Annotated in this window: 39 protein-coding genes (1 of these 39 cut by a window edge); 20 read left to right on the top strand and 19 right to left on the bottom strand. The window is 67.5% G+C overall.

Annotated elements, in window-relative coordinates; translation table 11 throughout:
- Positions 1 to 176 precede the first annotated feature (176 nt).
- The 3 genes from BW41_RS04030 to BW41_RS04020 form a co-directional block, all read right to left on the bottom strand.
- Positions 177 to 2,075: a CocE/NonD family hydrolase gene (locus BW41_RS04030; RefSeq protein WP_037531681.1), complete on the bottom strand. Its 1,899-nt coding sequence runs from the start codon at positions 2,073 to 2,075 to the stop codon at positions 177 to 179.
- Between the two features lie 113 nt (positions 2,076 to 2,188).
- Complete coding sequence (locus tag BW41_RS04025) at positions 2,189 to 2,488, bottom strand: hypothetical protein (RefSeq protein ID WP_037531706.1); 300 nt, start codon at positions 2,486 to 2,488, stop codon at positions 2,189 to 2,191.
- A 10-nt stretch (positions 2,489 to 2,498) separates the two neighbouring features.
- On the bottom strand, positions 2,499 to 5,351 hold the full coding sequence (locus BW41_RS04020) for a M16 family metallopeptidase (protein WP_037531679.1): 2,853 nt from the start codon (positions 5,349 to 5,351) through the stop codon (positions 2,499 to 2,501).
- A 185-nt stretch (positions 5,352 to 5,536) separates the two neighbouring features.
- Here BW41_RS04020 and clpB point away from each other — a divergent pair, with 185 nt between their 5' ends.
- Positions 5,537 to 8,116, top strand: a complete 2,580-nt coding sequence (clpB, locus tag BW41_RS04015) for an ATP-dependent chaperone ClpB (protein ID WP_037531677.1) — start codon at positions 5,537 to 5,539, stop codon at positions 8,114 to 8,116.
- 51 nt (positions 8,117 to 8,167) lie between these two features.
- On the opposite strand, the gene BW41_RS04010 is transcribed toward clpB, so the two are convergent.
- From BW41_RS04010 to xseA, 5 genes are all read right to left on the bottom strand, one after another.
- Positions 8,168 to 11,449 (bottom strand): TonB-dependent receptor, encoded by a 3,282-nt coding sequence (locus tag BW41_RS04010; RefSeq protein WP_081792885.1) that lies wholly within the window; start codon positions 11,447 to 11,449, stop codon positions 8,168 to 8,170.
- A 434-nt stretch (positions 11,450 to 11,883) separates the two neighbouring features.
- Positions 11,884 to 14,868 (bottom strand): TonB-dependent receptor domain-containing protein, encoded by a 2,985-nt coding sequence (locus BW41_RS04005; RefSeq protein WP_037531675.1) that lies wholly within the window; start codon positions 14,866 to 14,868, stop codon positions 11,884 to 11,886.
- 279 nt (positions 14,869 to 15,147) lie between these two features.
- Positions 15,148 to 15,987 (bottom strand): M23 family metallopeptidase, encoded by an 840-nt coding sequence (locus BW41_RS04000; RefSeq protein ID WP_037531673.1) that lies wholly within the window; start codon positions 15,985 to 15,987, stop codon positions 15,148 to 15,150.
- Positions 15,984 to 16,184 (bottom strand): DUF2093 domain-containing protein, encoded by a 201-nt coding sequence (locus tag BW41_RS03995; RefSeq protein ID WP_037531669.1) that lies wholly within the window; start codon positions 16,182 to 16,184, stop codon positions 15,984 to 15,986. Before BW41_RS03995 ends, BW41_RS04000 begins: the two co-directional genes overlap by 4 nt.
- A gap of 12 nt (positions 16,185 to 16,196) precedes the next feature.
- A complete protein-coding gene (xseA, locus tag BW41_RS03990; protein WP_037531667.1) occupies positions 16,197 to 17,618 on the bottom strand; it encodes an exodeoxyribonuclease VII large subunit in 1,422 nt (473 codons plus the stop codon).
- Here xseA and purD point away from each other — a divergent pair.
- Positions 17,617 to 18,876, top strand: a complete 1,260-nt coding sequence (gene purD, locus BW41_RS03985; protein ID WP_037531665.1) for a phosphoribosylamine--glycine ligase — start codon at positions 17,617 to 17,619, stop codon at positions 18,874 to 18,876. The two genes, xseA and purD, sit on opposite strands and share 2 nt — an antisense overlap.
- Positions 18,877 to 18,935: 59 nt before the next feature.
- Here purD and BW41_RS03980 read toward each other — a convergent pair whose 3' ends face one another.
- The 3 genes from BW41_RS03980 to tsaD form a co-directional block, all read right to left on the bottom strand.
- Complete coding sequence (locus BW41_RS03980; RefSeq protein ID WP_051583230.1) at positions 18,936 to 21,989, bottom strand: TonB-dependent receptor plug domain-containing protein; 3,054 nt, start codon at positions 21,987 to 21,989, stop codon at positions 18,936 to 18,938.
- A 153-nt stretch (positions 21,990 to 22,142) separates the two neighbouring features.
- A complete protein-coding gene (locus tag BW41_RS03975) occupies positions 22,143 to 23,120 on the bottom strand; it encodes an NAD(P)H-dependent glycerol-3-phosphate dehydrogenase (protein ID WP_037531664.1) in 978 nt (325 codons plus the stop codon).
- Positions 23,117 to 24,145 (bottom strand): tRNA (adenosine(37)-N6)-threonylcarbamoyltransferase complex transferase subunit TsaD, encoded by a 1,029-nt coding sequence (tsaD, locus tag BW41_RS03970; protein WP_037531662.1) that lies wholly within the window; start codon positions 24,143 to 24,145, stop codon positions 23,117 to 23,119. Before tsaD ends, BW41_RS03975 begins: the two co-directional genes overlap by 4 nt.
- Before the next feature lie 85 nt (positions 24,146 to 24,230).
- On the opposite strand from tsaD, the gene hemC reads away from it, so the two are divergent.
- The 3 genes from hemC to BW41_RS03955 are packed head-to-tail and all read left to right on the top strand — an operon-like array spanning position 24,231 to position 26,766.
- Positions 24,231 to 25,145 carry a hydroxymethylbilane synthase gene (gene hemC / locus BW41_RS03965; RefSeq protein WP_037531659.1) on the top strand — a complete coding sequence of 305 codons (915 nt, stop codon included), beginning with the start codon at positions 24,231 to 24,233 and terminating at the stop codon, positions 25,143 to 25,145.
- On the top strand, positions 25,142 to 25,840 hold the full coding sequence (locus tag BW41_RS03960) for a uroporphyrinogen-III synthase (protein ID WP_037531657.1): 699 nt from the start codon (positions 25,142 to 25,144) through the stop codon (positions 25,838 to 25,840). Before hemC ends, BW41_RS03960 begins: the two co-directional genes overlap by 4 nt.
- Positions 25,837 to 26,766 carry a hypothetical protein gene (locus BW41_RS03955; RefSeq protein WP_037531655.1) on the top strand — a complete coding sequence of 310 codons (930 nt, stop codon included), beginning with the start codon at positions 25,837 to 25,839 and terminating at the stop codon, positions 26,764 to 26,766. Before BW41_RS03960 ends, BW41_RS03955 begins: the two co-directional genes overlap by 4 nt.
- Positions 26,767 to 26,769: 3 nt before the next feature.
- On the opposite strand, the gene BW41_RS03950 is transcribed toward BW41_RS03955, so the two are convergent.
- Positions 26,770 to 27,561, bottom strand: coding sequence for a DUF72 domain-containing protein (locus BW41_RS03950; RefSeq protein ID WP_037531702.1), 792 nt, complete (start codon positions 27,559 to 27,561; stop codon positions 26,770 to 26,772).
- A gap of 34 nt (positions 27,562 to 27,595) precedes the next feature.
- On the opposite strand from BW41_RS03950, the gene BW41_RS03945 reads away from it, so the two are divergent.
- Complete coding sequence (locus BW41_RS03945; protein ID WP_037531653.1) at positions 27,596 to 28,870, top strand: glycosyltransferase; 1,275 nt, start codon at positions 27,596 to 27,598, stop codon at positions 28,868 to 28,870.
- On the opposite strand, the gene BW41_RS03940 is transcribed toward BW41_RS03945, so the two are convergent.
- A complete protein-coding gene (locus BW41_RS03940; protein ID WP_037531651.1) occupies positions 28,855 to 30,258 on the bottom strand; it encodes a helix-turn-helix domain-containing protein in 1,404 nt (467 codons plus the stop codon). The genes BW41_RS03945 and BW41_RS03940 overlap by 16 nt on opposite strands.
- Before the next feature lie 96 nt (positions 30,259 to 30,354).
- On the opposite strand from BW41_RS03940, the gene BW41_RS03935 reads away from it, so the two are divergent.
- The 7 genes from BW41_RS03935 to BW41_RS03905 all read left to right on the top strand — a co-directional run bounded on the left by BW41_RS03935 (position 30,355) and on the right by BW41_RS03905 (position 38,467).
- Entirely contained in the window at positions 30,355 to 31,881 is a 1,527-nt protein-coding gene (locus BW41_RS03935) for an acyl-CoA carboxylase subunit beta (protein ID WP_037531650.1), read from the top strand.
- Between the two features lie 44 nt (positions 31,882 to 31,925).
- On the top strand, positions 31,926 to 32,213 hold the full coding sequence (locus BW41_RS03930) for a hypothetical protein (RefSeq protein ID WP_037531649.1): 288 nt from the start codon (positions 31,926 to 31,928) through the stop codon (positions 32,211 to 32,213).
- Entirely contained in the window at positions 32,210 to 32,422 is a 213-nt protein-coding gene (locus BW41_RS03925) for a hypothetical protein (protein WP_037531646.1), read from the top strand. Before BW41_RS03930 ends, BW41_RS03925 begins: the two co-directional genes overlap by 4 nt.
- A gap of 8 nt (positions 32,423 to 32,430) precedes the next feature.
- Positions 32,431 to 32,850: a methylmalonyl-CoA epimerase gene (gene mce / locus BW41_RS03920; protein WP_037531700.1), complete on the top strand. Its 420-nt coding sequence runs from the start codon at positions 32,431 to 32,433 to the stop codon at positions 32,848 to 32,850.
- Entirely contained in the window at positions 32,837 to 35,044 is a 2,208-nt protein-coding gene (scpA, locus tag BW41_RS03915) for a methylmalonyl-CoA mutase (protein WP_037531645.1), read from the top strand. The genes mce and scpA overlap by 14 nt, the downstream gene beginning before the upstream one ends.
- A 228-nt stretch (positions 35,045 to 35,272) precedes the next feature.
- Positions 35,273 to 36,280, top strand: a complete 1,008-nt coding sequence (bioB, locus tag BW41_RS03910) for a biotin synthase BioB (protein ID WP_037531699.1) — start codon at positions 35,273 to 35,275, stop codon at positions 36,278 to 36,280.
- An 81-nt stretch (positions 36,281 to 36,361) separates the two neighbouring features.
- Positions 36,362 to 38,467, top strand: coding sequence for an acetyl-CoA carboxylase biotin carboxylase subunit (locus tag BW41_RS03905; protein ID WP_037531644.1), 2,106 nt, complete (start codon positions 36,362 to 36,364; stop codon positions 38,465 to 38,467).
- 146 nt (positions 38,468 to 38,613) lie between these two features.
- Here BW41_RS03905 and BW41_RS03900 read toward each other — a convergent pair whose 3' ends face one another.
- The 3 genes from BW41_RS03900 to BW41_RS03890 are packed head-to-tail and all read right to left on the bottom strand — an operon-like array spanning position 38,614 to position 40,312.
- Complete coding sequence (locus tag BW41_RS03900; RefSeq protein ID WP_037531643.1) at positions 38,614 to 38,802, bottom strand: Trm112 family protein; 189 nt, start codon at positions 38,800 to 38,802, stop codon at positions 38,614 to 38,616.
- Positions 38,799 to 39,422 carry an LON peptidase substrate-binding domain-containing protein gene (locus BW41_RS03895; protein WP_037531640.1) on the bottom strand — a complete coding sequence of 208 codons (624 nt, stop codon included), beginning with the start codon at positions 39,420 to 39,422 and terminating at the stop codon, positions 38,799 to 38,801. The genes BW41_RS03900 and BW41_RS03895 overlap by 4 nt, the downstream gene beginning before the upstream one ends.
- Positions 39,419 to 40,312, bottom strand: coding sequence for a tetratricopeptide repeat protein (locus BW41_RS03890; protein WP_037531638.1), 894 nt, complete (start codon positions 40,310 to 40,312; stop codon positions 39,419 to 39,421). Before BW41_RS03890 ends, BW41_RS03895 begins: the two co-directional genes overlap by 4 nt.
- Positions 40,313 to 40,675: 363 nt before the next feature.
- Between BW41_RS03890 and BW41_RS03885 the strand changes: the two genes are divergently transcribed.
- From BW41_RS03885 to BW41_RS20855, 3 genes are all read left to right on the top strand, one after another.
- Positions 40,676 to 41,929: a pentapeptide repeat-containing protein gene (locus BW41_RS03885; RefSeq protein WP_081792884.1), complete on the top strand. Its 1,254-nt coding sequence runs from the start codon at positions 40,676 to 40,678 to the stop codon at positions 41,927 to 41,929.
- Between the two features lie 343 nt (positions 41,930 to 42,272).
- Positions 42,273 to 43,526, top strand: a complete 1,254-nt coding sequence (locus tag BW41_RS20370; protein ID WP_081792883.1) for a pentapeptide repeat-containing protein — start codon at positions 42,273 to 42,275, stop codon at positions 43,524 to 43,526.
- Between the two features lie 22 nt (positions 43,527 to 43,548).
- On the top strand, positions 43,549 to 44,055 hold the full coding sequence (locus BW41_RS20855) for a hypothetical protein (RefSeq protein WP_152542102.1): 507 nt from the start codon (positions 43,549 to 43,551) through the stop codon (positions 44,053 to 44,055).
- 41 nt (positions 44,056 to 44,096) lie between these two features.
- On the opposite strand, the gene BW41_RS03875 is transcribed toward BW41_RS20855, so the two are convergent.
- The gene (locus tag BW41_RS03875; protein ID WP_037531698.1) at positions 44,097 to 46,199 is read right to left on the bottom strand and encodes a RelA/SpoT family protein; all 2,103 of its coding nucleotides are present in this window, start codon (positions 46,197 to 46,199) and stop codon (positions 44,097 to 44,099) included.
- A 126-nt stretch (positions 46,200 to 46,325) separates the two neighbouring features.
- Between BW41_RS03875 and BW41_RS03870 the strand changes: the two genes are divergently transcribed.
- From BW41_RS03870 to BW41_RS03860, 3 genes are all read left to right on the top strand, one after another.
- Complete coding sequence (locus tag BW41_RS03870) at positions 46,326 to 46,799, top strand: winged helix-turn-helix transcriptional regulator (RefSeq protein WP_037531634.1); 474 nt, start codon at positions 46,326 to 46,328, stop codon at positions 46,797 to 46,799.
- A 79-nt stretch (positions 46,800 to 46,878) separates the two neighbouring features.
- Complete coding sequence (locus tag BW41_RS03865) at positions 46,879 to 47,460, top strand: TIGR00730 family Rossman fold protein (protein ID WP_037531632.1); 582 nt, start codon at positions 46,879 to 46,881, stop codon at positions 47,458 to 47,460.
- Positions 47,450 to 48,397 (top strand): phytoene/squalene synthase family protein, encoded by a 948-nt coding sequence (locus BW41_RS03860; RefSeq protein ID WP_037531630.1) that lies wholly within the window; start codon positions 47,450 to 47,452, stop codon positions 48,395 to 48,397. Before BW41_RS03865 ends, BW41_RS03860 begins: the two co-directional genes overlap by 11 nt.
- A 159-nt stretch (positions 48,398 to 48,556) precedes the next feature.
- Here the strand turns inward: BW41_RS03860 and BW41_RS03855 are convergent, their stop codons facing one another.
- Entirely contained in the window at positions 48,557 to 48,787 is a 231-nt protein-coding gene (locus BW41_RS03855) for a hypothetical protein (RefSeq protein ID WP_037531629.1), read from the bottom strand.
- Between the two features lie 97 nt (positions 48,788 to 48,884).
- Between BW41_RS03855 and BW41_RS03850 the strand changes: the two genes are divergently transcribed.
- Entirely contained in the window at positions 48,885 to 50,723 is a 1,839-nt protein-coding gene (locus tag BW41_RS03850; protein ID WP_037531627.1) for an ABCB family ABC transporter ATP-binding protein/permease, read from the top strand.
- 3 nt (positions 50,724 to 50,726) lie between these two features.
- Here BW41_RS03850 and BW41_RS03845 read toward each other — a convergent pair whose 3' ends face one another.
- Positions 50,727 to 50,974: the final stretch of an SdpI family protein gene (locus tag BW41_RS03845; protein ID WP_037531626.1), read on the bottom strand. 412 nt of this gene lie beyond the right edge of the window; 248 of the gene's 660 nt are visible here — the last part of the coding sequence; its start codon lies off the right edge, out of view; the stop codon is at positions 50,727 to 50,729.

Genomic DNA, 50,974 nt, shown 5'->3' with positions numbered 1-50,974 from the left:
ACCGCAATCCGCAGACCTTCGTCCCCAACATCTTCTTTGCGCAGCCGAAGGACTATGTGACGGCGACGCAGAAGATCGCCGTCATCAGCCAGAGCAGGACCAGCGCGCCATGCACCCCGATCGCCAGCGCCAGCGCGCTGCGGTCAGGGGCATGGCGATGGCTCACCGACCCGCCGTCATTTAATTACCGGCAGCGCGATATAGCTCGCGTCCGGCCCGCTGACGGTGATCTTCTGCGTCGCCGTCACATAGTCCTTCGGCTGCGCAAAGAAGATGTTGGGGACGAAGGTCTGCGGATTGCGGTCGTAGAGCGGGAACCAGCTCGACTGCACCTGCACCATGATGCGATGCCCGGGCAGGAAGACGTGATTGGTCTCGGGCAAAGCGAAGCGATAGGGCAGCGGCGTGTTCGCGGCGATCGGCTTGGCGACGGCAAGGTCCTCGCGATAGCGGCCGCGGAAGATGTCCATCGCGACGGCGAGCTGATAGCCGGCCATCTCCTCATGCTTGGGCATCTCTTCGGGATAGACGTCGACCAGCTTGACCACCCAGTCGCTGTCCGTGCCGCTGGTCGCGGCGGTCAGATGCACCTCGGGCGTGCCGGCGATCGTCACCGGCTGGGTCAGCACGTCGGTGGTGAAGGTGACGACATCGGGCCGCCCGGAAACGCCGCGCTGATCGTCGACCAACCAGTTCTTCCACGTCGAGCCTTCGGCATACATCGGCTTGGTCGGGCGGACGCGATACGACACCGGATGCGCCGGATCGCTGATGTAATCGACCGTCTGCGCCGTGCCGGCCGCCGCGTCGAAGCCGAGCGCGCCGCCGGGCTTGAGGTAGAGCGGCGTCGGGGTCGGCTGCGTCCACGCCTGCATCCGCTGCCATTCGTTGGTGCCGGTGCGGAAGGCGGTGACCGGCGCGACGTCCATCGCCGGCTGGTCGCTCTTCAGATAATGCGCGAGGAACGGCCGCAGCACATGCCAGCGCCACCATTTGGCGGTGTCCTGATCCCATTTGATCGCGCCGAGGTTGCTGCCGTCGCCGATCTCCTGGCCATGATACCAGGGACCGAGCGTCAGGAAGACCATGTCGTTCCGCGTGTCCTTGGGCTCGAGCGCGCGATAGACCGCGGGCGCGCCATAGATATCCTCCTGGTCCCACAGCCCGGCGACCAGCATCGTCGGCACCTTGAGCGGCTGCGCGGCGAGGATCTTGTCCATCGCCGCGCTCGACCAATAGGTGTCATAGGCGGGATGCGCGGCGACCTTGCGATAGAAGCCCGATGCCTGGTCGACCCCCTGCGCCTTGGCGACCGCCCCCGCCGAGACGTTGCGCAGCCAATAGTCGTAATCGTCGGCGGTGTCGGTCACCCAAGGCGTGCTGGCATCGCGCGTACCCTGCTGGCCGAGCATATAGGACAGGCCGATCTGGCGGAACGCGCCATTGTGGAACCAGTCGTCGCCGCGCCAGCCGTCGACCATCGGGTTCATCGGCACCGACACCTTGAGCGCCGGATGCGGGTTGATCAGCGCCATCAGCGGCAGGAACCCGTCATAGCTGATGCCGCTGATCCCGACCCGGCCGTTGCTCTCCGGCACGTTCTTCACCAGCCAGGCGATCGTGTCGTACGTGTCGGTCGAATCGTCGGTCTTGGTCGGATTGTTGGGCGATCCCGCCGGCGTCGGGTTCATCAGCGTGATGCCCTGGCTGCCGTGCATGCCGCGCACGTCCTGGATGACGCGGATATAGCCGTCGGCGGCGATCACGTCCCACGGGCCGTCGCCATGCGCCAGGATGCCGGCGAAGGTGCCGCTGTCCGCCTTGGTCTGCTCGTCGGCGTCATAGGGGGTGCGGGTGAGCAGGATCCCCGCATCGCGCGTGCCCTTGCGGATGACGATGACGGTGTGGAGCTTGACGCCGTCGCGCATCGGGATGTCGACCGCGCGGCGGACGTATTCGTAATGGGTGTCGCGCGGCGCCAGCTTGGCGGGGCGCTCGTCGTAACTCTGCGCGCCGGCCACGGCGGCGGTGGCGAGTGCGGACAGGGCGCAGGCGGCGAACAGCGAACGGATCATAAGCGGCAACCTCGGCACGAAACGGCCCGCCTCCGGGTGGAAGGCGGGCCGTAATGTGTCGCGATTATTGCCGGCAAAGCAAGCGCGCGGATTCGCGCCGCCCGCCCGTCGACTCAGGCGCTGCGCTTGCCCGACAGCGGGAAGCTGCCGAACGCGCCCGCACCCACCGTGCCGGTCAGCGTGTCGCCCTCGGCAGTCGCCTCGCAGTCGAGCGTCATCGGCATCGGCACGGTCATCTGCTGCTTCCAGCGGAGGGTGTTGCCGTCGACCTCGCCCGAGACATCGCTCGATCCCATCGCGCCCGAGGCGGTGCCGGTGAAGCCGGCGCCGTCGCTGGTCACGGTCAGCGTCAGGTTCTGGTCGCCCAGCGGCGACTTAACGGTGCAATCCCAGCTGCCATCGACCTCAGCCATCATTCTCTCCTCATCGCGCCGCGGTGGTGGTGCCGGCGGGGACGCCGGCGACGGCACGTGCCGGGACGACCTCGACCGGCAGGCCGAGACTGTCAAGCTGCGGCTTGACCTTGGCGGCATCGCCGACGACGATCCAGGTCAGCTTGGCGGGATCGATCGTCTGCGCCGCGGCGGCGCGCAGCTGCGGCAGCGTCATCGCGCGATAGCGGGTCGCCACCGTCGCGTAATAATCGTCGGGCCGCTTGAACAGGTCGTTCGCCTGCATCGCGCCGAGCACCGCCTGCGACGTTTCGAACTGCCCCGGCAGCTGCAGCGTCGCGCCCTTGATCGCGAGATCGAATTCGGCCTCGCTCATCGGCTTGCTGGTGACGAACTGCGCGACGTCGTCGCGGGCCGAGGCGAGCGCCGGGCCGGTCTTGTCCGCCTGCACGCCGGCCTGGAGCAGATAGGGCGCGGCGAATTCGGACGGCTGGAAGCGGCCGCCGGCGCCATAGGACCAATGCTTCTCCTCGCGCAGATCCATGTTGAGCCGGCTGAGGAAGCTGCCGCCGAGCGCGTCGTTGACCGTGTTGAGCACGAGCAGGTCGTCGGTGCCCTTGAGCCCGGTACGCTGGCCGCCGACGAGGATCGACTGCGGGCTGTCCGGGCGATCGACCAGGACGATGCCGGGCTTGAGCGCCGCGACGGTGCCGCCGAACGTCTTGCTGCCGGCCGGTCCGGTTCCGGTCCAGTCGCCGAAGCGGGCTTCGAGCGCCGCCTGCACCTCGGCGAGCGGACGGTCGGAGACGACGAAGATCTTCGCCTTGTCGGGACGCAGCCACGCCTGCTGGAAGCGGCGCAGGTCGGCGGGGGTGAGGCTCGCCACCGCGACCGGGTCACCGCTGCCCTGCGCCTTGGCATAAGGCGTGCCGGCGGCGAGGATGCGCGTCGACATCCGCTGCGCGAGCGAACCGGGGTTGGTCAGCTCCTGCTGGATCTGCGCGACCTGCTGCGCCTTGAAGCGCGCGACATCGGCGTCGCGATAGGCCGGCCGCCGCGCGACTTCGGCGAACAGGTCGAGCGCCGGGCCGAGGTTGGCGCTCGGCACGCCCATCGAAACGGTGCTGCGGTCGTTGCCGGCGCCGGCGGACAGCTGCATGCCGAGCCGTTCGCGCGCTTCGGCGAGCGCGTTGACGTCATAATGCTCCGTGCCCTCGTCAAGCATGTTGAGCGCGACGAGCTGCGTGCCGAGCTTGCCGTCGACGTCGGCGGCATAGCCGGCATCGAAGCTCAGCACCGCCTGGGTCACCGGCACCGCGGTGCGCTGCGCGTAGACCAGTTCGATGCCGTTCGACAGGCGGCTGCGCGCGACCTTGGGGAAGGCGAGCTCCGGCGTCGCGCCGACCGGCGGGATCGCCCCGCGCGTGCCCTTGGCGGGCTGTTCGGGCGCGGCGGCGACATCGACCTTTGGCGGCACCTTCGCCTCGGCATAGGCATCGCGCGCGCCGGGAACGACGTTGACCGCGAGCACCGGACGGCTCAGCCACCTGTCCGCCGCCGCCTTGACGCTCGCCGGCGTCTGCTTGGCGAGATCGGCGAGCTGCTTCTTGTAGAAGCCCGGATCGTTCGAATAGAGCGCCCCCTCGGCGAGCGCGACCGCCTTGCCGCCGAAGCCGCCGACCGCCTCGAGCCCGCGGATGCGGCCGGCGACGCGGGTGGTGACGAAGCGCGACACCTCGTCCTGCGTCGGCCCGGTGCGCAGGAAGTCGGCGACCACCGCGTCGAGCCGCTGCGCCGCCATCGCCGGATCGACGCCCGGCCGCACCAGCCCCTCGATCGAGAAGGTGCCGACCTGCGCGAAGGCACTGTTGTCCGCCGCCACGGAGGTGAACAGCTTCTCCTGCCGGACCAGCACATTGGTCAGGCGGGATGAGGCCATGCCGCCGAGCACGCCGGCCGCGACCTCGAGCGGCGCGGCATCCTTGTCGTTGAGCCCGGGCACCACCCAGTTGCGCGTGATCATCGTCGCGGCGACGCGATCCTTGAGCGTCACCGTCTTCGCCGCCGGCAGCGTGACGACCGGCGCGGCAGGCAGCACGCTCTTCGGCCCGGCCTTGATCCCCCCGAAATATTTCTCGACCAGCGGCCGCGCGGTGGCGGCATCGATGTCGCCGGCGAGCACCAGCACCGCATTGTTGGGGCCGTAATGGCTGCGGAACCAGTTTTTCACCGTGTCGAGGCTGGCCGCGTCGAGATCGGCCATCGAACCGATCGTGTCATGGCCATAGGGGTGCGTCGCCGGGAACAAATTTTCCGTCACCGCATAGCCTTCGAGGCCATAGGGACGGTTGTCGCCCTGCCGCTTCTCGTTCTGGACGACGCCGCGCTGCTCGTCGAGCACGCCCTGGGTGATCGCACCGGTCAGATAGCCCATCCGGTCCGATTCGAGGAACAGCGCCCGCTCCAGCGCCGCGGTCGGCACCGTCTCGAAATAGTTGGTGCGATCGTAATAGGTCGTGCCGTTGAAGTCGGTCGCGCCGACCTGCTTGAGCGGCGCGAAGAAATCGCCGGGCGCATTCTCCGACCCGTTGAACATCAGATGCTCGAACAGATGCGCGAAGCCGGTCGAGCCCTTGGGCTCGTGCTTCGAGCCGACGTCATACCAGACGCTGACTGCGACGACCGGCGCCTTGCGATCGGTATGGACGACGACGCGCAACCCGTTGGCGAGCGTGAACTGCTGATACGGGATATCGACCGAGCGGACGAGCGCGGCGACCGGCGCGGCCTTGATCGCGGGTGCGGCTGCGGCGGGCGTCTGCGCCTGGAGCGGCGCGAGCCATGCGATCGACGCGACGCCGGCAAGTGCGATAAGCTTCGTCATCAGAATAGAATCCCCCAGTCGGTCACTTTGTGTGTTGGGGTCGAGCATAGACGGGCGGCGAACACTGGCAAGCGACGTGCCGCGCTTTTTCGCGTCTGGTCGTTTTGTGCCGACTGACCGCCGCGATACCCTTGTGTTGCACAAAAGCAACACTACATCGCGGTGCAGAGATGGAAGGGGATGGTATGAACCTCGAACGATTTACAGACCGCGCCAAAGGATTTCTCCAATCGGCGCAGACAGTTGCGATCCGCATGAACCACCAGCGGATCGCGCCCGAACATATCGCCAAGGCCTTGCTCGAGGACGAGCAGGGCATGGCGGCAGGCCTGATCACCGCAGCGGGCGGCGACGCGCGCCGCGCCACCAGCGAGATCGATGCGGCGCTCGCCAAAATCCCGGCGGTGTCGGGATCGGGGGCGCAGACGACGCCGGGCCTCGACAATGACACGGTACGCGTGCTCGACCAGGCCGAGCAGATCGCGCAGAAGGCAGGCGACAGCTTCGTCACCGTCGAGCGGCTGCTGCTCGCGCTGACGCTGGCGACGACCACCGCCGCGGGCCGGGCGCTCGCCGCTGCGGGGGTCACCGCCGATGCGCTCAACGGCGCGATCAACCAGCTGCGCGGCGGCCGCACCGCCGATACCGCCGGTGCCGAGGATCGCTACGACGCGCTCAAGAAATTCGCCCGCGACCTGACCCAGGCGGCGCGCGACGGCAAGCTCGATCCCGTGATCGGCCGGGACGAGGAGATCCGCCGCACGATCCAGGTGCTCGCCCGCCGCACCAAGAACAATCCGGTGCTGATCGGCGAGCCCGGCGTCGGCAAGACCGCGATCGTCGAGGGGCTGGCGCTGCGCATCGCCAATGGCGACGTGCCCGACGGCCTCAAGGACAAGACGCTGATGGCGCTCGACATGGGCGCGCTGATCGCCGGCGCCAAATATCGCGGCGAGTTCGAGGAGCGCCTCAAGGGCGTGATCGACGAGGTCAAGCAGGCCGAGGGGCAGATCGTCCTGTTCATCGACGAGATGCATCAACTGATCGGCGCGGGCAAATCCGAAGGCGCGATGGATGCGGGCAATCTGCTCAAGCCCGCGCTGGCGCGTGGCGAACTGCACTGCGTCGGCGCGACGACGCTCGACGAATATCGCAAATATGTCGAGAAGGACCCGGCGCTCCAGCGGCGGTTCCAGCCCGTCTTCGTCGGCGAGCCGACGGTCGAGGATACGATCAGCATCCTGCGCGGGCTCAAGGAGAAGTACGAGCTGCACCATGGCGTGCGGATCACCGACGGCGCGCTGGTCGCCGCGGCGACGCTGTCCAACCGCTACATCACCGATCGCTTCCTCCCCGACAAGGCGATCGACCTGATGGACGAGGCCGCCAGCCGCATCCGCATGGAAGTGGAAAGCAAGCCCGAGGAGATCGAGGCGCTCGACCGCCGCATCCTGCGCCTCAAGATCGAGCGGGAGGGGCTGCGCCGCGAAACCGACGAGGCGTCGCGCGAGCGATATGCCGCGCTGGAGGAGGAACTCGCCAATCTCGAGGAGCAGTCCGGCGAGCTGACCCGCCGCTGGCAGGCGGAGAAGGACAAGATTGCCGGCGAGGCAAGGCTCAAGGAGCAGCTCGACGCCGCGCGGCTCGAACTCGAGCAGGCGCAGCGCCAGGGCGACCTCGCCAAGGCGGGCGAGCTCGCCTACGGGCGCATCCCGACGCTGGAGAAGCAGCTCGCCGAGGCGCAGGGCGCGACGCAGGGCGCGATGCTGCGCGAGGAGGTCACCGCCGACGATATCGCCGGCGTGGTCAGCCGCTGGACCGGCATACCCGTCGACCGGATGCTGCAGGGCGAGCGCGACAAATTGCTGCGCATGGAAGAGGTGATCGGCCAGCGCGTGATCGGCCAGGCGCAGGCGGTGCGCGCGGTCTCCACCGCGGTGCGGCGCGCGCGCGCCGGTTTGCAGGACCCGAACCGGCCGCTCGGCAGCTTCCTGTTCCTCGGCCCGACCGGTGTCGGCAAGACCGAGCTGACCAAGGCGCTCGCCGAATTCCTGTTCGACGACCCGTCGGCGATGGTGCGGATCGACATGAGCGAATTCATGGAGAAGCATGCGGTCGCCCGGCTGATCGGCGCACCGCCGGGCTATGTCGGCTATGAGGAAGGCGGCGTGCTGACCGAGGCGGTGCGGCGCCGGCCCTATCAGGTCGTGCTGTTCGACGAGGTCGAGAAGGCGCATGGCGACGTGTTCAACGTGCTGCTCCAGGTACTCGACGACGGGCGGCTGACCGACGGCCAGGGGCGGACGGTGGATTTCAGCAACACGCTGATCATCCTCACCTCCAACCTCGGCTCGCATTATCTCGCCGCGGTCGAGGACGGGCAGGATGTCGAGAGCGTCGAGCCGCAGGTGATGGAGGTGGTGCGCGCGCATTTCCGCCCCGAATTCCTCAACCGGCTCGACGAGGTGATCCTGTTCCACCGGCTGGGGCAGAGCCATATGGCGCCGATCGTCGACATCCAGGTCGCCCGCGTCGGCAAGCTGCTCGCCGACCGCAAGGTGACGCTCGACCTCACCGACGCGGCACGCACCTGGCTGGGACGGGTCGGCTACGACCCGGTCTACGGCGCCCGCCCGCTCAAACGCGCGGTACAGCGCTACCTGCAGGACCCGCTCGCCGAGATGATCCTGCGCGGCGAGGTCAAGGACGGCATGACCGTGCGGGTAGACGAGGGCGACGGGGCGCTGGTGCTGCGGGCGGGGTGATGGAAAAGGGGCCGGTGATCGCCGGCCCCTTCTTGTCATCCCCGGATCGCGTCAGAATGCGACGCCCAGCTGGATCCGGGCCGCACGCCCCAGATTGTACTGAACCGGCAGGGAATAGGTCGGTAACGGTGCGCCTGCCGATGTCGTCCCCGTCTCCGACAGACGCAGCGCCGGTTGGGCATTGAAGACGTTGAATACCGAAAGACGCAGGAAACCATTGAATGCGTCGGTCGGCAACGCCACCGTCGCATCGAGGTTGACTTGCGCCAGCCAGGCGGCCGTCAATTGCGAACCGCGGGGCACGAGGCCGAGCGTCGTCGGCCGCACGCCGCCCACCCGGTCAAATCGATCGTTGATGACCGTGAAGCCGGTGGGATCCCGAACGACTTTGCCGTTCGCCACGTCGCAATAGGCACCGCTGGTCTTGTAATACAGGCCCGTGATGCCGCCGGGCGCGGTCGCATCGAAATCGCGACTGGCCGGCGCACGACCGTAGCAGCCGAATTTGCGCGGTGACATCACGTTGGCATTGACCCCGAGCGTCAGCCAGTCGGCAAACTTGTATGACCCCCAGACCTTCAGGTTGTGACGGCGATCGTTGGGCAGATATCCATAAGTGCCGTCGACCAGCGCCGGGAGATCGAACGCCGTCGTCAAGCCGGAGTCGCTCTGGCCGTTGTTGGAACGGACGCCTCCTTCGATATTTCCGACCAGCTTGGAATAGGTATAGTTGGCGTGCAGCTCCCACTTGCCATCCGACTCCCGATCCAGTGCGAACGTCACACCGCGATAGGTCCGTTGCGCCAGCGGGTATTGGAGGGCCGCGGATGATAGCGTAACCGTTCTGGCCGATGTCTCGCCGGGCAGCGGATCGCTCAGGGTCACGACGACATCACGGCCCGGGTTGATCAGCGCGAATTGCTCGACCCCGCTCCAGATCGACCGACAGTCGGACGCAGCCTTACCCTGCGCAATGCAATAGGGGACGATCGCCTGATCGAGTGATGCGTCTTCCAGCGAGTTGTTGAGCTTCGCCTGTGTGAAATTGAAGGCGAGCCGGATACGGTGACCCAGGCGCCGTTCGATACCGAACACGATCTCGTCGACCGATTGCGGTTTCAGATTGGCAGCCACGACGGAAGCGGTGCTCGGCACCGTGCCGTCGTGGCTGACGACGCACGCGGTTCCCGCGGGTGAGTTGCCAGGACAGGCTGTGAACCCCGCTCCCGTGGTGATCGGCGCGCCGAGGATCGGTACGTTCGTTGCCGACAGACCGTTCAGCACGTAATAGGCGTTATAGTCGAGTTCGCTGCCGGCAAGCCGGACATTGGTGTTCACCGCGACCGGCAAATAATAGCGGCTGAATGACCCGAAGAATTTGGTCCGCCCGTCACCCAAAGGATCGATGCTGCCGCCAAGACGTGGCGACCATTGATTCTTGGCGAGGAAGAACGTCTGTCCGGCGGCATTGCGATTTTCGAACCGGTCGTTGCGAACGCCGAAGTTGAGGTTGATCCGCTCCTGGAACAATCGCCACTCATCCTGCGCATAGAAAGCGGTATTGCGGGTTGCGAACTGCCCACCCGTCTTAAATGCGCGAGCCACGGCGTAAGGCGTGCCACCCGGCAAACCGACCGTGGGATCGATCGTCGTAGCGTCGCCAGACGCGGTGAGGAGCGTATATTGCGCGCCGCCATTGGCAATCGTCGTCGACGTTTCGTCGAGATCCTCACGGTCATAGCCGCCGCGGATATGATGGGACCCGAGTAGAGAGAAACGCAGGTCGGCGTCTGCGCGATAGAAAGTCCGCTTGTCGAAATTCAGCGACGCATTCGATACGGTGTTGCCGATGCTGCTGTTTGCGCCGTTACGCTGATCGAGTACGTAGGGCAGATCGGGCGCGCCAGACTCCGTCGTTTCGCTGTTCTTGTTGACGCCATAGGCAGCCGACAACGTCAGCCAGTTGGTGAAGCTACCCGTATAACGAAACACATAATTCTCGCCGCCCGCGCGGTAGACGTTGCTCGTCACATACCCGTCGGGAGCGTTCGTGTTCGGATTATAACGCTGGCCGCTTGCCAGCGTGTATTGACTGGTTCCGTAAATTTCCTCGATCTGTTTTCCGCTCGTGTTCCAATAGGTCGCCTCCAGCCGCTGACCATCGACGATGACGGCATCCACCTTGCCGCCCCAGAACGGGCTGGTATTCGCGTTACGGCTATAGGACGTGCCGACCAATTGCTGACCCGCCTTGCGGAGATCGGCGTAATCGGCGCACATCGTGGGATTGCTGGCACATCCTGCCGGTCCCGTCTGTGTCGCCGACGCGCTTCCGGTATAGCCCTGCCCCCAACGAAGATCGACGGCATCGTAGATACCGTAGAAGAACAAATGGTCCTTGATGATCGGACCCGACAGCTGCGCAATGAAGTCGCTGCGCTTGAGATAAGCCGAGTCGTTATCTGCCGCGAATGTATTCTTCGTCTTGGAAATCAACGTGTTCGGCTGCCAGTTGAAGGTAATGCCGCCGTGCCACTCATTGGAGCCCGATTTGGTCGTGGCGTTGATCATGCCGCCGGTGAAACGGCCGAATTCGGCGGAAATACCACCCGTTTTTGTCTGAACGGTCTGGTAGAACTCGAACGGAATTGCCACGGCACCCAACCCGTTGCGGAATTGGGTAATGTTCAATCCGTTGACGTAATAGACGTTCTCCGACACGGACGAACCGTTGACCGAGGGCAGACCGTTGTCGCGCACCGAACCGAAGCGGTTGTCGCCTCCGGTCGTACCGGGCGCCAACAACACCACGGAGGTGAGATCACGGGCGACCGGCACCCGCGTCGCGACATCGGCGACATCGACGGTCTGGCCGATGGTGTTGCTGCTGAAATCGACGACCTGGACCCGCCCGGCTGTGACGACGATGTCGCTTGCTGCACCTGCGTCACTAGGCTGAAGATTGAATTGGTTGGCTGCCCGCCCCTGGATCAGCCGAACGGCAGGGTCGGTGAATGTTTCGTACCCATCGGCGGATACCGTAAAGTCATAGGTGCCCTGTGGCAGTGCGGAGATGACGTAGGCGCCGTCCTGATCAGTCACCGCTGTCCGAGTAAAGCCTTGCGCTGTTGACCTTACCTCGACCTTCGCTCCGGCAATAGCTTTACCGTCGGTCCCACGCACCCGGCCGGTCGCGTTCACCTGGGTATAATCCTGCGCCATTGCGGGAGCAGCAAGTCCTACCATACCGATACCGGCACCAAGCAACGCCAATGCCGTAAGGGCCGCGTTGCTGCGCAAGGCCGTGCGGGTGATCTTTGACATCTTCAACATGCTCTTCCCCTGTTTTGTCCCGGAGCCGCGACATTCGCCGCCTCATTATGCTCGGGCTGGCCTCGCCCATCCTCCGCAGGTCGAAGTGACGGGTCAGTGGGAGAAGAAGGCATATCCATATTGGACATGTAAAGAGAGATCAGTATTAAATATATCCGTTTCGGTATATAGCGTGGTTTTTATGTCACTCCGCCTTCAAACCGTGAAGGCATAGGAATCCAAAACGCAGGCTGGCCAGAATACCGTCTTATTATCTGATAATAATAGCTTTCCCCCCGGCCATGATATTTTCATCCATCTGCTCGGTAAACACTGCCCTTCCATCTAAGTGCTTGCAATTACGACGATAAGGCCGCGGTTACCTTGCTTTTTGACAACAAAAAAGGGCGGCCTCTCACGAGGCCGCCCCCAAGGCGTTTGCAGTGTCGTCCGGCTTAGAGGCTGAACTTCACGCCAGCGCGGAAGTAGCGGCCGTAGATGCCATCGCCGGCCTGCACCGGGTTGTAGAGATAGGCGCCGTAGGTGACCGGATCGAGGCCGGGCAGGCGATTGAACAGGTTCAGCGCGTTGACGTAGAAGCTGAACTGGTCGTTGACCTTGACCGTCGTGTTGAGATCGAAGGTGATGTAGCTCTTGACGCGGCAGCCGGTATAGGCCGGGCTCGGCGCAAGGCTGCAATCGCCGGCGACGCCGCCCTGATCCTCCGCCGACAGGTCGTAGCCCGACGTGTAGTTGACCGTTCCGGTCACCGAATACGGCCCGACGAGCAGCGTGTTCTGCCAGTTGCCATGCCACCGGAAGGTGCCCGAACCAGCGGTCAGGTTGTAGTTGCCGAGCGTGTCGACATAGCTTTCCTTGTGACCGTCCGGGAAGGTCGTGCTAAGCTCAAGCTGCAACGTCGCGTCGAGGTTGCTGATCCAGGTGACATCGCCGAAGTTGAAGCGGGCGTTGGCGCCGAAATCGATACCCTCCGACTTCAACGTATTGGCGTTGACCAGTGCCGACGAGACATAGAGCACGCGCGGCGTCGCATTCGGGAAGGCCGGATCGGCCGCGTCCGGCGTGATGGTGAAGCCGGTCGGGATCGTCTGGCCGGCATAATAGGCGCGGAGCGCGTCACCCGAGGTCAGCGAAGTGATCGCCCCGGTCTTCTTGATGTTGAAGTAATCGACCGTCAGCGTGACGTTGCGGAGCGGCTCGAACACCACGCCGCCGGTGAAGCTGCGCGACTTTTCGGGCTTCAGGTCCGGCGTGGCGAGCGTCGTCGCGCCATAGCTGCCCGAGCGGATGTAGGTCGGGCACGCGGTGCTGAAGTTGGCTGTGGTGCACCCATATTGCGCGAGATACGCATCGTTGAACAGGCCCGCCGAGTTGGTCACATAACCGGTGGTCGGCAAGGCGTTCGCCTCGGCGAAGCTCGGGATGCGGAAGCCGCGCGAATAGGTGCCGCGCAGCGTCAGCTGGCGGAACGGCGTGAACTTCGCGCCGAATTTGGGCGAGAAGTTGCTCTGACCGGTCGAATAATGGTCATAGCGGCCCGACGCATTGAGCGTCAGCTGATCGAGCACCGGCGCATTGAGCTCGCCGAACGCCGACGAGACGGTGCGATGGCCCGAGGTGCCGAAAGCGTTGATGCGGAAGTAGCGCTGCGTCGGACCGTTGATGTCCGAGTTGGCGCTCGGCGAGTCGACCGCCTCATAATAGACCGAGCCGCCGAAGCCGAGCTGCAGGTCGCCGCCCGGCAGCTGCATCAGCGATTTGCTGACGCTCGCCTGGAGCTGATACAGGTCGGAGCTGGAGTCGGTGATGTTGGTCGGCGTCAGATAGTTGAGCGTCGACTGGCTGGTCGCCGACGGATTGAGGAAATTGTAGCTGCCGTCGGCGATCACATCGAGCAGATGCTGGATGTAGACATAGCCGTCGGCGGTACGACGCAGGTCGGTGTGCATCGCGGTGGCGTCGACGCGATAGTCCCAGTCACCGAGCACGGTACCGTGGATGCCCAGGGCGCCGCGATAGACACGGCTGCGCGTCTCGTTGCGCTCGACCGAGGTCGGCAGCAGGCCGACGATCTGCGCGGTCTGACCCGAGGCGGCATAGGGGTTGTTCGGGTTGAGCTGACCGTTGCTCAGGAACACCGGTAGTGTCAGCGCCTGCGAACCCGGCGCGTACGATGCGGAATTCGACCGGCTCGAATAGGGCTGGAAGTAGATGCCCGCCGGACCGTTCGCGTAGATCTGCGTCGGCGTGCCCGAATAGCTGCTGCGGCTCTGCTGGAAATTGAATTCCGCATAGGCCTCGGACGTATCGCCGATCTTGGCGGTGAACTTGGCCGAACCACCGAACCGCTCGATCTCGGGCGCGACGGTGCCGTATTGATAGACCGAGTCCTGCGAGCAGATCGTCGACGGCAACACGGTCGCGCCGGTTGCACCCGTGGCGATCGGCTGGCCCGTCTGGCATTGATTGCCAAGCAGATTGAACTGCGTGCCGCCGGTCGGACGCGTGTAGAAGTTGGCACCGGCATTGGCTGCGGCCCAGGTACCCGCGTTCAGCGTGTTGTCCGGACCGCCGATGCCGGTCTGGTTCGACGAGTTGAACGGATAGGGCAGGTCCGAATTGCGGACGCCGCCGCTGTGATAATAGAAGCCGCTGATATAGGCGTTATAGCCCTTTTCATCGAGATCGCCGGTACCCGCGGTCAGCGTCAGGCGCTGCGTCGGCGCGATGCCGCTCTGTGAGATGCCCGCCTCGGCGCGACCCGACACGCCGTTGAAGCTGCGCTTGGTGATGATGTTGACCACGCCCGCGATCGCGTCCGCGCCGTAGCTTGACGACGCGCCGTCACGCAGCACTTCGATCCGCTCGACGATATCGTCAGGGATGGTGTTGAGATCGACGAAGTTGCGCGTCGCGTCGTCGGCGAGCGGATAATAGGCCGCACGCAGACCGTCGAACAGCACCAGCGTCGAGCTGCTCGACAGGCCGCGCAGCGACACCGCCGACGCACCGCCGGCGAAGGCGCCGTTGGCGGTGAAGGAGTTGGTCAGCGCGGCGCCGTTGTTCGACGACAGGCGCTGCACCGCGTCCTGCACGGTGGCGATGCCGCGCTGATCGAGCGACTCGGCCGACAGCGTGGTGACCGGCGACGGCGTGATCGCCTGGCGGAACAGCGAGCCGGTGACGACGATGTCGGCGCCGCCGGTGCTCGAATCGCCGGAGGCGCTCTGAAGCTGCCGGCCGGCATCGGCCTGGGCGGCGGCGTCCTGCTCGGCGGCGGGCAGGTTATCCTGCGTCGTGGCGGGCTGCGTCGGCGCGGTGCTCGTCTGTGCCGAGACGGTGCCGGCATAGAGCATCGCGAACGGCGTCACCGCTGCGAGCAGCGCGGCCTTGCGCGAATTACGATGAAACGTGGACATGAGTTTCCCTTGCCTGACCCAAACGGGCCGGCCCGCTATGGCGGTGCCGGCGCGGGTATTTGCCAAGCCCCCCTTGGCCGCGGGGGGCGACCTTCAAGAGACATGGCGGAGGAATGCAGGGGGATTTTTAACGTGTAAACCCGCATGACTGATTAAGGTCAGCTTTGCTGCAATGTGTCGCCGAAATGACACATTCTACGGGCGAGAACGGCCGCCGCAACGCTCGCCCTGCTCGCAAACGCAGCATGACGTTCGGAAATGTCGTTTAAGCAGGCAGAGCTACGCGCCCGGCATCGGCGGCGCGACGAGCAGCGGATCGAGCCGCGCGTCGCGCCAGCGCAGACTCCAGTGAAGGTGCGGCCCCGTCGCGCGTCCGGTCGCGCCGACCAGGCCGATCGGCTCGCCCTGGCGGACGTGATCGCCGACGCGCACGTCGATCCGCGACAGATGCAGGAAGGCGCTGTTGAGGCCGTGACCGTGGTCGAGCATCAGCAGATGCCCTTCGAGCGTGAACGGCTGGTCGGCGGCGAGGATGACGACGCCGTCGGCGGGCGCGGTCACCGGCGCACCGGTCGGCTTGGCGATGTCGATCCCCGAATGATAGCTGCCCGGCTCGCCGCGATAGATGCGTTGCGCGCCGAACAGGCCGGAGATGCGGCCGGTCGCCGGCCAGCGGAACGTCTGCCGCCAGCCCTCGGCATCGGTGACGCGCGCGCGGGCGGCGACGATCCGCGCGAGCTCGGGCGGGCGCAGTCGCGCCATCACCGGGTCGGGGGCGGGAAATTTGGCGAGCCGGTCGAGCCGCTCGATCCGCCACGCGCGCGGCGCGACCGACAGTGTCTGGCTGATCAGCCGGCCGTCGGCGAGCGTCGCGACCAGCATCGCCTGCGGCGCAGCGTCGCGGTCGAAGCCGGCGATGAAGCGTCGATCGGTGAGCTCGACCGGCTGGCCGTCGAGCGTCACCGAGACGCTGCCCGCGGGTGCGGTGCCGCTGATCAGCCCGCCCTGTGTCGGCACGCCGGTCCAGCGGAAAGCAGGAGCGGCAAGCGGCGCCGCCTGCGGCATCGCCGCCGCGGCGGGTGCGATCGCGGCGAGCAGCAGCAGCGCGGCAAGCCTCATTGCGGGCGCAGCGCCTCGCTGGCGAGATGCGCGCTCGCATAGGCGTGCTGGCGGTCGACGCTCCAATAGCGCAGGCTGTCGATCGGAATGCGCGCGCCGCTCACCGCGCAGACGACATGGTCGCCGGGGGTCAGGACGCGAAAGCCGTTGGCCATATAATGAAGCCGCGCCGGGCGGTCCGAATTCGAAACGAGCATGTCAGGGTCCTGTCAAAACAGCGTCGGCTGGTCGGCGCGGGGATAGGTCTTGGCGGGCTTGCGCTCAACCTTGCGCTCGCCGGGGCGGTCCGGCGCGGCATCGTCGACCGTCGCATCGACGCTGCCGTCGCGGAAGCGCAGCGTCACCGCGCCCGCCGCGCGCACCGCCGCGGCGGAGGCGAGCGTTTCCCCTGCGCCATCCTCCCGGCGCGCGGTGACGCGGGCATAGCCGCGATCGAGCACCGCATCGGGGTTGAGCGACTGCACCAGCCGCCATGTCGCGGCGAGCCGGTCACGCTGGCGGTCGAGCTGCTGCTGCAACGCCGCCGGACGCAAGGCGCCGCCCGCCCGATCGAGCTGGCCGCGCGCCAGCGTCACCCGCCGCTCCAACCCGCGGTCGAGCCGCTGGCCGGCGTCGTCGGCGCGCTGGCGCTGCGGGCCGAGCAAGGCGTCGCGCTTCGGCAGCAGCCGCGCGAGCGCGGTCATCCGCTCGCGCCCGCGCTCGACATAGCGGTGCGCGCAGCGCTGCGTGCGCGCGGCATGGCTCTGGATCGTATGCCGCAGATCGGCGAGCACCGGCACCGCCAGTTCCGCCGCCGCGGTCGGCGTCGGCGCGCGCAGGTCGGCGGCGAAGTCGCACAAGGTCGTGTTGGTCTCGTGCCCGACCGCGGAGATGATCGGGATCGTGCAGTCGGCGACCGCGCGGACCACCGCTTCCTCGTTGAACGCCCACAGATCCTCGATCGAGCCGCCGCCGCGCGCGACGATGACGAGATCGGGGCGCGGCACCGGGCCGTCCGCCGGCATCGCGTCGAACCCGCGCACCGCCGCGGCGACCTCTTCGGCCGCCCCCTGCCCCTGCACCTTGACCGGCCAGACCAGGACGTGGCTCGGGCAGCGATCCTCGAGCCGGTGGAGGATGTCGCGGATCACCGCGCCGGTCGGCGAGGTGACGACGCCGATCGTCCGCGGCAGATAGGGCAGCCGCCGCTTGCGCGCGCCCTCGAACAGGCCCTCGCCGGCGAGCTTCGCCTTGAGTTTCTCGAACAGGGCCATCAGCGCGCCGGCGCCGGCGAGCTCCATCCGTTCGATGACGATCTGATATTTCGAGCGGCCGGGATAAGTGGTGAGCTTGCCGGTCGCGATCACCTCGATCCCGTCCTGCGGCGCGAAGGCGAGCGCATTGACCTGCCCCTTCCACATCACGCCGTCGATCACCGCGGCATCGTCCTTGAGCGCGAGATAGACGTGCCCCGAGGCGGCGCGCTTATAGCCCGAGATTTCGCCGCGGACGCGGACGTGGCCGAACTCGCCCTCGACCAGCCGCTTGAGTTTGAAGCTGAGTTCGCCGACCGACAGGGCGAGCGCGTTGTCGCCGGGGCGCTCCTCGGCTAGCAGCCGGGCGTCGTCGGTATCGGATAGGAACTCTGGCATGAACGTCCTGCTGTTGGGCTCAGGTGGCCGCGAGCACGCACTCGCTTGGAAACTGGCGCAATCGGCCCTCCTCGATACGCTCTATGCCGCGCCTGGCAACCCCGGCGTCGCGCGCCATGCGACCTGCGTCGCGCTCGATGCGACCGATCATGCCGCGGTGGTGGATTTCGTGGCGGACCATGACGTTGGTCTCGTCGTGATCGGGCCGGAGGCGCCGCTGGTCGATGGTCTTGCCGATAGCCTGCGCGCCGCGGGCGTGCCGGTGTTCGGGCCGGACAGGGCCGCCGCGCAGCTGGAAGGATCGAAGGGCTTCACCAAGGATTTGTGCCGCGAGGCGGACATCCCGACCGCAGGCTATGTCCGGGTCGGCAATCGCACCGAGGCGGAGGCGGCGCTGGCGAGCACCTTCTCCTATCCCGTCGTGATCAAGGCGGACGGACTCGCCGCGGGCAAGGGCGTGGTGATCGCGACCAGCGAGGCGGAGGCGGCCGCGGCGTTCGACACGATGTTCGACGGCGGGGATGCGCCGGTGGTGATCGAGGAGTTCCTCGACGGCGAGGAGGCGAGCCTGTTCGTGCTCACCGACGGCGTCGCGCTGCTGCCGTTCGGCAGCGCGCAGGACCACAAGCGCGTCGGCGAGGGCGATACCGGCCCCAATACCGGCGGCATGGGCGCCTACAGCCCCGCCCCGGTGCTGACGCCGGCGCTGGAACGGCGCGCGCTCGACGAGATCGTCGCACCGACGGTGAAGGCGCTCGCCGAGCGCGGCACGCCGTTCAGCGGCGTCCTCTACGCCGGGCTGATGCTGACCGCGACCGGCCCCAAGCTGATCGAATATAATGCGCGATTCGGCGATCCCGAATGCCAGGTGCTGATGCCGCGCTTCGCCGGCGATCTTCTTGAGACGATGCTGGCGGTGGCGCAGGGCCGGCTCGGCGAACTGTCGCTCGCCGCCTTCCGGGACGAGGCGGCGATGACGGTGGTGATCGCGGCGGCGGGCTATCCCGGCACGCCGGCGCCCGGCGGCGCGATCCGCGGCATCGACGCGGCGGAGGCGACCGGCGCGATCGTCTTCCAGGCCGGCACGCGGCAGGACGGTGATAGGCTGGTCGCGTCGGGTGGGCGGGTTCTCGCGGTGACCGCCACCGGCACCGACATCCGCGCGGCGCGCGACGCGGCGTACCACGGCGTCGCGGCGATCGATTATGCTGACGGTTTCCACCGCCGCGACATCGGCTGGCGCGAACTGGCGCGCTGATACGCAAAGGCCCGCCGGATCGCTCCGGCGGGCCTCGTCGTCATGGTCGGTGGCGCCGATCAGAAGGTGATCGTCGTGCCGATCGCGATGTTGCGCCCGAGCGCGTCGTAGCGCTGCGGGATCGTATTGTTGCGCGCGAGGCTGATGCTGTACGAATTCGCCAGGATCGGCGGGTTCTTGTCGAACAGGTTGTTCGCGATCACGCGGAAGGCGAACTGCCGCGCGATGTTGAAGGTCAGCGCGAGGTCGAAATAGCTGGTCGGTGCGATCCGGTAGAAGGTCGTCTGCGCCCGGTCCGGCGTGCCGCCGATCGCTTCGTCGCCCGAATTGTTGGCGCTGGTCAGCGAACCGACGTAGCGCCAGTTGAACGAGGCGTTGAAGACATTGTCCGCGGTCGAATAGGTGGTGCGCAGGCCATGCGACCACTTCGGCAGCAACTGGCTGCACCCGTTGCCGAAATAGCCGGTGCAATTGCGCTGCGGCTGGACCGGCGAATCCTGCCCGCCGGCAAAGGTGGTCAGCGAGCCGTTGAAGTCGAAATCGAGCCGCCCGGCGCCGCCGAGGCCGAGCGCATAGCTGCCCTGGAAGTCCCAGCCGCGGGCGATCGACAGATAGTAATTGGTCGTACCCTGACGGATGAAGCCGCTGGTCGGATTGTTCGCCGCCGCCGCATACAGCGTGCCGTTGGCGTCGCGGACGATCCCCGAACAGAAGAAGGAATCGCCACCCGAGCGCAGGCAGCCGTCGGTGTAATAGCTGTAATCGTTGTAGCCGAGCGAGTTGTTGATCTTGATCCGGTAGCGATCGACCGAAAACACCAGACCCTTCACGAAGCGCGGCTTGACCACCAGACCGTAGGTCTGGGTGTAGGCGGTCTCCGGATCGGCAGTGAAGCCGCCCGAACGCACCGTGCACTGGTCGTTGGGGCAGAGCAACGTCGTGCTGCCGTACAGCGTATCCGACAGGCCGGTGGCGCGGCACACCTCCCGCGAGGCGATCGGCGCGCCGTAGGTGGTGACGCCGTTGACGGTCGTCACCGTCGGGGCGCAGAAATCGTTCTGCGAACCGCCCTGCCGCGTATAGCTGATGTTCGACGCCTGATAGGCCTCGACCACGGTCGGCGCACGCTGCGCCTTGTTGAACGAGGCGCGCAGCGTCAGGTCGGCGACCGGCGCGTACAGGCCCTCGATCTTCCAGGTGGTGAATTTGTTCGGGTTGCTGCTGTACTTGGACAGGCGGTAGGCACCATTGGCCTGCAGCAGATGCGCGAACGGGCGATCCTGGATCAGCGGCGCCTGCACCTCGATATTGGACTCCCAGACATGCTGGGCGAGATCGGACGGCGAGCCGCCGTAATCCTCGATGAAGCCCGGCGTCAGCTGCGAGAACTGGCGGTCCTTGCGGAATTCCGTACCGAGCGCGAAGGCGACGCCGTCGGTGGCGAGCGGCGAGGTGATGCCGTATGTGCCGAGGTCGCCGGTCATGTTCGCCTGCACGTCGTAGAGCAGGCCGACCTGCTTCTGGATCGCCGGGGCGAGGTCGCCGTACAGATAGTTGATCAGCGCCTGGTTGCTGTTGCCGGCGCTGAACGCGTCAAACGGCACGCAGCCCGCCGCACCGCTCGCGCAGGTCGGCACGCCGTTGACGCTGACGACGTTGAGCGCGTTGTTGACCCGGTCGAAGCTCGGCAGGCGCGACGAATCCCAGATCTGCTGGTTGCGTGAGAAGACGCCGCCGACGTCATAGGTCCAGGCATCGCCGACCTTGCCGCGCACGCCCGCGGTCGCGCGGATGCCGGTGTTGGTATAGGTATCGGTCATGAACGGCGCGTTGAACCGATAGCGGATGTCGACCGGCACCTGCGTCGCGGTGCCTGCGGCCGCGCCGCACAGGATGCCCGCCTGCTGCGTCGACAGGAACGGGTTGTTGCAATTGACCAGGAACGGATCGGACCCGTAGTTCGCCGCGGCGAAGACGCGCGTCGGATAGCGGTTGATCGAGCGGTCGCGGAACCACAGCGCCGAGCCATAGACCTCGAACTCGGGGGCGAGCTTCAGCGTGACGAAGCCGCCCGCATTCACCCGATTGTCCTGCCGCTGGTAGGAATAGCCGTCATACGGATTGGCGGCCTTGCCCGCGCCGGTGCCATAGGGAACGAAGGTGCGCGTGCCGGCGGGATCGTTGACATATTGCCGGCCGGCGTTGGTACCGGTGCTCGGTGAGACATAGCCGCTCACCGAATAGGTCGAGATCTGGCAAGACAGCGGGCCGTCCTTGGTCGCCTGATTGAGCTGGCAGGCCGAGATCGAGCGCGCGTCATAGGGCACCAGATCGGCGTGGCGATAATTGACGAAGCCCGACAGGTTGAGCTTGCCGTCGAACAGCGACGTACCCGCGGTCAGCGCGATGTCGGAACGGCCGCCGTCATTGACCTGACCGAGCCGCGGCGAGAAGCCCGATGCCTGGGCGGCGCTGGTGACAATGTTCGACGTGTTGTTGTGATTGTAGAAATTGTAATTGGCGTCGATCCGCACGCCGGTGAAATTCTGCTTGAGGACGAAGTTGACCACGCCGGCGATCGCGTCGGAGCCGTAGACCGACGACGCACCGCCGGTCAGCACGTCGACGCGCTCGATCAGCGACACCGGGATGATGTTGGTATCCTGCCCGTTCTGCGTGCCGAGGCGCTTGCCGTCGACGAGCACCAACGTGCGCTCGAAGCCGAGGCTGCGCAGCTTGATCCGCTGGCGTCCGTCCGAATCCTGATAATTCTGCTGACTGTCCGGCGAGATCTGCGGCAGGCGGTTGAGCACCTCTTCGACGTTGATCGGCGCCTGCGCGCGGATGTCGGCGGAGGTGACCGAGGTGATCGGCGCCGCGGCGGTGATGTTGGGGCGCACGATGCGCGTGCCGGTGACGACGATCTCGCCGCTGCCGCTGCTGTCCGGCGCCGTGCCGCTGATCGTCGCGGCCTTGGTGTCGCTGCTGTCGGCGGCGGTATCGGTCTGCGGCGGCGCCGCATTGGTATTGTCGGCGGTCTGCGCGATCGCCGGCGCGGCGACCATCATCCCGCCGACCAGGGCGAGACAAGATACGTGCGTTCTCCAGTTCATTGATACGGCCCCTTAACGGGCTGCGATCATTCGCTAGCCCGTATACGAACTTCGCCAGCCCGCGTTCGCCGTCAATACCGAACTATGACCTATTGATTACAATGTTGCGCGATTGTGGCTATATTGCACCAGTTCGGCTCTATCGTGACGGCGTTACCGCGCTTCCTGTCGTAACGGCCGCGCCAGCAACGCGCCGACCACCGCATCGACCGGCGCACCCTCCAGCAGGCGGCAGACCGCCTGCGTCACCGGCATGTCAACCGCTGCCGCCAGCGCCGCCTCGCGCAGCACCGGGGCGGTGAACGCGCCCTCCGCCACCGTCCGCCGGTCGGCGAGCAGCTCCGCCGCGGCACGTCCCTGTCCCAGGCCGACGCCGAGCGAGAAGTTGCGGCTGCTCGTCGACGAACAGGTCAGCACCAGATCGCCGAGACCGGACAGGCCGGCGAGCGTCTCGGCGCGTGCCCCTCGGGCGAGGCCGAAGCGCGTCATCTCGGCGAAGCCGCGCGCGATCAGCGCGGCGCGCGCATTCTGGCCGAGCCCGGCGCCGTCGACGACGCCGCAGGCGATCGCCAGCACGTTCTTGACCGCGCCGCCGATCTCCGCGCCGATCACGTCGTCGCTCGCATAGGGACGGAAATGCGGTGCGGCGAGCCGGTCGGACAGCGCCCGCCCGAGTGCCGCGTCCGCCGCCGCCAGCGTCACCGCGGTCGGCAGGCCGGCGGCGACCTCATGCGCGAAGGTCGGGCCGGACAGGACCGCGACCGGTGATTGCGGCTGCACCGCGCGCGCGACCTCGCCGACGAGCAATTGCGTCCCCGCCTCGATCCCCTTGGCGCAGAGCACCAGCGGCTGGCCGCGTGGCGCGAGCTGGCTCAGCACGCCGCGGACGTGCTGCGCCGGCGCGACGACGAGCAGGGCGTCGCGATCGGCGAGATCGGCAAGGTCGCCGGTGGCGCGGATCGACGCCGACAGCGGCACGCCGGCGAGGAACAGCCGGTTCTCCTGCGCCGTGTTGATCGCTGCGACCACCTCGGGCTCGCGCGCCCATAAGGTCACCGGCGCACCGCGATGCGCCGCCACCTGCGCCAGCGCGGTGCCCCAGGCGCCGCCGCCGATCACCCCGATCCTCATGCCTTCACTCCTGCACCCCGCACCGCCGCCGCATCCGGATCGAGCGGCCAGCGCGCCCGCGCCGGCACGTCGAGCGGGTCGGTCAGCCCCGCCGCGAACCGCTCCGCCCCCGCCCAGGCGATCATCGCCGCATTGTCGGTACACAGCCACAAAGGCGGCGCGACGAAGCGCAGCCCGCGTTCCGCCGCCAGATCCTGCAAGGCGGCGCGCACCGCGCCATTGGCGGCGACACCGCCCGCGACGACCAGCGCGGTCGCCGCGACCCCGGCGATGCCGCGACGGGTGCGGTCGATCAGGCAATCGACCACCGCCGCCTGGAACGAGGCGGCGATATCGTCCGCCTCATGCTGCCCGACCGCGCGCGCCACCGCGCTCTTCAGTCCGGCAAAGGAGAAATGCGGCTCGGCCGAGCCCTTGAGCGGGCGCGGCAGCGGCACGATCGGCCGGCCGCGCGCCGCCGCCTGTTCGACCATCGGTCCGCCCGGAAAGCCGAGCCCGAGCAGCTTCGCCGTCTTGTCGAACGCCTCGCCCGCGGCATCGTCGATCGTCGTCGCGATCCGGCGATAGCGCGCGACGCCCTCGACCAGCAGCAACTGGCAATGCCCGCCCGAGACGAGCAGCAGCAGATAGGGGAAGTCCAGATCGGGATCGGACAGGCGCGGGCTGAGCGCATGGCCTTCGAGATGATTGACCGCGATCAGCGGCTTGCCCGCGGCATGCGCCAGCGCCTTGCCGGTGACGAGCGCGACCATCACCCCGCCGATCAGCCCGGGGCCGGCGGTCGCGGCGACCGCGTCGACCTGATCGAGCCGTAGCCCGGCATCGGCGAGCGCGGCGCGGACCAGGGGATCGAGCGCCTCGACATGCGCGCGCGCCGCGATCTCGGGCACCACGCCGCCGAACGGCGCATGCGCGCTCTCCTGCCCGAGCAGGCGGTGGCTGAGCACGCGCCGATCGCTGGTGACGATGGCCGCGGCGGTCTCGTCGCACGACGATTCCAGCCCGAGGATAATGCGTTCCGACATGGCGAGGCGTCTTACCCGCGTTGCCGGAGGTTGTCGAAGGGTGGCGATTTCGGCCAAGGCAGGCGCGGACGATGCGGGAGCGAGCATGGCGATCAACTTCAGGCTGGGCACGCGCGGATCGCCGCTCGCGCTGACGCAGGCGGCGATGGTGCGCGATGCATTGTGCGCGGCGCACGGCTGGGCGGCGGAGACGGTGGCATTGGTCGTCATCCGCACCACCGGCGACCGGGTGCAGGACCGCCCGCTCGCCGAGATCGGCGGCAAGGCGCTGTGGACCAAGGAACTCGACCGCGCGCTGCTCGAGGAGGAGATCGATGCCGCGGTCCATTCGATGAAAGACGTCGAGACGATCCGCCCGGCGGCGATCCGGATCGCGGCGATGCTGCCGCGCGCCGACGTCCGCGACCGGCTGATCGGCGCGGACACTGTCGCGGCACTACCGGCGGGGGCGGTGGTCGGCACCAGCTCGCCGCGACGGCGCGCGCAACTGCTGCGGCTGCGGCCAGACCTGTCGGTCGTCACCTTCCGCGGCAATGTCGATACGCGCCTCGCCAAGCTGGCGGCGGGCGAGGCGCAGGCGACCTTGCTCGCCGCGGCGGGGCTCGACCGGCTCGGTCGCGACGGTGTCGGCCGGCCGATCGCGACCGACGACATGCTGCCCGCCCCGGCGCAGGGCGCGGTCGGGATCGAGGTGCGCCATGCCGATCATCGTGCCGCGCTGATCGTCGCGGCGATCGACGATCCGGCGACCAGCGCCTGCGTCGCCGCAGAGCGGGCGCTGCTCGCGCACCTCGGTGCGGATTGCCATTCGCCGGTCGCGGCGCTCGCCGCGCTGTCGGGCGCGATGCTGACGCTGCGCGCCGAGCTGATCGCCGAGGACGGCAGCGCCTGGGTCGAGGGCAGCGGCGAAGGTACCGACGGTGCGCTCGTCGCCGCCGAACTCGCCGCCGACCTTCTGGCGCGCGCGCCCGCGGTGGTGCGGCAGCTGTTCCAGCCGTGAGGCCGCACGTCTGGCCGGGCGCGCTGGTGGTGCGGCCGGCGCCGGGCGATGCGCGCAGCCTCGCCCGCCTCCACGCCGGCGGCGGCGATGCGATCGGCTGGCCGCTGTTCGCCGCGACCGGCGTCGCCTGGACGCCGCCCGCCGCCGCGGGCTTCGACAGCCTGCTGCTGACCAGCACCAATGCGATCCGCCACGCCGGCGACGGCCTCGCCGTATTCGCCGCGCTGCCGGTGATCGCGGTCGGGTCGCAGACCGCGCGCGTCGCCGCGGCGGCCGGCCTCGACGTCGCGGTGACCGGCGCAGGCGGCGTCGCCGCCGCGCTCGCCGCAGCGAATGCGGCAGGGCTGCGCCGGCCGCTGCACCTTGCCGGCCGCGATCACGTCGCGAGCGGACATCCGACGGCGATCGTCTATGCCAGCGTCGCGCTGCCGGTCGATGCCGCCGCCTTCGCCGCCGCCGCGACGGACCGTGTCGTGCTGCTCCATTCGGTACGCGCCGCGCGCCGCGTCGCCGATCTGCTCGCCGATCGACGCGCGCGCAGTGCGATCGCCGCGCTCAGCCCCGCGGTATGCGCCGCCGCGGGCACCGGCTGGGCCACCGCCGCCACCGCCGCGAGTCCCGACGACACGTCGCTCTGCACGCTCGCACTGTCTATGATTGACCGTGCGGCAGGGGGCGGGGATAAGAGGTCATGACCGACTATGAGCCGATCGACGCCAGGCCCCCGCGCGGCGCCCGTACCGGCCTGTTCCTGGCGATCATCGCCCTCGCCTTCGTCGCCGGTGCGATGCTCACCGGCTATCTGATGAAGCGCGTCGGCTGGCTCGGCGGCACGGCTGTGACGACCACCGGTCAGCGCACCGCGCCCGATCCCGCCAATTTCAATCCCGCACAGCCGCTCAACGCCAATGGCCAGGCGACCAATGCGGCGCTCGACCCCACTGCACTCGCCTCGCGCGAGGCGACGCTCGCCGGCCAGCTGACCGCGCTCGAGGCGCGGACCGCGGCGGTGACCAGCGACGCCGCCGCGGCCGGCGTGCAGGCCGGGCGCGCCGAAGGGCTGCTGGTGGCGGTGGCGGCACGCCGCGCGCTCGATCGCGGCACCGGGCTCGGCTATCTCGAAGAGCAGCTCCGCAACCGCTTCGGCACCGCCCAGCCGCGCGCCGTCGCCACCGTCATCGACGCCGCACGCCAGCCGGTGACGCTGGAAGACCTCCGCCAGGGGCTCGATGCGATCGCGTCCGAGATCGCGACGGTGAGCGGTGACAATTGGTGGGCGCGCCTGCGCCGCGAACTCGGCAGCCTCGTCGTGCTGCGCAAGGCGGGAACGCCGTCGCCGCGCCCCGCCGACCGCCTCGCCCGCGCACGTCGCCTGCTCGAAGGCGGCCAGGTCGAGGCGGCACGCGCCGAGGTCGCGCGGCTGCCGGGGGCGGGCGATGCGGGCAATTGGATGCAGGCGGCGAATCGCTACGTCGATGCCCGCCATGCGCTCGACCAGATCGAGAATGCCGCGCTGGTCGTCGCCCCGGCCAAGCCCACCGTCACCGCCGCCCCGGCCGACGTGCCGGCGGCGAGCGAGGCACTGGCGAACGAGGAAGCGACGACCTCGGTCGGGATGTGACCCTCAGCGCCCGATGCGGTCGATCAGCGCCATCGCGCCGTGCGGCGCCCGCACCTTCGCACCGTTGATGAAGAAGACGAAGGTCTCGCGCGGCGTCTTCGCCGGTGGTTCGGCGATCACATAGGGCAGGCCGTCGGGCTGGCCGCCCGCGGCCCACACTCGCGCCGCCGCGGCCCAATCGTCGAGCGCCGCGTCGCTATAGCCGGCGGGATGCACCTCCTCCGCCGCCTCGAGCCGGGCGTAGACGAAATCGCCGGTGACGTCGGCGATCGCCGGATAATCGGTCGAATCGGCATAGACGATCGCGACCTTCGCCTGGCGCGCCATGGCGATGAAGGCGGGATCGGCGAAGCTGTCGTGGCGCACCTGGATCGCATGGCGCAGCGGCACGCCGGCGTGCGCGGCGGGCAGCAAGGCAAGGAACGCCGCCATGTCGTCGGAATCGAATCTCTTCGTCGCCATGAACTGCCACAGGATCGGCCCGAGCCGGTCGCCGAGCTCGACAATCCCCTGTCCGACGAAGCGTTCGATCGATTCGCCCGCGTCCGCCAGCACCTTGCGGTTGGTGCAGTACCGCGACGCCTTGAGCGTGAAGACGAAGCCGTCCGGCACCGCCGCCGCCCAGCCGGCAAAGCTCGCCGGCTTGAAGCTCGAATAATAGGTGCCGTTGATCTCGATCGCGGTCAGGCGCGCCGCGGCATAATCGAGCTCGCGCTTCTGCGGCCATTTGGCGGGATAGAAGCTGTCGCGCCACGGCGCATAGGTCCAGCCGCCGATGCCGATTCGCACTGTCATGGCATCATCATACCAGAGCGGCACAGGCGTGACGATGAAGGCCGTGCTGGTGACGATCGGATCGCTCGGCGATCTCTACCCCTTTATCGCGATCGGGCGGGCGCTGGCGGCGCGCGGCGTCGCGGTGCAGCTCGCGGTGCCCGCCGATCATGTCGCGACGGTGCGGGCCGCCGGGCTGGCGGCGGACGCGATCCTGCCGAGCTTCGCCGACATCTGCGCGCGGCTCGGCATCGATGAGGCGAGCGCGGCGCGGCGGGTCATCACCCGGCGGCGCTTCGTGCTCGATGCGGTGATCCTGCCCTCGCTCGTCGACAGCAGCGCGCGGCTCGACGGTCTGGCGGCGGATGCGGACATCGTCGTCGGCTCGCCGTTCGCCCTCGCCGCCGGCATCATCGCCGAGAAGCGCCGGCTGCCGCTGGTCGCGATCAACCTCCAGCCGATGGCGCTGTTCTCCGCCTGGGACCCGCCGCGGGCGCCCGATTGCGCGGCACTGATCCCGACGCCGCGCGGCCCCCTCGGCCGCGGCTGGAACGGCGCGCTGATCGGCGCGGTCAAAGGGGCGGTGCGGTTGCGCTATGGCGGCGCCGTCGACCGGGTCCGCCGCGCGCACGGCCTCGACGCCGCCAAGCTCGCGCCGGTGTTCGATCCGGTGCCGGCGCAATGCGCGACCCTCTGCTGCTACTCCCCTCTGCTCGCCCCGGTGCAGCCCGACGCGCCGCCGGCGAGCGAGGCGATCGGCTTTCCGCTCTACGACGGGGCCGAAGAAGCGGACGATCCGCAGCTCGCCGCCTTCCTCGACGCAGGGCCGCCGCCGATCGTCTTCACGCTCGGCTCGTTCCTCGTCCGCGCGCCGGGGACCTTCTATGCCGAGGCCGCCGCCGCCGCCGTCGCGCTCGGCCGGCGCGCGGTGCTGCTCACCGGCGGCGCGGCGCGAGTGCAGGAGGGCGCGGTGCTGCGGCTCGGCTATGCACCGCATTCGGCGCTGTTCGCGCGCGCCGCGCTGGTCGTCCACCATGGCGGCATCGGCACGACCGGGCAGGCGATGCGCGCCGGCGTGCCGCAGCTCGTGCTGCCCTTCTTCGGCGATCAGTTCGACAATGGCGCCCGCGTCGCCCGGCTCGGCATCGGCGCGACGATGCGCCCGGCGGCGTTCCACGGCCGCGCCGCGGCGGCGATGCTGGCGCGTCTGCTCGCCGACCAGTCGATGGCGGCACGCGCCGCGGCCGTCGCCACCGAGGTGCGCCGCGAACGCCCGGCCGAGATCGCCGCCGACCGGATCGTCGCGCGCGCCGCTCATTCGAAGCGATAGGGGACGATCGCGCGCCGGTCCGGATCGACGAGCAGCGCGCGCCCGGCCGGTGGAAAGGCGCGCTGGTCGCAGTCGCGGCGCGGGCAGATGCGGCACGACGGGCCGATCGGCGTCGCGCCGTCCGCGCCGGCAAGGTCGAGCCCGTCGCCATAAACGAAGCTCGCCGCATGTTCGATCTCGCAGCCCAGCACCACCGCATAGCGGCGCGGCACCTGGCGGTAGCTCGACGTCGCCTTGACCAGCCCCTTGGCCATCGACACGTATCGCGCGCCATCGGGCATTTCGGCGACCTGGACGAGGATGCGGTCGGAGATCGCCACCGCCTCATGCGCCACCCACAAGGGGCAGGCGCCGCCATATTGCGCGAATTGCAGCCGCGTCGCCGAATGCCGCTTGGTGATATTGCCCGCCATGTCGATCCGGCAGAAATAGAAGGGCACGCCAGGCAGGCCCGGCCGCTGCAGGGTCGACAGCCGGTGACAGACCTGTTCGAAGCTGACGCCGAACTGCCGCCGCAACGCATCGACATCATGGCGGACCGCGCGCGCCGCGGCGCGGAAGCGCGCATAGGGCATCAGCAGCGCCCCCGCGCCGTAATTGGCGAGGCCGACGCGCAGCAATTCGCGCGCCGCCTCCGACCGCAGCGGCGCGCTGGCGACGATCCCTTCGATCAGGTCGGCCGCCTCGAGCCGGATCAGCTGATGCGCGAGCTGGAAATGCCGCGTCTCGATCGGCTGCGCGCCGTCGATCGTCAGCGTGCCTGCCGCGGCGTCATAGGCGCGCAAGGGCGCGGCGATGCCGTCGTCGATCACCCGCACCGCATGCGCGGCCTGCAGCCGCTCGATCAGCGCGCGGCCCTGCGGCAAGGCGTCGGCGAGCGCCTCGGCGCAGCGGTCGAGCGGATCGATGTAATTGCCGCTCGCCTGGAACCAGTCGCGCACCTCTTCCCAAGGAAGCAACGTCGGCGTCGCCTGCGCATCGACGCGATCGTCGAGCACGCGCAACTGTTCCTCCGAGCGGCGCAGGGCGGCGTGGAGCGCGATCATCCGCCGCGCCAGCGCCGGCTGCTGCTGGAGCGCGCGGACCACCTCGGCCTCGTCGAGCAGCGCGGCGGGCACGGAGGGGTCGGTCCCCGCCTCGACCGCGCCGACCAGCATCGCGCTGTCGTCCTCCGGCGCGACGTCGACCCAGTCGAGCGGAAAGGCCCGCGCCAGCGCGGCTAGCACGCCGCCGGTCACCGGCCGGTCGCCGCTCTCGATCTGCGACAGGTAGCTGGTCGAGATACCGATCCGCTGGCTGAGCTGCATCTGGCTGAGCGCGAGGCGGGCGCGCAGCGCGCGGACGCGATCGCCGGCGAACAAACGGGGGCGGGGCGCCGGGCGGGTCATCCCCGTTCCCTAGTTTGCAAACCTGCCGATTGCAATTTTGCAAAACCACAGTTGCGACGGCGCGCTAGGCTGGCAAAGACGCGAACAGGAGAGTGTATGTCATCGACGCTGAACGAGCTCGAACGCCGCCGATCCGCCGCCAGAGCGGGCGGCGGCGAAAAACGGGTCGCAGCGCAACACGCCAAGGGCAAGTTGACCGCCCGCGAACGGCTCGAGATCCTGCTCGACGAGGGCAGTTTCGAAGAGGTCGACATGTACGTCGAGCATAATTGCGTCGACTTCGGCATGGCGGAGCAGGTCATTCCCGGCGACGGCGTCGTCACCGGATCGGGCACGATCAACGGCCGTCTGGTCTTCGTGTTCAGCCAGGACTTCACCGTCTTCGGCGGTTCGCTGTCTGAACGGCACGCGCAGAAGATCTGCAAGATTATGGACATGGCGATGAAGGTCGGCGCGCCCATGATCGGCCTCAACGACAGCGGCGGCGCGCGCATCCAGGAGGGCGTGGCGAGCCTCGGCGGCTATGCCGAGGTGTTCCAGCGCAATGCGCTGGCGAGCGGCGTCGTGCCGCAGCTCAGCCTGATCATGGGGCCGTGCGCGGGCGGCGCGGTCTATTCGCCGGCGATGACCGACTTCATCTTCATGGTGAAGGATTCGAGCTACATGTTCGTCACCGGCCCCGACGTGGTCAAGACGGTGACGAACGAGGTGGTGACGCAGGAAGCGCTCGGCGGCGCGGTAACGCACACCACCAATACCAGCGTCGCCGACAATGCCTTCGATAACGACATCGAGGCGTTGCTCGCCGCGCGCGATTTCATCGACCTGCTGCCGCTGTCGAACCGCGAGGGCGTTCCCGAACGCCCGACCGCCGATGCCTGGGACCGGATCGAGCCGAGCCTCGACACACTCGTCCCCGCCTCCGCCAACCAGCCGTATGACATGCACGAGCTGATCCGGAAGGTGGTCGACGAGGGCGACTTCTTCGAGACGCAGCCGACGCATGCCGCCAACATCATCACCGGCTTCGGGCGGATCGAGGGGCGCACCGTCGGCGTCGTCGCCAACCAGCCGATGGTGCTGGCGGGCGTACTCGACATCAACAGCTCGAAGAAGGCTGCGCGCTTCGTCCGCTTCTGCGACGCGTTCGACATCCCGATCGTCACCTTCGTCGACGTGCCCGGCTTCCTGCCCGGTACCGCGCAGGAGCATAACGGCATCATCAAGCACGGCGCCAAATTGCTCTTCGCCTATGCCGAGGCGACCGTGCCCAAGATCACCGTCATCACCCGCAAGGCCTATGGCGGCGCCTATGACGTGATGGCGTCCAAGCATCTGCGCGGCGACCTCAATTACGCCTGGCCGACCGCCGAGATCGCGGTGATGGGCGCCAAGGGCGCGGTCGAGATCATCTTCCGCGGCCGCACGCCCGAGGAGATCGCCGAGCGCACCGCCGAATATGAGGCGCGCTTCGCCAACCCGTTCGTCGCGGCGAGCAAGGGCTTTATCGACGAGGTGATCCAGCCGCATTCGACCCGCCGCCGCATCGCGCTCGGGCTGCGCAAGCTGAAGGGCAAGGCGTTGGAAAACCCCTGGAAGAAGCACGACAACATTCCATTGTGAGCCCTTTCCCTGCACATTATAAGGTCATGTGAAGGAGACGTCGCATGCAGACCGAACGCGTGACCTTTCTGACCACCCCCGAACATAAGGCGTCGCTCGACGCCTTCGCGCGCGACAACGGCATGTCCGTGGGACATGTCGTGCGCGAGGCGACCGTAGAATATCTGTCCCGTCCAGAGGCTGTCGAAGACGCGGAGCTGGCCGCGCTCGTCGCGGAGGCCAATGACGCCATTCCCAAAATGGCGGCTTCGATTGATCACATGATCGCGACACTCGACGCAAGTCATAGCCGGGTCGACAGATTTCTGCGTGAGATGGGGGTCCGGCGATGAGCATGGTAGGCGATGCCTTCAATGCGCTGCGGCAGGTCATCCTGATGCAATCGCGCCTCGACCAGCTCGATGGCCGGATCAGCCGCATGGCGGGCGACATCGACGGCCTGACGGATGCGCTTTCCACCTTGCGCGATCGGATTAGCCGGCTCGAAGGCGTGATCGAGGGCGCCGTCATGGCGACGCGGCAGCGGCGGATCGAGGATTGACGGACATGATGACCCTCGGCCGCCTCAACCACGTCGGCGTCGCGACGCCGTCGATCGCGCGGGCGGTCGAGAGCTACCGCCATCTGCTCGGCGCCACTGTGATCGGCGAGCCGTTCGACCTGCCGGCGCAGGGCGTGAAGGTATGCTTCATCGATACGCCCAATACGCAGATCGAACTGATCGAACCGTATGACGATACCTCGCCGATCGCCGGTTTCCTGCGCGCCAATCCCGCCGGCGGCCAGCATCACCTCTGTTTCGAGGTGGCCGACATTCATGCCGCGGTCGCCGAGCTGACCGCGAAGGGCGCGCGCGTGCTCGGCGCCCCGCGGATCGGGGCGCATGGCACGCCGATCGTCTTCGTCCATCCGAAGGACATGGGCGGCGTGCTGATCGAATTGATGGAGACGCCCGTTGCCGGACATTGAGGTCAACACCGGCGAGGACAGCGGCGCCGCGCCCGCTTCCGCCGCCGTACCCGAGCCGACGCCGCAGCCGGTCCATGCCGACTGGCAGGCCGCCGCCGCCAGGGAGGTGAAGGGCAAGGACCTGACCTGGCACACGCCCGAAGGAATCGACGTCAAGCCGCTCTACACCGCGGGCGATGTCGCCGGCTGGGACCCCGGTCTGCCCGGCTTCGCGCCCTTTACGCGCGGCGTGCGCGCGTCGATGTACGCCGGCCGGCCGTGGACGATCCGCCAGTATGCCGGCTTTTCGACCGCGGAGGAATCGAACGCCTTCTACCGCCGCAACCTCGCCGCCGGGCAGAAGGGCCTCTCGGTCGCCTTCGATCTTGCCACCCACCGCGGCTATGACAGCGACCATCCGCGCGTCACCGGCGACGTCGGCAAGGCGGGCGTCGCGATCGACAGCGTCGAGGACATGAAGATCCTGTTCGACGGCATCCCGCTCGATCAGATGTCGGTCAGCATGACGATGAACGGTGCGGTGATCCCGATCCTCGCCTTCTTCATCGTCGCGGGCGAGGAACAGGGCGTCGATCGCAAGCTGCTCGACGGGACCATCCAGAACGATATCCTCAAGGAGTTCATGGTCCGCAACACCTATATCTACCCGCCCGAGCCGAGCATGCGGATCATCTCGGACATCTTCGCCTATACGTCGCGCGAGATGCCCAAGTTCAACAGCATCTCGATCAGCGGCTATCACATGCAGGAGGCGGGGGCGACGCAGCTCCACGAGCTCGCCTTCACCATCGCCGACGGCATCGACTACGTGAAATACGGCGTCGCCAGCGGGCTGGACATCGACAGATTCGCGGGTCGGCTGAGCTTCTTCTTCGCGATCGGCATGAACTTCTTCATGGAAGTGGCCAAGCTGCGCGCCGCGCGGGTGCTGTGGCATCGCGCAATGACGCAGCTCGGCGCCAAGGACGAGCGCTCCAAGATGCTGCGCACCCACTGCCAGACCAGCGGCGTGTCGCTGACCGAGCAGGACCCGTACAACAACGTCATGCGCACGACGATCGAGGCGATGGCGGCGATGCTGGGCGGCACCCAGTCGCTCCACACCAACGCGCTCGACGAGGCGATCGCGCTGCCCACCGACTTCTCCGCGCGAATCGCACGCAACACGCAGATCGTGCTGCAGGAAGAGACGGGGATGACGAAGGTCGTCGACCCGCTCGGCGGCAGCTATTACGTCGAGAGCCTGACCAAGAGCCTGGTCGACGGTGCCTGGGAGATCATCGAGCGGGTCGAGCGCGAGGGCGGCATGGCCAAAGCGGTCGCCGCCGGCTGGCCCAAGGCGATGATCGAGGAAGCCGCCGCGGCGCGCGCCGCGCGGGTCGACCGCGGCGAGGACGTGATCGTCGGCGTCAACAAATACCGGCTCGCGGGCGAGGCACCGATCGACATCCTCGACGTCGACAATGTCGCGGTGCGCGAGGCGCAGGTGCGGCGCATCGCCGCGGTGAAGGCGTCGCGCGACGAGGCAGCATGCCGGCGCGCGCTCGACGCGCTGCGCGAGGGGGCGCGCGGCACCGACAACCTCCTCGCCCTCGCGGTCGACGCCGCGCGTGCGCGCGCCACGCTCGGCGAGATCTCCGCCGCGATGGAGGACGTGTTCGGCCGGTTCGGCACGCATCCGAAGCCGGTGAAGGGCGTCTACGGCGGCGCCTATACCGACGACGAGCGCTGGGCGCGGCTGGTGCGCGGCGTCGAGGCGACCGAGCGCCGGCTCGGCCGCAAGCCGCGCATGCTGGTCGCGAAGATGGGGCAGGACGGCCATGACCGCGGCGCCAATCTCGTCAGCAGCATGTTCGGCGATCTCGGCTTCGAGGTGGTGCCCGGCCCCCTGTTCCAGACGCCGAAGGAGGCCGCGACGCTCGCGCTCGATAGCGATGTCGACGTGGTGGGCGCGTCCAGCCTCGCCGCCGGGCACAAGACCCTGATCCCCGAGCTGATCGGCCATCTGAAAGACGCCGGTCGGCCCGACATCAAGGTCATCGCCGGCGGCGTCATCCCCGCGCAGGACTATCAGGCGCTGCGCGATGCCGGTGTGCAGGCGATCTTCGGTCCCGGCACCAATCTCATCAAGGCGGCGGAGGAGGTGCTGCGCCTGCTCGGCCACAATATGCCGCCCGATGAGGAGGCCGCGTAATGGGCGCCCCGGACCGCCATGAGGACATGATCCGCCGCCGCCACACCGGCGCTATCTCGGCGCCGCATGATGCGACGGCACGCGCCGGCGGGCGTGGCGCCGGTTTCGCGACCCGCAATGCGTGCTAGAGAGTGGCGAACGCGCGGGCGGAGCGCTCGGACAATGGCGCAGCGGCAATGGCTTGCGAAGGTGACGGACGCTCGGACGCAGCAGGTGGAAGGGAATGACGTGGACGAAGTGACGAACGCGGTACGCAACGACTGGACGCGCGACGAGATCGCGGCGCTGTTCGACCTGCCGTTCGACGAGCTGATGTGGCGGGCGCAGACCGTCCACCGCGCGCATCACGCGCCCGGGCAGGTGCAGCTCTCCACGTTGCTGTCGATCAAGACCGGCGGCTGCCCGGAGGATTGCGGCTATTGCTCGCAGTCGGTCAGCGCGGAAAGCGGCGTCAAGGCGACCAAGCTGATGGACGTGCGCGCGGTGCTGCAGGCGGCGGCGCAGGCCAAGGACAATGGTTCGACCCGCTTCTGCATGGGCGCGGCGTGGCGCAATCCCAAGGACCGCGACATGGACGCGATCGTCGCGATGGTCGAGGGCGTGCGCGGCATGGGCATGGAGACCTGCATGACGCTCGGCATGCTCGAGCCGCACCAGGCCGATCGGCTCGCGGCGGCGGGGCTCGACTATTACAACCATAATATCGACACCTCGCCCGAGCGATACGGCGACGTGATCACCACCCGCACCTTCCAGGCGCGGCTCGACACGCTCGACGCGGTGCGCTCGGCCGGGATCAACGTCTGCTGCGGCGGCATCGTCGGCATGGGCGAGACGCGAGAGGATCGCGTCGGTTTCGTCCACGCGCTGGCGACGCTGCCCGAGCATCCCGGCAGCGTGCCGGTCAACGCGCTGGTGCCGGTGAAAGGCACCGTGCTCGGCGACATGCTGGCGGACACGCCGCTCGCCAGGATCGACGAGATTGAGTTCGTCCGCACCGTCGCGGTGGCGCGGATCACGATGCCGGCGAGCATGGTGCGCCTGTCGGCGGGCCGTGAGAGCATGTCGGACTCGGCCCAGGCGCTCTGCTTCATGGCGGGCGCCAATTCGATCTTCACCGGCGACAAGTTGCTCACCGCGGGCAATGCCGGCGACGACAAGGATGCGGCGCTGTTCGCCAAGCTGGGCGTGACGCCGATGGCGGCGGAGTGCCGATTGGCGCAAGCGGCGGAATAAGCGGCAACGGCAGCAGCCGGCCGGACGAGAGACGCGTCCGCCGTCGACTTGGTCGCGGCGGCGGGACAGCAGGAGAGTCGAGTGTTCAAGAAAATCCTGGTCGCCAATCGCGGCGAGATCGCCTGCCGCGTGTTCCGCACCGCCAAGCGGATGGGGATCAAGACGGTCGCGGTCTATTCCGACGCCGACGCGCGCGCGCCGCACGTGCTGATGGCGGACGAGGCGGTGCGGCTCGGGCCGGCGCCGGCGGCGGAGAGCTATCTCAAGGCCGAGCTGATCCTGCTGGCGGCGAAGGAGACCGGGGCCGACTGTATCCACCCCGGCTACGGCTTTCTGTCCGAGCGCGAGAGCTTCGCGCGTGCCTGCGCCGAGGCGGGGATCGCCTTCGTCGGCCCGCCGCCGAATGCGATCGCGGCGATGGGCGACAAGATCGAATCGAAGAAGCTGGCCAAGCAGGCGGGCGTCAACGTCGTCCCCGGCTATCTCGGTGAGATCGCCGACACCGACGAGGCGGTGCGGATCGCGGGCGAGATCGGCTATCCGGTGATGATGAAGGCCTCGGCCGGCGGCGGCGGCAAGGGCATGCGGCTCGCCTGGAGCGAGCAGGACGTGCGCGAGGGCTTCGAGGCGACCAAGCGCGAGGGCCTCGCGTCCTTCGGCGACGATCGCGTCTTCATCGAGAAGTTCATCGAAAGCCCGCGCCATATCGAGATCCAGGTGCTCGGCGACCAGCACGGCAACATCGTCTACCTCAACGAGCGCGAATGTTCGGTGCAGCGCCGCCACCAGAAGGTGGTCGAGGAGGCGCCGTCGCCCTTCGTCACGCCCAAGATGCGCGCCGCGATGGGCGAGCAGGCGGTCGCGCTGGCACGGGCGGTCGGCTACTATTCGGCCGGTACCGTCGAGCTGATCGTCTCGGGCGCGGATACGACCGGCGAGAGCTTCTACTTCCTCGAGATGAACACCCGGCTCCAGGTCGAGCATCCGGTGACCGAGGAGATCACCGGGCTCGATCTGGTCGAGCAGATGATCCGCGTCGCCGCGGGTGAGCCGCTGGCGTTCGCTCAGGGCGACGTGGGGATCAACGGCTGGTCGATCGAGAACCGCGTCTATGCCGAGGACCCGTACCGCGGCTTCCTGCCGAGCATCGGGCGACTGGTGCGCTACAATCCTCCCCGGCACGGGGAGGGGGACCGCCCGGCGCAGCCGGGTGGTGGAGGGGGCTTTCCACACGGCACAACGTATGCGGAGCCCCCCCTCCACCATCCTTCGGATGGTCCCCCTCCCCGGCACGGGGAGGATTTGCCCCGCACCCGCGTCGACGACGGCGTCGCCGAGGGCGGCGAGGTCAGCATGTTCTACGATCCGATGATCGCCAAGCTGATCACCTGGGCGCCGACGCGCGAGGCGGCGATCGATGCGCAGGTCGCCGCGCTCGACGCCTTCGAGATCGAGGGTCCGGGCACCAACATCGACTTCCTCTCGGCGCTGATGCAGCACCCGCGCTTCCGCGAGGGGCGGCTGACCACCGGCTTCATCGCGGAGGAATATCCTGACGGCTTCCACGGTGCACCCGCATCATCCGGATTGTTGCGCGAACTCGCCGCCATCGCCGCCTTCGCCGCGACCGCGCACGCCGACCGCGCCCGCCGTATCGACGGCCAGCTCGGTCATCGCCTCCACCCGCCCGCCGACTGGGTGGTGCGGATCGGCGAGGCCGACCATGCCGTCCACGTCTCGCCCGATGCGATCACCGTCGACGGCACGCCGCTCGACATCGGCGTCGAATATACGCCCGGCGACCGGCTGATCGAGGCGGAGCTGGCGGACGAGCGGGTGCTGTCGGTCCGCATCGCGCCGACGCGCGCGGGCTTCCGCCTGACGACGCGCGGCGCCAGTCATAGCGCGCGCGTGCTGCCGGCGCATGTCGCGCCCTATGCCGCACATCTCATCGAGAAGGTCCCGCCCGACCTGTCGCGCTTCCTGATCGCACCGATGCCGGGGCTGCTCGTCCGGCTCGACGTCGCGGCGGGCGATGCGGTCGAGGCGGGACAGCCGCTGGCGGTGGTCGAGGCGATGAAGATGGAGAATATCCTGCGCGCCGAGAAAGCCGGCCGGGTCAAATCGGTCGCCGCCGCGGCGGGCGACAGCCTCGCGGTCGATCAGGTGATTCTCGAGATGGAATGATGGGTCATCGGCAGACGCGCGTCAGGGACTGCGCGCCTGCCGGTTAGCCATCGACGCGCTGAGGGCGAACCGTTGAGGAGAAGGCCCCCCTCCACCGAACGGGCCGAGCCTGGCGAAGCCCACCTGTCCGAACGCACTCCGCAGCGTTACGCCGAAGACCCCGTATCGATCCGCCGCGCCTCGTCGGGCAGCATCACCGGCACGCCGTCGCGGATCGGATAGGCGAGCCCCGCCGCCTCCGACACCAGCTCCTGCGCGGCCTCGTCATAGCGCAGCGGCTGGCGCGTCACCGGGCAGACCAGCCGTTCGAGCAGCCAGGGGTCGAGGCCGCTCATTGCAGCGTCACCCGCTCGTCGCCGTCGTGCCGGCCGAAGAATTGCATCAGCTGGATGATCAGCTCGGCGCGCGTCTCGATATCCGGCGCTTCGAGCAACGCCTGTTTCGCCGCCGCGTCGAACGGCGCGATCTGTGCGATGCCGTTGACCAGGCTCTCGTCGTCGAGCCGGCCGACCGCCTCCCAGTCGACGCTATAGCCATGCGCCTCGGCAAACCGCCGCGATTCGATCTCCAGCGAGGACCGCCGACCGAGCGACAGGCTGTCGTCCGCGACCAGCGGCAGCAGTTCCGCCTCGATCTGGCGGAACGGCGTCGTCACGTCGAGCTCGCGCACGACGCGGAACAGCGCGATCCCCTCCAGCACCAGATTGTACCGACCGTCGTCCAGCGCCTCGACCTCGGCGATCTTGCCGACGCAGCCGATGTCGTAGAGCGTGTCGCCGCCCGCCTGCTGCATCGGCTGGATCATGCCGATGCGCCGGTCGCGCGCCATCGCATCGCTGACCATCGCGCGGTAGCGCGGTTCGAAGATGTGCAGCGGCAGGTGCATGCCGGGGAAGAGCAACGCCCCCGGCAGCGGGAAGATCGACAGCCGGGCGAGGGTCGCCGGCGCGCTCATCCGAACAGGATCGCGGACAGGCGGCGACGCTGCGCCGCGACCCAGGGATCTTCCAGTCCGACCGCCTCGAACACCTTGAGCAGCTGCTGACGCGCCGCGCCCTCGTTCCAGCCGCGGTCGGCGGCGACGATATGCAGCAGATTATCCGCGGCGCCGTCGCGATCCCCCGCCGCCATCTGCGCATTGGCGAGCGCGAAGCGGCGCTCGTGATCGTCCGGGTGCGCCGCGACCTCGGCGGCGAGCGCGGCATGGTCGGCGGCCGGCGGCGCGCTCTGCGCCAGCGCCAGCGCCGCGCGGGCGCGGTCGATGCCGGCATCCTTGATGTCGGCGGGCAGCGCGTCGATCGCCGCCTGCGCCGCCTCGCCGTCGCCGGCGGCGAGCAGCGCGCGGATATGGCCCGACAGCACCGCCGGATTCTCCGGCGCCATCTCGATCAGTTGCGCGAAGATCGCCACCGCACGCTCGGCATCGCCGCTCGCCAGCACCTCCTCGCCCATCGCGATCAGCGGCTCGATCTCCGCCTCCGCCTCGGCGCCGGGGCCGGTGACCGGCAATTGCTTGAGCAACTGGTCGAGGATGACGCGCAACTGCGATTCGGTGCGCGCGCTGGTCAGGTCGGCGACGAGCTGGCCCTGGAACATCGCATAGACGGTGGGGATCGACTTGATCTGGAATTGCGCGGCGATGAACTGGTTCTTGTCGGTGTCGATCTTGGCGAGCACGACACCCTTGTCGGCATAGGCCGCGGCGACCTTCTCCAGCACCGGTCCCAGCGCCTTGCACGGCCCGCACCATTCCGCCCAGAAATCGATGATGACGAGGCTGGTCATCGACGGTTCGACGACGTCGCGGCGGAAATCCTCGATCGCCTGCTTCTCGGCGGGCGCCATACCTAAGGTGGCCAAGTCATGCTCCTTCGTGTCCGTTGCCCATGTGGGGCAGCGCCGCGCCGCCGCCAAGGTGTGACATCACCCTAGCCGCTCGGCAGGGGGCTTGTCGAAGGCGATTGCGGGGGGCGGGGGTGGCGCCCGGTGCGGGATACCGCCCGCCGCGACACCGGATCCGCCGTGCGCCGATTGGCGTCTCTATTGTCCCGATATGGTCTCGAAACGACCGCAACCGAGTCGATGTACTGACAAAATAAATAACGTGTTGCCCGCCATGACTTAACCGCGTCGTCTCGGCTTTATGACGGATCGGTCGGTGATGCCTCTCTACAATGACGGAGAAGTACATCCTACCGGAGACATACGATGATGATTGCACGAACGGCGCTCACCGTGTCGCCGGCAGGCGGCGACGACCCGATCGCGGTGACGCCGCCGGCCGGCATCCCGGCCCCCGATCCGGTCGCGGTGACCGTCGCCACCGGGACGACCGGCATCCGGCGGCTGGCCCCGCTCGCCGCGGCGGTGGTGCTCAGCCAGCAGGGCATCCGGCGCGGGGCGTCGGGGCGGCTCGACCTCCATGGCCAGGATCTGCGCGACGTCGACCTCAAGACGCTCGACCTGCGCGGCGCCGACCTCAGCGGCGTCGACCTGACCGGCAAGGATCTGTCCGGACTCGATCTCAGCGGCGCCAATCTCGCGGGTGCCAGGCTCGACGGGGCGACGCTGGTCGGCACCAACCTTCACGGCGTCAAGGCGACCGGCGCCAGCTTCACCAAGGCGCATTTCGACCTGAGCGATCTCAGCGAGGCCGATTTCACCGGGGCCAGGTTCGCCGATGCCCGTTTCGGCGGCTTCGTCGACGATATGGCAGGCGACGACGGCACGACGATCGGTGCCGGCTATGTCATCAGGAAGAGCAAGTTCACCAACGCCGATTTCTCCCGCGCGGTGTTCGAGGCCGGCGCGACGATCGTCGGGTCCACCATCGACGGCGCGACCTTCGATGGTGCGAGGCTCGGGACTGTGACGTTCGCCCAGGGCAGCATGCGGGGCGCGAGCTTCGAACGGATCGCCGGCATACTGACCACCGACCATATGGATGCGACCAACGCCGATTTCCGGCATATCGACGGCGCGACCATCCGCCTCCGGACGAGCAAGGTCGATGGTGCCAGCTTCGCCGACAGCAACGTGCAATTGACCGCCACCGCGATCGATCTGCGGCATGTCGACCTCTCCGTCGCGCACAAGGACCTGCGCAACGCCGCATTCACCGATTGCGTGATGACGGGGATGGACTTCTCGGGCTTCGACTTCCGCGGCGCGACGTTCCGCAGCACCGGGCCGGTGATCGCCAGCCCCTATCTCAGCTCGACGGGCCGGCAGAGCGCGAGCATCGTATCCGGCGTCAACTTCCACAATGCGCGGTTCGACGGTGCGTCCTTCCGCGACTTCGACCTGCGCAAGGCGCAACTCGACGCCGGCGCGCTGCGCGGGACGACGATCGGCTATGGCGACGATACGCCGACGTTCGTGTCGAGCGACCGTTATGACATCAAGACCGTGTTCCGGGATGCATGGCCGCGGGACAGTGCGCGCAGGCAGCATTTCGGCTGATCGCCCGCCTTCCGGCAAGACGAATCCGATCCCGCCCGGCCGGAACCCGCGGGCGGGATCTCGACGTCGCGCCGGTGCCGGCCAGCGATCGCACCCAACATCGTTGCGTAATCGGTATCCGTCACCCGTCACGCCGGCATGTCGGTGATATTACAGATGTCTTCACCTGGTTACCGAGTCACGCGCGCGATCGTTTGCAAACGAAACTACTGTTTGAATGTTTGACACCATGCAGAAAGAGTCAAATGGAACGATAAGGTTATTTGATAACCCGGGATGAGTCACGATGCCTTCCCCTTTTCTTGCTACAATGAGTCTGGACCAAGCAAGAAAGGAGTAAGCGATGAACGTCACGACCGTATCAGCCGCTCCGGTTCAGGCGAGCGAACCGCCCCGATCGGAGACCACCGCACCCGCCACGGACCCCAAGCCAGCGGCAGCGGAAACCAAACCGGGTGCGCAAGGCATCCAGAAGCTGTCGGGTGACGCTGCCGCTGTGGTGCTGACCGAACAGGGCAAGGCGCCCGACACGCCGCCGCCGCCCAAGCTCGATCTGCACGGTCAGGATCTGCGCAGCACCGACCTGTCGAAGCTCGACCTGCGCGGCGCCGACCTCAGCGGCGCCGACCTGACGGGCAAGGACCTGACCGGGGTCGACTTCAGCGGCGCCACGCTGAGTGGCGCGAAGTTCGACGGCGCGACATTCAGCAAGTCGAACCTGCGCGGCGTTACCGCGGTCGGCACCAGCTTCACCAAAGCGAGCTTCGACCACACCGATATAGACGATTCTAATTTCAGCGACAGTTCGTTTGCAGGGGCGACGTTTTCATTCAATTTCGAGGATGAAGAGGCCGTCAAACACAACAGAAATTACGATTTCAAGAGCTATGGCGTTGGAAGGTGTAACTTTTCAAAATGTGATTTTTCGAACGCCGTATTTCAACACGAATTATATGCACGTGATTGTAATTTCTCAAACGCAAATTTTGATAGTGCAACGATAACCAACTCGAAGTTTATAACGGGGTCAATCGAGAACGCTAATTTTCAGCACATCAAAGGAAATATAATCGCTTGCCGCCTCGACGCGACGAATGCCGATTTCAGCCATATCGAGGGCGGTTACGTTTTACTCGAAAATAGCAAAGTTGACGGGGTATCTTTTAAAGATAGCAGTACGAGATTGATTCTATCCAGTCTCGACCTCAGGAATATGAATTTAGAGGTTAAAAATAAGAGTTTTCGAAGTGCGCAGTTTATTGACTGTGTCATGACCGGGATGGATTTCTCCGGATGCGATTTTTCGAACGCGGAATTTAGGAGCTACAGTTCCAGCGCGGGATCATCATATTTGACTGGCAGCAGCCAGAGTTACCAAGATGTAGTCAGCGATACTGACTTTCGTGGTGCAAAATTCACCGGCACGCATTTTGTCAATTATGATATGCGAAAATCACTCGTAAGTCCCGGCGCATTTGTCGGCGCGACTATTTCAAACTGGCTTGATCAGCCCATCCACGTCACGAGCAGCAATTATTACTTGACCGAACTTTTCAAGGATTTCTGGCATGAATATGCCGTCCGCAACAGTCGTTGAATTCGTTGATCGGAGAACGTCAATGAAAAATCCCCTTCGTCTAATTACCGCCGCTCTCCTTTTCGCCGTAACAGTCGGCGCTTCAGCAACGGCAAACGCTCAGGTCTCAGATCATAACTATTGGATAACCTTAACGAACAATACCCCCTATCTAGTTACAATCTATGATATAGAGAATAGTGCTCGCTACGGCACCGGCCATGATGACGGCACCGTGACCGATCGGATAGACGGTACGATCGAGGCCGGCAAAAGCAAGATGGGCAGAATCCGCATGCTGGATGTAGCCTATTATACCGAAGTCTGGTTCAAGGCGTCGTATAGCTACGAAGACCGCGATACCAAAAAAACCAATACCCCGGTTTGCATGTTCGGCATCACGTACAAGACGTCAACCGGTGAATTCGTATCGGCATCCGCCTCCCGCTACGACGGCGATCCGCTACCGAAATGTTCCGTCACCGGCAATGGCTTCGACAGATACTACTTCAATATCGAGACAAGCAACGATCATCCAAGCCCGAACTAACCTCACTCATCTCCGGCGGCGCGCCACTGCCGCCGCCGGCATCACACCCGCTCCACCGCATTCACCGCGTCCGCCGCGCGCAGCGCCGCAATCAGCCGCATCAGTTGCTGCACGTCGTGCACCTCGACGTCGATGACGTTGGTGTGGAACATCGAATCGCGCGTATCGAGCCGCAACGCGATGATGTTCGCGCGATGCGCGCCGATGATCGTCGAGACGATGCCGAGCGCGCCGGGTTCGTTCTTCACCTGCACGCTGATCCGCGCCACCGCGCCGTCGCTCTTGTCGCCCCAGTCGACGTCGACCCAGTCGGTCTCGTCGGTGCCGCGCTCGGCGAGTTCGGCGAGCACCGGGCAGTCGATCGCATGGACCTCGATCCCCGCATCGGGGCGGCGCAGCCCGACGATCCGGTCGCCCGGCACCGGATGGCAGCATTCGGCGAGGTCGAAGGCGACGCCCGGCGTCAGCCCCTTGATCGAGATCGCGGTGGACTGCGGCGCGAGCGGCGCGACGTCGGCCCCCGCCGATCCCGGCATCAGAGCCTCCATCACCGCATGGTCGGACAGGGTGCGTCGCGCGATCGCCGCCATCAGCGCCGCCTCGTCGCCGAGGTTGAGCCGCGACAGCGCATGGTCGAGCGCGTCGCTGCCGAGCTGCGCGGGCAGGCGGCGGACGATATCGTCGTACAGCTTGCGGCCGAGTGCGATCAGCTCGTCGCGCTCGCGGTTGCGCAGGTAGCGGCGGATACCGGCGAGCGCCTTGCCGGTGATCGCAAAGTTGAGCCAGCCGGGCTGCGGCACCTGCCCCTTGGAGCGCAGCACCTGCACCTGATCGCCGTTCTCGATCACCGTCGACAGCGGCACGACGCGGCCGTTGATCTTGGCACCGACCGCCTGGTCGCCGAGATCGGTGTGCACCGCATAGGCGAAATCGATCGGCGTCGCGCCCTTGGGCAGCTGGATCAGCTCGCCCTTCGGCGTGAAGGCGAAGATGCGATCCTGATACATCGCCATGCGGGTATGTTCGAGCAGCTCTTCGGGGCTGCCCGCGGTTTCGAGGATCTCGACCAGATCGGCGATCCAGCTGTGCTGGCTGTCGGCGCGAACCTTCTTTTCCTTGTACGCCCAGTGCGCGGCGAGGCCGAATTCGGCCTCGGCATGCATGTCGGCGGTGCGGATCTGGATCTCGATGCGCGCATTGTCGGCATGGATGACGCTGGTGTGCAGCGAGCGATAGCCGTTGCGCTTGGGCGTCGAGATATAGTCCTTGAACCGCCCCGGCACCATCGGCCAGCGGCGATGGATGATGCCGAGCGTGCGATAGCAATCCTCCACCGTCGGCACGATCGCGCGGAACGCCATCACGTCGGAGAGCTGCTCGAAGCTGATGTGGCGCTCGCTCATCTTGCGCCAGATCGAATAAGGGTGTTTCTCGCGCCCCGTCACCTCGGCCTCGACGCCGGCGCGGCCGAGCAGCAGCTTGAGGCCGGAGGCGATGCGCGCGATCCGGTCGCCGCCGCCGGTCTTGAGCTGTTCGAGCCGCTTGCTGATTGATTCGAACGCTTCCGGCTCGAGCTGTTCGAAGGCGAGCGTCTGCATCTCCTTCATGAACTCGTACATCCCGATCCGCTCGGCGAGCGGCGCGTAGATGTCCATCGTCTCCTTCGCGATCCGCCGCCGCTTCTCGGGCTTGGCGATGTGATGGAGCGTGCGCATGTTGTGCAGCCGGTCGGCGAGCTTGACGAGCAACACGCGGATGTCGTCCGACATGGCGAGCAGGAACTTGCGCAGATTCTCGGCGGCGCGTTCGTTCTCGGTCTGCGCCTCGATCTTGCTCAATTTGGTCACGCCGTCGACCAGCCGCGCGACATTGCCGCCGAACAACCGGGTGATCTCCTCGGGCGTCGCGACCGTATCCTCGATCGTATCGTGCAGGATCGCGGTGGCGATCGTCTCGTCGTCGAGCCTGAGGTCGGTGAGGATGCCCGCCACCTCGATCGGATGGCTGAAATAGGGATCGCCGCTCGCGCGCTTCTGGCTGCCGTGCGCCTGCATCGAGAAGACGTAGGCGCGGTTGAGCAGCGCCTCGTCCGCATCCGGGTCATAGTCGAGCACGCGGTCGACCAGTTCATATTGCCGTAGCACGTCGACCACATGGGGGAGGCCGATGGTGCTTTGCAACATCTTGTTGCGGATACGTGTACGATTTCGATGAGCAGACCGCGGCACGCCGGTCGCAGGCCGCCGCGCGATCGGCTAGGCTGCGCCGGCATGACGACAGCCAAGCCCCCACCCTTACGCGAATCGCTGCGCGGCTGCAGCCTGCCCGCAGCGCTCGAGGCGATGGGGGAACGCTGGTCGTTCCTGATCCTGCGCGCCGCGTTCAACGGCCTGCATCATTTCGAGGCGTTCCAGGCGGAGCTCGGCATCGCGCGCAACATCCTCGCCAACCGGCTGGCGCGGCTGGTCGATCACGGCATCCTGCAACGCGAGCCGCTGCCCAAGGACCGGCGCAGGATCCGCTATACGCTGACCGACAAGGGGCATGCGCTGCTGCCGACGATGGTCGCGCTGCGCCAATGGGGCGAGCGCTGGGAATTGGGCGAGCCGGCCTTCCCCGTCCTCGTCGATGCGCGCGACCAGCGGCCGATCGCGCCGGTGGCGGTACATGCGCACGACGGCCGCACGCTCGGCCCCGGCGACCTGATCTGGGCGCTGCCCGAGGACGTGCAGGCGGCGGAATGAGGGTGCGGCGCGGAAGAGGATGCCGGCCGATGCCCCGCGCCGCTTGTCGCCCGGCGCGCGGTCGCGTAGCGGCAGGAGCATGAAACGCCTCGCCATCTATTGCGGCTCCGCGACGCCCGCCGACCCCGTCTATCTCGACTCCGCCCGCTCGGTCGGTCGCACGCTCGCCGAGCGCGGCATCGGCCTCGTCTATGGCGGCGGCCGGCTCGGATTGATGGGCGCGGTCGCCGATGGTGCGCTGGCGGCGGGGGGCGAGGTGATCGGCGTCATCCCGCAGGCGCTGGTCGATGCCGAAGTGGCGCATCGCGGCCTTACCGAGCTGCACGTCGTCGCGGGCATGCACGCGCGCAAGGCGCTATTCACCGACCTGTCGGACGGCTTCGTCACCATCCCCGGCGGCACTGGCACGATGGACGAATTGTGGGAGGCGCTGAGCTGGGCGCAGCTCGGCTATCACGCCAATCCGGTCGGGCTGCTCAACGTCGCCGGCTATTATGACGATCTCATCGCCTTCTGGCGCAAATCGGCCGAGGTCGGCTTCCTGCGCCCGCAGCATCGCGACCTGCTGATCGTCGACGACACGCTCGACGGGCTGCTCGCGCAGATGGCGGCGCATCAGCCGACGCAGCCGATCGTGCGGATGAAGACGTCTGACCTCTAGCGCCGGCCCGAGCCGCGACGCGATCGTCGCCACCGCGCACGAATCGATCGCGCGCGGGTCGAAGAGCTTCGCGGCCGCGAGCCTGTTGTTCGACCGGCGGACGCGCGAGCGGGCGTGGCTGCTCTACGCCTGGTGCCGCGCCTGCGACGATATCGCCGACGGGCAGGATCACGGCCACGTCATGTCGGTGGTCGAGGATGCGCCGGCGCGGATCGCGGCGATGGCGATGCTCACCGATGCGGCGCTTGCCGGCGACGTCATCGGCGTGCCCGCGTTCGACGCGCTGCGCCTCGTCGCGGGCGAGACGCGCCTGCCGCCGCGCTTCGCGCACGACCTGATCCAAGGCTTCCGGCTCGACGCGGACGGCTGGCGGCCGCGCACCGAGGACGATCTGCTGCGCTATTGCTATCACGTCGCCGGTGTCGTCGGCTGCATGATGGCGGTGATCATGGGCGTATCGCCCGACGACGACGCCGTACTCGACCGTGCCTGCGACCTCGGCCTCGCCTTCCAGCTCGCCAATATCGCGCGCGATCTCGACGAGGATGCCGCGGCGGGGCGCTGCTATCTGCCGACCGATTGGCTCGCCGAGGCGGGGATCGCGCCCGATGCGGTGATGGCGCCGGCCAACCGCCCGGCGCTCGCCGCGCTCGCCCGCCGCCTGACCACCCGCGCCGCACAGTTCGAGGCGAGCGCGCGCATCGGCACGCGCGCGCTGTCGTTCCGCTCCGCCTGGGCGGTGCTCGCCGCGGCGCGCATCTATGGCGCGATCGGCCGCAAGGTGGCGGAGCGCGGCGAACGGGCGTGGGACGCGCGGGTGACGACGGGCAAGGGCGAGAAGCTCGGCTTCATCGTGCAGGCGGCGATCGATGCGCGGCAGCGGCTGACGATCGCGGCGGTACCGCGCGATCCGGGATTGTGGCAGCGGCCGCGGTGACGACTGGCGCCTCGGATCTGTATCCGTGAGAAGCCGTTAGCCCCGAGCCTGTCGAAGGGCGGATATCCGCAGATAACTCGCTTGAGGAGGCCCGGGCTTCGGCGGGCTCAGCCCTAACGGATGAGGGCCGGTTGCGCCACGCCCCCCCCAGGTGCACCGTTACGACCGCTTCGCCTTGCCCTCGGCCTTGGCGATCTGCGCGCCGGCGGTCCGGCAGGCGGCGCCGATCATCGGATAGGGCACGTCGGTATTCCGGGCGAGCTGGTCGGTCAGCGCCGCGCGGCATTGCGCCATCGACGTATAATGCGTCGGCACGATACGCGCCTCGGTGCACTGGACGTTGCCGTCCGCGCAGCCCATGATCGCCATGACGTAGAAGAGCGGTTCCATAAAAGCCTCGCTGTCTGACCGCTAAAATCCGCGACGGTGGCCTTATGTTCCGCCGCGTCGCTTTCGCATGGCCCCGTCAGCACTTACATGGGTGGCAATGCCGCCGACCGATCCGACCAGCCACACCCGTGCCGACCAGCCGCTGCTGCCGACGCTGCGCCGCTTCCTGCCCTATCTGTGGCCGGCGGGGCAGCCGGCGCTGAAGGCGCGGATCGTCGGCGCGATGACGCTCGTCGTGATGAGCAAGCTCGTCCAGGTGTTCGGCGCCGCCTATACGCTGAAATATGCCGTCGACCGGATGGCGGTGGGCGATCGCGGCGTCGCGACGATCGTGATCCTGCTCGTCGTCGGCTATGCCGCGTCGCGTTTCTCGACGACCTTGTTCGACAACCTGCGCAACGCGGTGTTCGAGCGCGTCGGCCAGGATGCGACCCGCCGCCTCGCCGCCAACGTCTTCCGCCACCTGCACGGCCTGTCGCTGCGCTTCCACCTCGAACGGCGCACCGGCGCGGTGACCAAGGTGGTCGAACGCGGCACCAAGAGCATCGATACGATGCTCTACTTCCTGCTGTTCAACATCGCGCCGACGGTGCTCGAGCTGGCGCTGGTGCTCGGCATCTTCTGGCACAGCTTCGGCTGGCCGCTGGTCGTCGCGACGGTGGCGATGGTCGTGGTCTACATCCTGTTCACACAGAAGGTGACCGACTGGCGCAATGCGCTGCGCGCGCAGATGAATGACCTCGATACCGGCGCGGTCGCGCATGCGGTCGATTCGCTGCTCAACTTCGAGACGGTCAAATATTTCGGCGCCGAGGAGCGCGAGGCGCGCCGTTACGATGCCGCCATCTCCGCTTATGCCGCCGCCGCGACCAAGTCGGAGAACAGCCTCGCCTGGCTCAACGTCGGTCAGGCGCTGATCACCAATCTGATGCTCGGCGGCGGCATGGCCTATGTCGCCTGGGGCTGGAGCCGCGGCAGCTTCTCGGCAGGTGACGTTGTCTTCGTCTCGACCTTGCTCGCGCAGCTGTTCCGGCCGCTCGACCTGCTCGGCATGGTCTATCGCACGATCCGCCAGGGCGTGATCGACATGGCGAGCATGTTCGCGCTGATCGACACCCCCGCCGAGGTGGTCGATGCACCCGGCGCCGCGGCGCTCGCCGTCGCGCAGGGCCATGTCCGTTTCGAGGACGTGCGCTTCGGCTATGATCCCGATCGCGAGATCCTGAAAGGACTCAACCTCGACGTGCCGGCGGGCAGCACGCTCGCGGTGGTCGGGCCGTCGGGCGCGGGCAAGTCGACGCTCGCGCGGCTGATGTACCGTTTCTACGACGTCGCCGCCGGCCGCATCACGATCGACGGGCAGGACATCCGCGACGTCCAGCAGGCGACTCTGCGCGCCGCGATCGGCATCGTGCCGCAGGATACGGTACTGTTCAACGACACGATCGGGTACAACATCGCCTACGGCCGCGAAGGCGCGAGCCGCGCCGAGGTGGAGGCCGCCGCGGCGGGCGCGGTGATCGCCGGCTTCATCGAGCGCCAGCCCGACGGCTATGACGCCCGCGTCGGCGAACGCGGCCTCAAACTGTCGGGCGGCGAGAAGCAGCGCGTCGCGATCGCGCGCACCTTGCTCAAGAACCCGCCGATCCTGATCCTCGACGAGGCGACCAGCGCGCTCGACAGCCGTACCGAGGCGGAGATCCTCGATACGCTCGAGGCGATCGAGCGCGGCCGCACGACGATCGTCATCGCCCACCGCCTGTCGACGGTGGTCCACGCCGACCAGATCGTCGTCCTCGACGGCGGCCGCGTCGCCGAGCGCGGCACCCATGCCGAACTGCTCCGGCTCGGCGGCACCTATGCCGAGATGTGGGCGCGCCAGGCGCAGGATGACGACGTCGCCGGGGCGAGCGAAGGCGCGCTGGCGGCGGAGTAACGCCTAACGGCGAACCGTGCGGCGGTGCCAGAACCACCAGGAATAGATGACCGGCGGGGCGACCGCCACGATGATCCCGGCGATGACGCAGGCCTGCCGCATACCGGCTTCGATCGGCAGCACGGCCGCCATGACGATCATCACGCCGCCGAGGATCATCGTCCGGGCGCCGAGCCGGTGGGTCGCGATCCAGTTCTCTGGGTCCGTCAGGGTCCAGGGCGTGCGGATGCCGACGAAGAAACCGGGGCGGG

It is taken from the genome of Sphingomonas sp. RIT328 (genome assembly GCF_000632225.1).
In the GTDB taxonomy this organism is placed as follows: domain Bacteria; phylum Pseudomonadota; class Alphaproteobacteria; order Sphingomonadales; family Sphingomonadaceae; genus Sphingomonas; species Sphingomonas kyungheensis.
This window is presented reverse-complemented; position numbering and strand designations above follow the sequence as displayed.

Bases quoted from the DNA above. Each gene is read 5' to 3' on its own strand.
- BW41_RS04030 (WP_037531681.1), bottom strand. From the start codon at position 2,075: ATGATCCGTTCGCTGTTCGCCGCCTGCGCCCTGTCCGCACTCGCCACC.
- BW41_RS04025 (WP_037531706.1), bottom strand. From the start codon at position 2,488: ATGGCTGAGGTCGATGGCAGCTGGGATTGCACCGTTAAGTCGCCGCTG.
- BW41_RS04020 (WP_037531679.1), bottom strand. From the start codon at position 5,351: ATGACGAAGCTTATCGCACTTGCCGGCGTCGCGTCGATCGCATGGCTC.
- clpB (WP_037531677.1), top strand. From the start codon at position 5,537: ATGAACCTCGAACGATTTACAGACCGCGCCAAAGGATTTCTCCAATCG.
- BW41_RS04010 (WP_081792885.1), bottom strand. From the start codon at position 11,449: ATGTTGAAGATGTCAAAGATCACCCGCACGGCCTTGCGCAGCAACGCG.
- BW41_RS04005 (WP_037531675.1), bottom strand. From the start codon at position 14,868: ATGTCCACGTTTCATCGTAATTCGCGCAAGGCCGCGCTGCTCGCAGCG.
- BW41_RS04000 (WP_037531673.1), bottom strand. From the start codon at position 15,987: ATGAGGCTTGCCGCGCTGCTGCTGCTCGCCGCGATCGCACCCGCCGCG.
- BW41_RS03995 (WP_037531669.1), bottom strand. From the start codon at position 16,184: ATGCTCGTTTCGAATTCGGACCGCCCGGCGCGGCTTCATTATATGGCC.
- purD (WP_037531665.1), top strand. From the start codon at position 17,617: ATGAACGTCCTGCTGTTGGGCTCAGGTGGCCGCGAGCACGCACTCGCT.
- xseA (WP_037531667.1), bottom strand. From the start codon at position 17,618: ATGCCAGAGTTCCTATCCGATACCGACGACGCCCGGCTGCTAGCCGAG.
- BW41_RS03980 (WP_051583230.1), bottom strand. From the start codon at position 21,989: ATGAACTGGAGAACGCACGTATCTTGTCTCGCCCTGGTCGGCGGGATG.
- BW41_RS03975 (WP_037531664.1), bottom strand. From the start codon at position 23,120: ATGAGGATCGGGGTGATCGGCGGCGGCGCCTGGGGCACCGCGCTGGCG.
- tsaD (WP_037531662.1), bottom strand. From the start codon at position 24,145: ATGTCGGAACGCATTATCCTCGGGCTGGAATCGTCGTGCGACGAGACC.
- hemC (WP_037531659.1), top strand. From the start codon at position 24,231: ATGGCGATCAACTTCAGGCTGGGCACGCGCGGATCGCCGCTCGCGCTG.
- BW41_RS03955 (WP_037531655.1), top strand. From the start codon at position 25,837: ATGACCGACTATGAGCCGATCGACGCCAGGCCCCCGCGCGGCGCCCGT.
- BW41_RS03950 (WP_037531702.1), bottom strand. From the start codon at position 27,561: ATGACAGTGCGAATCGGCATCGGCGGCTGGACCTATGCGCCGTGGCGC.
- BW41_RS03945 (WP_037531653.1), top strand. From the start codon at position 27,596: ATGAAGGCCGTGCTGGTGACGATCGGATCGCTCGGCGATCTCTACCCC.
- BW41_RS03940 (WP_037531651.1), bottom strand. From the start codon at position 30,258: ATGACCCGCCCGGCGCCCCGCCCCCGTTTGTTCGCCGGCGATCGCGTC.
- BW41_RS03935 (WP_037531650.1), top strand. From the start codon at position 30,355: ATGTCATCGACGCTGAACGAGCTCGAACGCCGCCGATCCGCCGCCAGA.
- BW41_RS03930 (WP_037531649.1), top strand. From the start codon at position 31,926: ATGCAGACCGAACGCGTGACCTTTCTGACCACCCCCGAACATAAGGCG.
- BW41_RS03925 (WP_037531646.1), top strand. From the start codon at position 32,210: ATGAGCATGGTAGGCGATGCCTTCAATGCGCTGCGGCAGGTCATCCTG.
- mce (WP_037531700.1), top strand. From the start codon at position 32,431: ATGACCCTCGGCCGCCTCAACCACGTCGGCGTCGCGACGCCGTCGATC.
- BW41_RS03900 (WP_037531643.1), bottom strand. From the start codon at position 38,802: ATGAGCGGCCTCGACCCCTGGCTGCTCGAACGGCTGGTCTGCCCGGTG.
- BW41_RS03895 (WP_037531640.1), bottom strand. From the start codon at position 39,422: ATGAGCGCGCCGGCGACCCTCGCCCGGCTGTCGATCTTCCCGCTGCCG.
- BW41_RS03890 (WP_037531638.1), bottom strand. From the start codon at position 40,312: ATGGCGCCCGCCGAGAAGCAGGCGATCGAGGATTTCCGCCGCGACGTC.
- BW41_RS03885 (WP_081792884.1), top strand. From the start codon at position 40,676: ATGATGATTGCACGAACGGCGCTCACCGTGTCGCCGGCAGGCGGCGAC.
- BW41_RS20370 (WP_081792883.1), top strand. From the start codon at position 42,273: ATGAACGTCACGACCGTATCAGCCGCTCCGGTTCAGGCGAGCGAACCG.
- BW41_RS20855 (WP_152542102.1), top strand. From the start codon at position 43,549: ATGAAAAATCCCCTTCGTCTAATTACCGCCGCTCTCCTTTTCGCCGTA.
- BW41_RS03870 (WP_037531634.1), top strand. From the start codon at position 46,326: ATGACGACAGCCAAGCCCCCACCCTTACGCGAATCGCTGCGCGGCTGC.
- BW41_RS03865 (WP_037531632.1), top strand. From the start codon at position 46,879: ATGAAACGCCTCGCCATCTATTGCGGCTCCGCGACGCCCGCCGACCCC.
- BW41_RS03855 (WP_037531629.1), bottom strand. From the start codon at position 48,787: ATGGAACCGCTCTTCTACGTCATGGCGATCATGGGCTGCGCGGACGGC.
- BW41_RS03850 (WP_037531627.1), top strand. From the start codon at position 48,885: ATGCCGCCGACCGATCCGACCAGCCACACCCGTGCCGACCAGCCGCTG.